This window comes from Amycolatopsis sp. NPDC003865 (assembly GCF_053605345.1).
Genome location: NZ_JBSGJA010000005.1, coordinates 112,060 through 166,587, shown reverse-complemented (window position 1 = coordinate 166,587; position 54,528 = coordinate 112,060). Strand labels below are relative to the sequence as shown.

58 protein-coding genes and 1 riboswitch (2 of these 59 cut by a window edge) are annotated in these 54,528 nt (G+C 72.1%); of the genes, 30 read left to right on the top strand and 28 right to left on the bottom strand.

Translation table 11 applies throughout. From position 1 onward, the window contains the following. Positions 1-221, top strand: the final stretch of a protein-coding gene (locus ACWEVP_RS14915; RefSeq protein ID WP_452063098.1) for an ABC transporter permease. The gene continues 610 nt to the left of window position 1, outside the view; the window shows 221 of its 831 coding nt (coding positions 611-831); its start codon lies beyond the left edge, outside the window; the stop codon is at positions 219-221. Between the two features lie 144 nt (positions 222-365). Here the strand turns inward: ACWEVP_RS14915 and ACWEVP_RS14910 are convergent, their stop codons facing one another. Next, entirely contained in the window at positions 366-1,781 is a 1,416-nt protein-coding gene (locus tag ACWEVP_RS14910; protein WP_452063097.1) for a S8 family peptidase, read from the bottom strand. A gap of 546 nt (positions 1,782-2,327) precedes the next feature. On the opposite strand from ACWEVP_RS14910, the gene ACWEVP_RS14905 reads away from it, so the two are divergent. The 5 genes from ACWEVP_RS14905 to proB all read left to right on the top strand — a co-directional run bounded on the left by ACWEVP_RS14905 (position 2,328) and on the right by proB (position 8,801). Then, on the top strand, positions 2,328-5,354 hold the full coding sequence (locus ACWEVP_RS14905) for a translation initiation factor IF-2 N-terminal domain-containing protein (protein WP_452063096.1): 3,027 nt from the start codon (positions 2,328-2,330) through the stop codon (positions 5,352-5,354). A 164-nt stretch (positions 5,355-5,518) separates the two neighbouring features. After that, positions 5,519-5,833: a 50S ribosomal protein L21 gene (gene rplU / locus ACWEVP_RS14900; RefSeq protein WP_086678418.1), complete on the top strand. Its 315-nt coding sequence runs from the start codon at positions 5,519-5,521 to the stop codon at positions 5,831-5,833. 42 nt (positions 5,834-5,875) lie between these two features. Next, the gene (gene rpmA, locus ACWEVP_RS14895; RefSeq protein ID WP_086846674.1) at positions 5,876-6,133 is read left to right on the top strand and encodes a 50S ribosomal protein L27; all 258 of its coding nucleotides are present in this window, start codon (positions 5,876-5,878) and stop codon (positions 6,131-6,133) included. Between the two features lie 107 nt (positions 6,134-6,240). Next, on the top strand, positions 6,241-7,695 hold the full coding sequence (gene obgE / locus ACWEVP_RS14890) for a GTPase ObgE (protein WP_452063095.1): 1,455 nt from the start codon (positions 6,241-6,243) through the stop codon (positions 7,693-7,695). Next, positions 7,692-8,801 carry a glutamate 5-kinase gene (gene proB / locus ACWEVP_RS14885; protein ID WP_452063094.1) on the top strand — a complete coding sequence of 370 codons (1,110 nt, stop codon included), beginning with the start codon at positions 7,692-7,694 and terminating at the stop codon, positions 8,799-8,801. The genes obgE and proB overlap by 4 nt, the downstream gene beginning before the upstream one ends. Positions 8,802-9,074: 273 nt before the next feature. On the opposite strand, the gene ACWEVP_RS14880 is transcribed toward proB, so the two are convergent. Then, positions 9,075-9,788: an SDR family oxidoreductase gene (locus ACWEVP_RS14880; RefSeq protein ID WP_452063093.1), complete on the bottom strand. Its 714-nt coding sequence runs from the start codon at positions 9,786-9,788 to the stop codon at positions 9,075-9,077. Between the two features lie 61 nt (positions 9,789-9,849). Here ACWEVP_RS14880 and ACWEVP_RS14875 point away from each other — a divergent pair, with 61 nt between their 5' ends. Beyond that, complete coding sequence (locus tag ACWEVP_RS14875) at positions 9,850-10,449, top strand: TetR/AcrR family transcriptional regulator (RefSeq protein ID WP_452063092.1); 600 nt, start codon at positions 9,850-9,852, stop codon at positions 10,447-10,449. Here the strand turns inward: ACWEVP_RS14875 and ACWEVP_RS14870 are convergent. From ACWEVP_RS14870 to ACWEVP_RS14850, 5 genes are all read right to left on the bottom strand, one after another. Further along, positions 10,419-10,703: a putative quinol monooxygenase gene (locus ACWEVP_RS14870; protein ID WP_452063091.1), complete on the bottom strand. Its 285-nt coding sequence runs from the start codon at positions 10,701-10,703 to the stop codon at positions 10,419-10,421. The two genes, ACWEVP_RS14875 and ACWEVP_RS14870, sit on opposite strands and share 31 nt — an antisense overlap. Next, a complete protein-coding gene (locus tag ACWEVP_RS14865) occupies positions 10,700-11,086 on the bottom strand; it encodes a PPOX class F420-dependent oxidoreductase (RefSeq protein WP_452063090.1) in 387 nt (128 codons plus the stop codon). The genes ACWEVP_RS14870 and ACWEVP_RS14865 overlap by 4 nt, the downstream gene beginning before the upstream one ends. 12 nt (positions 11,087-11,098) lie before the next feature. After that, positions 11,099-12,823 (bottom strand): arginine--tRNA ligase, encoded by a 1,725-nt coding sequence (argS, locus tag ACWEVP_RS14860; protein WP_452063089.1) that lies wholly within the window; start codon positions 12,821-12,823, stop codon positions 11,099-11,101. Between the two features lie 69 nt (positions 12,824-12,892). Then, on the bottom strand, positions 12,893-14,179 hold the full coding sequence (locus ACWEVP_RS14855) for an MFS transporter (RefSeq protein ID WP_452063088.1): 1,287 nt from the start codon (positions 14,177-14,179) through the stop codon (positions 12,893-12,895). An 85-nt stretch (positions 14,180-14,264) separates the two neighbouring features. Next, a complete protein-coding gene (locus tag ACWEVP_RS14850; RefSeq protein WP_452063087.1) occupies positions 14,265-16,376 on the bottom strand; it encodes a RecQ family ATP-dependent DNA helicase in 2,112 nt (703 codons plus the stop codon). Between the two features lie 197 nt (positions 16,377-16,573). Here ACWEVP_RS14850 and nadD point away from each other — a divergent pair, with 197 nt between their 5' ends. The 7 genes from nadD (at position 16,574) to ACWEVP_RS14815 (ending at position 23,036) form a co-directional block, all read left to right on the top strand. Beyond that, positions 16,574-17,143, top strand: coding sequence for a nicotinate-nucleotide adenylyltransferase (gene nadD, locus ACWEVP_RS14845; RefSeq protein ID WP_452063304.1), 570 nt, complete (start codon positions 16,574-16,576; stop codon positions 17,141-17,143). Positions 17,144-17,202: 59 nt separating this feature from the next. Further along, a complete protein-coding gene (gene rsfS / locus ACWEVP_RS14840; RefSeq protein WP_091316176.1) occupies positions 17,203-17,598 on the top strand; it encodes a ribosome silencing factor in 396 nt (131 codons plus the stop codon). Beyond that, positions 17,595-18,209, top strand: a complete 615-nt coding sequence (locus tag ACWEVP_RS14835) for a histidine phosphatase family protein (RefSeq protein ID WP_452063086.1) — start codon at positions 17,595-17,597, stop codon at positions 18,207-18,209. The genes rsfS and ACWEVP_RS14835 overlap by 4 nt, the downstream gene beginning before the upstream one ends. Positions 18,210-18,212: 3 nt before the next feature. Next, positions 18,213-18,941: a diglucosylglycerate octanoyltransferase gene (octT, locus tag ACWEVP_RS14830; protein ID WP_452063085.1), complete on the top strand. Its 729-nt coding sequence runs from the start codon at positions 18,213-18,215 to the stop codon at positions 18,939-18,941. A gap of 4 nt (positions 18,942-18,945) precedes the next feature. Then, positions 18,946-19,803, top strand: coding sequence for a DegV family protein (locus tag ACWEVP_RS14825; RefSeq protein WP_452063084.1), 858 nt, complete (start codon positions 18,946-18,948; stop codon positions 19,801-19,803). A 150-nt stretch (positions 19,804-19,953) separates the two neighbouring features. Beyond that, positions 19,954-20,673 carry a helix-hairpin-helix domain-containing protein gene (locus tag ACWEVP_RS14820; protein ID WP_452063083.1) on the top strand — a complete coding sequence of 240 codons (720 nt, stop codon included), beginning with the start codon at positions 19,954-19,956 and terminating at the stop codon, positions 20,671-20,673. Continuing rightward, positions 20,670-23,036: a ComEC/Rec2 family competence protein gene (locus ACWEVP_RS14815; RefSeq protein ID WP_452063082.1), complete on the top strand. Its 2,367-nt coding sequence runs from the start codon at positions 20,670-20,672 to the stop codon at positions 23,034-23,036. The genes ACWEVP_RS14820 and ACWEVP_RS14815 overlap by 4 nt, the downstream gene beginning before the upstream one ends. 4 nt (positions 23,037-23,040) lie before the next feature. On the opposite strand, the gene ACWEVP_RS14810 is transcribed toward ACWEVP_RS14815, so the two are convergent. Continuing rightward, positions 23,041-23,520, bottom strand: coding sequence for a DUF4231 domain-containing protein (locus ACWEVP_RS14810; RefSeq protein ID WP_452063081.1), 480 nt, complete (start codon positions 23,518-23,520; stop codon positions 23,041-23,043). A 115-nt stretch (positions 23,521-23,635) separates the two neighbouring features. Next, positions 23,636-24,901: a threonine synthase gene (thrC, locus tag ACWEVP_RS14805; protein ID WP_452063080.1), complete on the bottom strand. Its 1,266-nt coding sequence runs from the start codon at positions 24,899-24,901 to the stop codon at positions 23,636-23,638. 13 nt (positions 24,902-24,914) lie between these two features. After that, a riboswitch (SAM riboswitch) is annotated at positions 24,915-25,048 on the bottom strand. Between the two features lie 136 nt (positions 25,049-25,184). Between thrC and holA the strand changes: the two genes are divergently transcribed. Next, entirely contained in the window at positions 25,185-26,159 is a 975-nt protein-coding gene (holA, locus tag ACWEVP_RS14800; protein ID WP_452063079.1) for a DNA polymerase III subunit delta, read from the top strand. A 54-nt stretch (positions 26,160-26,213) separates the two neighbouring features. Here the strand turns inward: holA and rpsT are convergent, their stop codons facing one another. Beyond that, positions 26,214-26,474 carry a 30S ribosomal protein S20 gene (rpsT, locus tag ACWEVP_RS14795; RefSeq protein WP_013228460.1) on the bottom strand — a complete coding sequence of 87 codons (261 nt, stop codon included), beginning with the start codon at positions 26,472-26,474 and terminating at the stop codon, positions 26,214-26,216. A 324-nt stretch (positions 26,475-26,798) separates the two neighbouring features. On the opposite strand from rpsT, the gene ACWEVP_RS14790 reads away from it, so the two are divergent. Both ACWEVP_RS14790 and ACWEVP_RS14785 read left to right on the top strand, forming a co-directional pair. Next, positions 26,799-27,662 (top strand): DMT family transporter, encoded by an 864-nt coding sequence (locus ACWEVP_RS14790; protein ID WP_452063078.1) that lies wholly within the window; start codon positions 26,799-26,801, stop codon positions 27,660-27,662. Positions 27,663-27,685: 23 nt separating this feature from the next. Then, positions 27,686-28,060, top strand: a complete 375-nt coding sequence (locus ACWEVP_RS14785) for a VOC family protein (protein ID WP_452063077.1) — start codon at positions 27,686-27,688, stop codon at positions 28,058-28,060. Here ACWEVP_RS14785 and ACWEVP_RS14780 read toward each other — a convergent pair. Continuing rightward, positions 28,057-28,677 (bottom strand): class I SAM-dependent methyltransferase, encoded by a 621-nt coding sequence (locus tag ACWEVP_RS14780; RefSeq protein ID WP_452063076.1) that lies wholly within the window; start codon positions 28,675-28,677, stop codon positions 28,057-28,059. The two genes, ACWEVP_RS14785 and ACWEVP_RS14780, sit on opposite strands and share 4 nt — an antisense overlap. Before the next feature lie 115 nt (positions 28,678-28,792). Between ACWEVP_RS14780 and lepA the strand changes: the two genes are divergently transcribed. Continuing rightward, entirely contained in the window at positions 28,793-30,634 is a 1,842-nt protein-coding gene (lepA, locus tag ACWEVP_RS14775) for a translation elongation factor 4 (RefSeq protein WP_452063075.1), read from the top strand. Between the two features lie 132 nt (positions 30,635-30,766). Then, positions 30,767-31,336, top strand: a complete 570-nt coding sequence (locus ACWEVP_RS14770; RefSeq protein WP_452063074.1) for a Uma2 family endonuclease — start codon at positions 30,767-30,769, stop codon at positions 31,334-31,336. Positions 31,337-31,343: 7 nt separating this feature from the next. Here ACWEVP_RS14770 and ACWEVP_RS14765 read toward each other — a convergent pair whose 3' ends face one another. From ACWEVP_RS14765 to ACWEVP_RS14755, 3 genes are all read right to left on the bottom strand, one after another. Then, positions 31,344-31,919 (bottom strand): PH domain-containing protein, encoded by a 576-nt coding sequence (locus ACWEVP_RS14765; RefSeq protein WP_452063073.1) that lies wholly within the window; start codon positions 31,917-31,919, stop codon positions 31,344-31,346. Positions 31,920-31,945: 26 nt separating this feature from the next. After that, complete coding sequence (locus ACWEVP_RS14760) at positions 31,946-32,392, bottom strand: pyridoxamine 5'-phosphate oxidase (RefSeq protein WP_452063072.1); 447 nt, start codon at positions 32,390-32,392, stop codon at positions 31,946-31,948. Between the two features lie 182 nt (positions 32,393-32,574). Beyond that, positions 32,575-34,347, bottom strand: coding sequence for a family 20 glycosylhydrolase (locus ACWEVP_RS14755; protein ID WP_452063071.1), 1,773 nt, complete (start codon positions 34,345-34,347; stop codon positions 32,575-32,577). A gap of 107 nt (positions 34,348-34,454) precedes the next feature. Between ACWEVP_RS14755 and ACWEVP_RS14750 the strand changes: the two genes are divergently transcribed. The 3 genes from ACWEVP_RS14750 to ACWEVP_RS14740 are packed head-to-tail and all read left to right on the top strand — an operon-like array spanning position 34,455 to position 36,439. After that, positions 34,455-34,964, top strand: coding sequence for a MarR family winged helix-turn-helix transcriptional regulator (locus ACWEVP_RS14750; protein WP_452063070.1), 510 nt, complete (start codon positions 34,455-34,457; stop codon positions 34,962-34,964). Positions 34,965-35,015: 51 nt separating this feature from the next. After that, positions 35,016-35,372 carry a nuclear transport factor 2 family protein gene (locus ACWEVP_RS14745; protein ID WP_452063069.1) on the top strand — a complete coding sequence of 119 codons (357 nt, stop codon included), beginning with the start codon at positions 35,016-35,018 and terminating at the stop codon, positions 35,370-35,372. Between the two features lie 17 nt (positions 35,373-35,389). Further along, positions 35,390-36,439: a nitronate monooxygenase gene (locus tag ACWEVP_RS14740; RefSeq protein ID WP_452063068.1), complete on the top strand. Its 1,050-nt coding sequence runs from the start codon at positions 35,390-35,392 to the stop codon at positions 36,437-36,439. Here the strand turns inward: ACWEVP_RS14740 and ACWEVP_RS14735 are convergent. From ACWEVP_RS14735 to ACWEVP_RS14725, 3 genes are all read right to left on the bottom strand, one after another. After that, a complete protein-coding gene (locus ACWEVP_RS14735) occupies positions 36,436-37,869 on the bottom strand; it encodes an amino acid permease (RefSeq protein ID WP_452063067.1) in 1,434 nt (477 codons plus the stop codon). The two genes, ACWEVP_RS14740 and ACWEVP_RS14735, sit on opposite strands and share 4 nt — an antisense overlap. Positions 37,870-37,960: 91 nt before the next feature. Next, positions 37,961-38,998, bottom strand: coding sequence for an alpha/beta fold hydrolase (locus ACWEVP_RS14730; protein WP_452063066.1), 1,038 nt, complete (start codon positions 38,996-38,998; stop codon positions 37,961-37,963). A 137-nt stretch (positions 38,999-39,135) separates the two neighbouring features. Continuing rightward, a complete protein-coding gene (locus ACWEVP_RS14725; RefSeq protein WP_452063065.1) occupies positions 39,136-40,101 on the bottom strand; it encodes a quinone oxidoreductase family protein in 966 nt (321 codons plus the stop codon). 59 nt (positions 40,102-40,160) lie between these two features. Between ACWEVP_RS14725 and ACWEVP_RS14720 the strand changes: the two genes are divergently transcribed. From ACWEVP_RS14720 to ACWEVP_RS14710, 3 genes are read left to right on the top strand one after another with little or no spacing between them, the layout of a single operon-like run. Then, the gene (locus ACWEVP_RS14720; protein ID WP_086676857.1) at positions 40,161-40,364 is read left to right on the top strand and encodes a hypothetical protein; all 204 of its coding nucleotides are present in this window, start codon (positions 40,161-40,163) and stop codon (positions 40,362-40,364) included. Positions 40,365-40,375: 11 nt separating this feature from the next. Then, positions 40,376-40,840 (top strand): ribonuclease domain-containing protein, encoded by a 465-nt coding sequence (locus ACWEVP_RS14715; RefSeq protein WP_452063064.1) that lies wholly within the window; start codon positions 40,376-40,378, stop codon positions 40,838-40,840. After that, a complete protein-coding gene (locus ACWEVP_RS14710; RefSeq protein ID WP_452063063.1) occupies positions 40,837-41,205 on the top strand; it encodes a barstar family protein in 369 nt (122 codons plus the stop codon). The genes ACWEVP_RS14715 and ACWEVP_RS14710 overlap by 4 nt, the downstream gene beginning before the upstream one ends. On the opposite strand, the gene ACWEVP_RS14705 is transcribed toward ACWEVP_RS14710, so the two are convergent. Further along, entirely contained in the window at positions 41,180-42,145 is a 966-nt protein-coding gene (locus ACWEVP_RS14705) for an Lrp/AsnC family transcriptional regulator (RefSeq protein WP_452063062.1), read from the bottom strand. The two genes, ACWEVP_RS14710 and ACWEVP_RS14705, sit on opposite strands and share 26 nt — an antisense overlap. 102 nt (positions 42,146-42,247) lie before the next feature. Between ACWEVP_RS14705 and ACWEVP_RS14700 the strand changes: the two genes are divergently transcribed. Beyond that, positions 42,248-43,519: an MFS transporter gene (locus tag ACWEVP_RS14700; protein ID WP_452063061.1), complete on the top strand. Its 1,272-nt coding sequence runs from the start codon at positions 42,248-42,250 to the stop codon at positions 43,517-43,519. Here ACWEVP_RS14700 and ACWEVP_RS14695 read toward each other — a convergent pair. The 9 genes from ACWEVP_RS14695 to ACWEVP_RS14655 all read right to left on the bottom strand — a co-directional run bounded on the left by ACWEVP_RS14695 (position 43,516) and on the right by ACWEVP_RS14655 (position 50,880). Beyond that, positions 43,516-44,283: an enoyl-CoA hydratase family protein gene (locus ACWEVP_RS14695; protein WP_452063060.1), complete on the bottom strand. Its 768-nt coding sequence runs from the start codon at positions 44,281-44,283 to the stop codon at positions 43,516-43,518. The genes ACWEVP_RS14700 and ACWEVP_RS14695 overlap by 4 nt on opposite strands. An 85-nt stretch (positions 44,284-44,368) precedes the next feature. Then, a complete protein-coding gene (locus tag ACWEVP_RS14690) occupies positions 44,369-44,998 on the bottom strand; it encodes a cyclase (protein ID WP_452063059.1) in 630 nt (209 codons plus the stop codon). Between the two features lie 163 nt (positions 44,999-45,161). After that, positions 45,162-45,899: a sirohydrochlorin chelatase gene (locus tag ACWEVP_RS14685; protein WP_452063058.1), complete on the bottom strand. Its 738-nt coding sequence runs from the start codon at positions 45,897-45,899 to the stop codon at positions 45,162-45,164. Continuing rightward, entirely contained in the window at positions 45,896-47,158 is a 1,263-nt protein-coding gene (locus ACWEVP_RS14680; protein ID WP_452063057.1) for a sulfate adenylyltransferase subunit 1, read from the bottom strand. The genes ACWEVP_RS14685 and ACWEVP_RS14680 overlap by 4 nt, the downstream gene beginning before the upstream one ends. Then, positions 47,158-48,078 carry a sulfate adenylyltransferase subunit CysD gene (gene cysD, locus ACWEVP_RS14675; protein ID WP_436387146.1) on the bottom strand — a complete coding sequence of 307 codons (921 nt, stop codon included), beginning with the start codon at positions 48,076-48,078 and terminating at the stop codon, positions 47,158-47,160. The genes ACWEVP_RS14680 and cysD overlap by 1 nt, the downstream gene beginning before the upstream one ends. A gap of 20 nt (positions 48,079-48,098) precedes the next feature. Next, entirely contained in the window at positions 48,099-48,794 is a 696-nt protein-coding gene (locus ACWEVP_RS14670) for a phosphoadenylyl-sulfate reductase (protein ID WP_452063056.1), read from the bottom strand. Next, complete coding sequence (locus tag ACWEVP_RS14665) at positions 48,791-48,946, bottom strand: eL43 family ribosomal protein (RefSeq protein WP_400904551.1); 156 nt, start codon at positions 48,944-48,946, stop codon at positions 48,791-48,793. The genes ACWEVP_RS14670 and ACWEVP_RS14665 overlap by 4 nt, the downstream gene beginning before the upstream one ends. Beyond that, positions 48,943-50,637, bottom strand: coding sequence for a nitrite/sulfite reductase (locus ACWEVP_RS14660; protein ID WP_452063055.1), 1,695 nt, complete (start codon positions 50,635-50,637; stop codon positions 48,943-48,945). The genes ACWEVP_RS14665 and ACWEVP_RS14660 overlap by 4 nt, the downstream gene beginning before the upstream one ends. A gap of 108 nt (positions 50,638-50,745) precedes the next feature. After that, positions 50,746-50,880 (bottom strand): putative leader peptide, encoded by a 135-nt coding sequence (locus ACWEVP_RS14655; RefSeq protein WP_361103927.1) that lies wholly within the window; start codon positions 50,878-50,880, stop codon positions 50,746-50,748. Positions 50,881-51,075: 195 nt separating this feature from the next. On the opposite strand from ACWEVP_RS14655, the gene ACWEVP_RS14650 reads away from it, so the two are divergent. The 3 genes from ACWEVP_RS14650 to ACWEVP_RS14640 all read left to right on the top strand — a co-directional run bounded on the left by ACWEVP_RS14650 (position 51,076) and on the right by ACWEVP_RS14640 (position 53,689). Next, a complete protein-coding gene (locus ACWEVP_RS14650; RefSeq protein ID WP_452063054.1) occupies positions 51,076-51,492 on the top strand; it encodes a VOC family protein in 417 nt (138 codons plus the stop codon). Positions 51,493-51,506: 14 nt separating this feature from the next. Next, positions 51,507-52,706 (top strand): radical SAM family heme chaperone HemW, encoded by a 1,200-nt coding sequence (hemW, locus tag ACWEVP_RS14645; RefSeq protein WP_452063053.1) that lies wholly within the window; start codon positions 51,507-51,509, stop codon positions 52,704-52,706. Between the two features lie 62 nt (positions 52,707-52,768). Beyond that, positions 52,769-53,689, top strand: a complete 921-nt coding sequence (locus ACWEVP_RS14640; RefSeq protein WP_452063052.1) for an NADP-dependent oxidoreductase — start codon at positions 52,769-52,771, stop codon at positions 53,687-53,689. On the opposite strand, the gene ACWEVP_RS14635 is transcribed toward ACWEVP_RS14640, so the two are convergent. After that, positions 53,686-54,300 (bottom strand): TetR/AcrR family transcriptional regulator, encoded by a 615-nt coding sequence (locus tag ACWEVP_RS14635; protein WP_452063303.1) that lies wholly within the window; start codon positions 54,298-54,300, stop codon positions 53,686-53,688. The genes ACWEVP_RS14640 and ACWEVP_RS14635 overlap by 4 nt on opposite strands. A 171-nt stretch (positions 54,301-54,471) precedes the next feature. Here ACWEVP_RS14635 and ACWEVP_RS14630 point away from each other — a divergent pair, with 171 nt between their 5' ends. Continuing rightward, on the top strand, positions 54,472-54,528 hold the 5' end (the start) of the coding sequence (locus tag ACWEVP_RS14630; protein ID WP_452063051.1) for an SgcJ/EcaC family oxidoreductase. 354 nt of this gene lie beyond the right edge of the window; only the first 57 of its 411 coding nucleotides appear in the window; its start codon is at positions 54,472-54,474; its stop codon lies beyond the right edge, outside the window.

The window sequence follows — 54,528 nt, the reverse complement described above, 5'->3', positions numbered from 1 at the left end:
TCCTGTTCGCGACGACGTTCTTCCCGCTGTCGGTGTACCCGGAGCCGCTGCAGTGGCTGGTCCGCTGCCTCCCGCTGTACCACGCGATCGAGCTGATGCGCGGCCTGGCGACGGGCATCCTGTCGGGCGGCATGCTCGTCAACCTGGCCTACTTGTCGGTCCTGGGCGCGGTGGGCCTGTGGGCGTCGACGAGGAGGATCGCCAAGCTCCTGCTGACGTGATCGAGCCGGCCGCCCCCGCCGAGGCCGGGTGCTGGTGTGGCAGCCGGCGCCGCTCCCGGTCGGCCCGCCGTGGCCCCGGTGGCCGGTCGCGGTGGCGCCCTCGCGGCAACCGAGCACCCCGGAATCGCAGCAGCGCCGTCCGGCTCAGCGGGCCGGGTCGGGCTTGCCCCGCGGCACGGCGGCGGCCCGCGCGTCCACCATCCCGTGGCCGTAGAAGCCGTTGAACCCCTCGTACCCCGCGCAGTACGCGTCCTGGGTGCCGTCGCCGGTGAGGTCGTAGTCGGCCGGGCAGGGCATCGGCATCGCCTGGGCGTCCAGCGTGCGCCGCAGCTGCCGCGGCCCGGCGTTCGGCAAGGCCGACGCGAGCAGCGCCAGCACCCCGGTGACGTGCGGCGCCGCCATCGACGTCCCGCACAGCGGCGCGTACCCCCCGGGCACCGTCGAGAGCACGCACTCGCCGGTTTCCCCGCCGGGGGCCGTGACGTCGATCACGCCCAGCCCGTACGAGCTGTAGCCCGCCTTCACCCGGTCAGAGCCGACGGCGGACACCGCGACGACGTCCCGCAGCCCGGCCGGCAGCGCTTCGCACCCGGACCCGGCCCCGGCGGAGCCGGAGCGCGCCGAGGGCGTCAGGTCGATGGCCTCGTTCGTCGCCGCCGCGACGTTCAGCGTCCCCGCCGACGTGCTGTACTCCACCGCCCGCGCGAGGACCTCGTGCACCACCCCGCGGTCGTCGCCCCGGATGCACGACAGTGTCCACGGGTTCACGAAGAAGCTGCTGTTCGTCAGCCGCAGGTGCCGCGAGGCCGCCCACATCAGGCCGCACACCGCGGCCTCCGGGTCGGCGTAGCCGCGGTCGTCGATCACCTTCACCGACGCCACCCGGACCCCGGGCGCCACCCCCGTCACCCCGCGCCCGTCGTCGGCCGCCGCGATGATCCCCGCCACGTGCGTGCCGTGCACCGACGTCGTCGGCGCCCAGGCCGACGGCGACCGGTCGGGCGCACCGGTCAGGCAGCCCGCGGAGTCGTCGCGGTCGAGGGCGCCGGTCAGGTCCGGGTGGTCCGGGTCGATGCCCGAGTCGAGGACGCCGACGACGACGTCACGGCTGCCGCTCGCCGCCCGGCCCGCGTTGATCATCCGCATGTCCCACTGCCGCCCGCTCAGGTCCGCGGTGGGCACGCGGGCCGGGTCGGTGACGGGCAGCGTGGCCCGCGCGGGCTGCGGCCTGACCTCGGTGGCGCGCTGCGCGGCCAGCCGCTCGGCCTGGGCGCTGAACGCCCGGTCGAGCCCGATCCGGGCGCCGAACTCCGGGTCGCCCGAGGTGGCGACCGCCACGGCGATCTGCGGGTAGTAGACGGTGGTGGCGCCGCACGCGGCCGTGACCTGCGCGCGGGCGGCTGATTCGGCCGTGCCGCGGTCGAAGGCGACGACGTAGCGCAGGGCCCGGCCGTGGCCGCAGGCGGGCGCGTCGGCCGCCGCCGGACCGGCGGTGACGCATCCCGAAAGCACCAGTACGGTGCACACGGCCGCTCGCAGCGGCCGCGCCAGCAGGGACACCGGACCTCCCACCGGATGCAGGAACCGCGGGTGCCGGCGCGCGAGATCCCGGTCACCCCGAGCCGCACGGTAGCCACCCGGTGCCCGGCGGACAAGCGCTACGGCCAAGTTCCCCCGGCCGGGGCGGGTGGGAGGACGGCCCGGCGCGCCCGGCGGCGTGGGCGGAGGCACCGAGTACACCGGAGCAGTCACCCGGTGTGGGATACTCGGGGTGGCCGCTGGGCCGCGGGGCGCATGTGAGAGGTGCTGCCTGCGGCGTTGTGGCCCGGTGATGTGCACGAATCAGCACGACGCGCGTCGCCGCCCGGGAGCCGGGCGGCTGGACGACGTGGCGGGCGGCCCGGGGGCCGCGAGTGCCGCGCACAGCGCCGAGCAGACCTTTGACCGGGTTGCGCGTCACCGGATGCGGTGGTGCGGCGCCCGGTCGTCGGGCAAGGATTCCCGTCGCTGGTGACCACCACGGCGGAACGAACAGAAAGGGGCCCCTGCGCGGCCGCGTCCCTGCCGGTGCGAACCGGCAGACGCGCCCGGGGGCGGAGGAGACACATGTCGAACGCGGAAACACCCGCCGAGCACACCGGCGGGAATCCCGCCACACCCACGAGCGGCCCGCTGGCCGACCTGCCCGCCCGGATCCGGGTGCACGCGCTGGCGAAGCTGCTGGAGAAGCACAGCCGGGACGTTCTCGCCCAGCTCGCCGAGCTGGGGGAAAGCGTGCGCAGCGCGCAGTCGAGCGTGACCAGGGACGTGGCGCTCAAGGTGGCCGAGGCCTTCGCCCCCGCCGAAGGTGAGCAGCCGGTCGAGGCCGGCCAGGACGAGCCCAACAGCGACCAGCCGGCCGGCCAGGACGGCGCGGGCGACGACGAGGGCGCCGCGCAGCGCCGGCCCGCCGGCCGGGGCAGTGCCGGGCAGCCGTTCGCGCAGCCCGCCGCCGGTGCCCCCGACCAGGGGCAGACCGGCCGCGCCCCGCAGCCGGCCGCCGAGGCCGAGAAGCCGCGCCCGCGGCAGAAGACCCGCGCGCACCTGCCGGTGTTCGCCGCGCCGTCGCCGGTCTTCCTGCCGCCGGAGCCCGCCGAGCCCGCGGCCAAGCCGGCCCGCAAGCCCGCCGACCCGTTCGCGGAGCCGGAGCCCCGCCCGGAGTCGCGGACCCGGCCCGAGCCCGACGCCGCCGAGGAAGAGGCCGAAGAGACCACCGCGGCCACCGAGACCGACGAAGACGAGGACGGCGGCAGCCGCCGCCGTCGTCGCCGGGGCCGTCGCGGCCGCGGCCGCGGCAAGGGTGCCGACGGCGGCGACGAGACCGCCGAGAACGACGACCAGGCCGAGGAGCGGCAGAAGTCCCGCAACGGGGACGAAAAGCCCGAAGCGGACGCCGAAGAGGCCGAGGAAGCCGCCGACGCCGAAAGCGACGGCGACGAGGGCGAGGGCGGCAGCAAGCGCCGTCGCCGCCGCCGTCGCCGCAAGGGCTCGGACGGTGACGACGCCGAGACCACCGACGACCCGCCCAACACCGTCACGCACGTCCGTCAGGCGAAGGCCGAGCAGCCCGAGCGCCCGGCGCGCGACGAGGTGCGCAGCGTCCGCGGGTCGACCCGCCTGGAGGCCAAGCGCCAGCGCCGCCGCGACGGCCGCGAGGCGGGCCGCCGCCGCGCCCCGATCCTGTCCGAGGCCGAGTTCCTCGCCCGCCGCGAGTCGGTCGACCGCGCGATGGTCGTCCTCGAAAAGGGCGATTCGACCCAGATCGCCGTGCTCGAAGACGGCGTGCTGGTCGAGCACTTCGTGACGCAGTCGGGCTCCGGCTCGATCGTCGGCAACGTCTACCTCGGCCGCGTCCAGAACGTGCTGCCGAGCATGGAAGCCGCGTTCATCGACATCGGCCGCGGCCGCAACGCCGTGCTGTACGCCGGTGAGGTCGACTGGGACGCCGCCGGCCTGGAGGGCAAGGCCCGCAAGATCGAGCAGGCGCTGTCCACCGGCGACTCCGTGCTGGTCCAGGTCACCAAGGACCCGGTCGGGCACAAGGGCGCCCGGCTGACGACGCAGATCTCGCTGCCCGGCCGCTTCCTGGTGTACGTCCCCGCGGGCGGCGCCACCGGCATCTCCCGCAAGCTGCCGGAGAACGAGCGCCGCCGGCTCAAGGACATCCTCAAGCGGATCGTCCCGGAGGACGCGGGCGTCATCATCCGCACCGCCTCCGAGGGCATCGGCGAGGAGGAGCTGGGCCGCGACGTCGACCGCCTGAAGGCGCAGTGGGACGTCATCAAGGAGAAGGCCGCCGCCGGTTCCGGCAAGAAGGGCGGCGCGCCGACGATGCTCTACGAAGAGCCCGACCTGCTGGTCAAGGTCGTGCGCGACCTCTTCACCGAGGACTTCACCAAGCTGGAGATCCAGGGCAACCGCTCCTGGGAGACCATCAACGGCTACGTCAGCCACGTCGCGCCGGAGCTCGCCGACCGGGTCAAGCGCTACACCGGCACCGGCGACGCGTTCGCCGACCACCGGATCGACGAGCAGATCACCAAGGCGCTCGACCGCAAGGTCTGGCTGCCGAGCGGCGGTTACCTGGTCATCGACCGCACCGAGGCGATGACGGTCATCGACGTCAACACCGGCAAGTTCACCGGATCGGGTGGCAACCTCGAGGAGACGGTGACCCGCAACAACCTGGAGTCGGCGGAGGAGATCGTCCGCCAGCTCCGGCTGCGGGACATCGGCGGCATCATCGTCATCGACTTCATCGACATGGTGCTCGAGTCGAACCGCGAACTGGTGCTGCGCCGCCTCACCGAGTGCCTCGGCCGCGACCGCACGCGCCACCAGGTCGCCGAGGTCACCTCGCTCGGCCTGGTGCAGATGACCCGCAAGAAGATCGGCACCGGCCTGCTGGAGGCGTTCTCGACGCCGTGCGAGCACTGCAAGGGCCGGGGCGTGCTCGTCTCGACCGAGGTGCAGCGCACCGGCGGCGGCTCGCACTCCCACGGCGGGAACGGCAACGGCGGTAACGGCAACGGCGGCGGCGGGGAGAAGAGCTCCCGCCGGTCGCGGGGCCGCGGCAAGGGCGAGGAGGCCGCCAAGGAGCAGGCCGAAGCCGCCAAGGCCGAGGTGCACGCGGTTCCGCCGCCGGAGCGGCGCGAGTCGATCGCGTCCGCGGTGGCGGCGGTGGCCAACGCCGCCAAGGCCGCCAAGGACCACGACCAGGGCGCCCTGAACGGCACCGGGCCGGCCAGGGAACTGGCGGACGTCCCGGCGACCACGGAGGCCGACGAGACGCCGGTGGCGGCCGAGCCGCCCGCCGAGCCCGCCCAGGAGGTCGCCGGCACCCCGGTGACCACCGAGGCGGACGAGGCCCCGGTGCCGCCGGAGGAGGAGCCCGAGGTCGAGCGGACCCCGGCGCCGGAACCGGCGGAAGAGCCGGTCGCGGCGTCTCCCGAGGCCGTGGCGTCTTCGGAGCCGGTCGCCGAGCCGGAGGTCAGCGTGCCGGAACCGGCCGCGCGCTCCACCCGGCGCCGTCCGCGCCGGGCCGCGTCGCGCCCGGCGGGTCCGCCGGTGCACGCCTCCGACCAGAGCAAGTGAACGACTAGGGGGACCCCGGTGGTAACGCACCGGGGCACCCCACGTAACCTGTAGTACGGCCTGCCACCAGAGCAGGTCGCTGCGCGAGTCCAGGACCGCCGTCTCCACCAGGTGGGCCGGTCGCGCGGGCCCCCACCCATTGTCGAGTAATGCAGGAGACTTCCGTGTCGGCGTACGCGATCGTCAAGACCGGCGGCAAGCAGTACAAGGTGGCCGTCGGCGACGTCGTCGAGGTCGAGAAGCTCGAGGGCGAGCCGGGCACCGAGCACATCCTCCCCGCCGTTTTGTACGTCGACGGTGGCGAGGTCACCACGGACGCCGACGCGCTGGCGAAGGTCTCGGTCACCGGCAAGGTCGTCGAGCAGACCAAGGGTCCGAAGATCCGGATCCACAAGTTCAAGAACAAGACGGGCTACCACAAGCGCCAGGGTCACCGGCAGAAGCTGACCCGCGTCGAGGTCACCGCCATCTCCCTGTAAGGGTTTCTCCGGATCTTCGTAAGACTGAAAGAGGACTGAGCTATGGCTCACAAGAAGGGTGCGTCCAGCTCCCGCAACGGTCGTGACTCGAACGCGCAGCGCCTCGGCGTCAAGCGCTTCGGCGGCCAGGAAGTCAACGCCGGCGAGATCCTGATCCGCCAGCGCGGCACCAAGTTCCACCCCGGCGTGAACGTCGGCCGTGGCGGCGACGACACGCTGTTCGCCCTGGCCGCCGGCGCGGTCCAGTTCGGCGAGAAGCGTGGCCGCAAGACGGTCAACATCGTGCCGTCGGAAGCCTGATTCGGCTTCTGTCTAGACCTCTGACGAGGGGTGGGGCCGGAATATCCGGTGCCACCCCTCGTTTGTTTTGTGCATACCCTTTTCGGCTAGTGAAGTGAGGCAGAGTCATGGCGTCCCGGTTCGTGGACCGCGCGGTCATCCACCTGACCGCCGGTGACGGGGGCAACGGCTGTGCCTCGGTGCACCGCGAGAAGTTCAAGCCCCTCGGCGGCCCCGACGGCGGCAACGGCGGCAACGGCGGCGACGTCCTGCTGGTCGTCGACCCGAACGTGCACACCCTGCTGGACTTCCACTTCCGCCCGCACGCCAAGGCGGGCAGCGGCAAGATGGGCCAGGGCGGCAACCGCGCCGGCGCGGCGGGGGAGACGCTGGTCATGAAGGTGCCGTCGGGCACCGTGGTCTTCACCGAGGACGGCGAGATGGTCGCCGACCTCATCGGCCCCGGCACCACGTTCGTCGCGGCGCAGGGCGGCCGCGGCGGCCTCGGGAACGCCGCGCTCGCGTCGAAGGCCCGCAAGGCCCCCGGGTTCGCGCTGCTGGGCGAGCCGGGCGAGGCCCGGAGCCTGACGCTGGAGCTGCGCTCGGTCGCCGACGTCGGCCTGCTCGGCTTCCCGTCCGCCGGCAAGTCGTCGCTGATCTCGGTGCTCTCCGCGGCCAAGCCGAAGATCGCCGACTACCCGTTCACCACGCTGGTGCCGAACCTCGGCGTCATCACCGGCGGCGACACGGTGTTCACGATGGCCGACGTGCCCGGCCTGATCCCCGGCGCGTCCGAGGGCAAGGGCCTGGGCCTCGACTTCCTCCGCCACATCGAGCGCTGCGCGGTGCTGGTGCACGTCGTCGACTGCGCGACGCTGGAGCCGGGCCGCGACCCGGTGTCCGATGTGGACGCGCTCGAAGAGGAGCTGGCCAAGTACACCCCCGGGCTCGGCGGCAAGCTCGAGGAACGTCCCCGTGTGGTCGTGCTCAACAAGATCGACATCCCGGAGGCCGCCGAGCTCGCCGAGTTCGTCCGGCCGGAGTTCGAGGCCCGCGGCCTTCAGGTGTTCGAGGTCTCGACCGCTTCCCGCAAGGGCCTGCGCGAGCTGACGTTCGCGCTGGCCGCCGTCGTCGAGGAATACCGCGAGGCGCAGCCGGTGCTGGAGCCGGAGAAGATCGTCCTGCGGCCGCTCGCCGTCGACGACTCCGGGTTCACCGTCGAGGTCGACCCCGAGGAGGAGGGCGCGTTCATCGTGCGCGGCTCCCGCCCGGAGCGGTGGATCCGCCAGACGAACTTCGGCAACGACGAGGCCGTCGGCTACCTGGCCGACCGGCTCAACCGTCTCGGCGTCGAGGACGAGCTGGCGAAGCTCGGCGCGAAGCCGGGCAGCCCGGTCACGATCGGCGACGTCCAGTTCGAGTGGGAGCCGTCGACGCCGTCGGTGGCGGTCCACCTGTCCGGGCGCGGCACCGACGTCCGGCTGGAGCGCACCGACCGCGTCGGCGCGGCCGAGCGCAAGGAGGCCCGCCGGATCCGCCGCGACGGCACGGGCGAGGACGACGACCTGGACCTCGACGCGTGAGCGGCACGCGCGAAGCGATCGCCTCGGCCCGGCGCCTGGTCGTCAAGGTCGGTTCGTCGGCCCTGACGACGGCGGGCAGCGGCCTCGACGTGGCCCGCCTGGACGCGCTGGTCGACGCGATCGCCGAGCGCGTGTCCCGCGACGCCCAGATCGTGCTGGTGTCCTCGGGCGCGATCGGCGCCGGCCTCGCCCCGCTTTCGCTGGGCAAGCGCCCGCGTGACCTGGCGACGCAGCAGGCGGCGGCGAGCGTCGGGCAGCTGCAGCTTGCCCACGCGTACGCGGAGTCGTTCGGCCGGTATTCGCTGACGGTCGGCCAGGTCCTGCTGACGTCGGACGACGTCGTCCGCCGGTCGCACTACCGCAACGCGCAGCGCACGTTCTCGCGGTTGCTGGCGCTGGGCGCGGTCCCGGTGGTCAACGAGAACGACACCGTGGCGACGGAGGAAATCCGCTTCGGCGACAACGACCGCCTAGCTGCGTTGGTCGCGCACCTGATCGGCGCGGACGCGCTGGTCCTGCTGTCCGATGTGGACGGTCTGTACGACGGCGACCCCCGCGACGGCGCGACCCGCAAGCTGACCGAGGTCCTCTCGGAGTCCGATGTGGACGGAATCTCGGTCGGCATGTCCAGCTCCGGCCTGGGAACGGGCGGGATGGTCTCGAAGCTCGCGGCCGCCCGGACGGCGGCCGGAGCGGGCATCCCGGTCCTGTTGGCGGCGGCTTCGGAAGCGTCGGCGGCGTTGACGTCGGCTTCCCCGGGAACGGCGTTCGCCCCGGCGGACACGCGCTTGTCGGCCCGCAGGTTCTGGCTGGGCTACGCGGCGGACACGACGGGAAAGCTCCGCTTGGACGACGGCGCGGTGACGGCGGTGGTCCGCCGCCGCCGATCGCTGCTGGCGGCGGGGATCACGGGCGTGGAGGGCGAGTTCCAGGCGGGCGACGTGGTCGACCTGGTGGACGCGAAGGACCGCCCGGTGGCCCGCGGAGTGGTGGCCTTCGACGCGACGGAGCTGCCGGAGCTGATCGGCCGGTCATCGCACGAGCTGCCGGAGGAGCAGCGGCGAGAGGTCGTCCACGCTGACGACCTGGTCCCGCTACGCCGCTAGAAGCCGCTGCCGACGCAACTCCGCCCCGCTGCCCCTCGCTCGGCTGATGCCGCGCCCGCCGGTGGACCCGCCGGCCCGCGGCTTCGGCGGCGGCCGTCGCGCGGCTGGCCGCGCTCCGCTCGGATCCCTCGCGTGGCCGACTCCGCGCCGAAGCCTCGCGCAAAGCCGAATCCCTGCCGCCAATGGCCCGGCACGCCATCTGCTCCGTGCTCGCCGGCAGGCCCGCGCCCCGCCGCCCTACGCGGCACTTTCATGTGAAAGCGCCGCCCGGCCTCATCCCAGCGACACCAGGCGGGCACCGCCGTCGGCTTCCAGCACCGTCCCAGTCACGTTGCGGTTGGTCGCCGCCAGCGTCACCACCTCCGCGACATCGTCCGCCGTCGCCACGCGCCGCGCCGGGATCGAAGCCGCCGTTTGCGCGAAGAACCCGTCCCGCACCTCCGCCGGGAAGCCGTTCCACCACGCCGTGTTCACCACCCCCGGCGAAACCGCGTTCACCCGCCGCGGCGCCAGCTCCACCGCCAGCGGCTTGACCAGTGCTTCGATCGCCGCGTTCACGGCGCCGATCCCCGCCGTGCCCGCCATCGCCGCCCGGGCCGTGATCGCGCTCAGCAGCGTGATCGACCCCTCCGCGGCCAGGTACGGCAGCACCGCCTGGATCGTGGTCAAGTGCGCCCAGAACTTCGCGTCGAAAGCCCGCCGCAGCATCGCGAGGTCCAGCGAATCGATCGGCCCCATGCCCTCCGCGCCGGACAGGCTCACGACCAGCACGTCGATCGTCCCCAACGAGGAGGCCAGCGCGCCCATCGCCGTTGCGTCGCCGCCGTCGGCCTGGTGCCCGGTCAGCGACGGGTCGCTCGCGGCCACGTCGTCCAAGCGCTCCTTGCCGCGTCCGGTGACGTGGACGGTGTAACCCCGCTCGTGCAGCCGCCGCGCGGTCGCCAGGCCGATGCCCGAGGTGCCGCCGGCGACGAGTGCGATGCTCATGCTTGTTCCCCATTTCGAACCGGTACGTCTCGTTTCGAAATCGACGCTACCATCGGATCCCATGACCGACCAGTCCCGCCCCGGCCGCAAGCGCAGTGAGCAGAGCCGCCTGGCGATCCTCGCCGCGACGCTCGACCTGGTCGCGGAGGCGGGGTACGGCACGCTGACCGTCGAAGGCATCGCCGCGCGCTCCGGCGTCGGCAAGCAGACGATCTACCGCTGGTGGCCGTCGAAGGCCGACGTCCTCCTCGACGCGCTCGCGACGAAAGCCGACCTGCAGATCCCGATCCCCGACGTGGGGTCGTTCCGCGCCGACCTCGGGCAGTTCCTGGACAGCACGTTCGAACTGGGGGAGAAGAACCAGGTCGCGGACACCCTGCGGGCGCTGATGGCGCAGGCGCAGATCGACCCGGAGTTCGGCAAGCGGTTCCGGGAGGACTTCCTGCACCGCCGCCGCGAAGCGCTGGGGACGATCGTCGACCGCGCCCGCGAGCGCGGCGAACTGCCCGCGGGTGTCGCGCCCGGCACGGTCGTCGACGTCGTGTTCGGCACGCTCTGGTACCGGCTCCTCGCGACGCGGGAGCCGATCGGCCGCGGCCTGGCCGGCGAACTGGTGACGCTGCTAGCGGATCACGGCGCCTCGACCGCCGAAATCCGGTAGCGCGCCACGGACGCGTCGAGGATCTGCGCGGACTGCTCGTCCGACGGCCCGGACCCGCGGAAGCGCTCGAGGTCCTCATCGGACTCCCAGCGTTCGTACACGGTGATCCGGCCGGAGTCGAGCAGGTCGGCGCCTAATGCGTACTCCAGGCAGCCGGGCGCTTCGCGCGCGAGCCGGACGGCTTTGGCGCACCCTGCGAGGTAGGCGTCACGCTCTTCGGGAGCGACGGCCAGCCAGCCGGCGACGATGATCACGACGCGATCCGATCCGCTTTGATCGTCAGCAGCAGCCGCGTCTGGTCGCGCCCGCCCCACCACGGGTACGGGCCGCCGAGGTAGCGCTGCGACAGCGTTTCGATGTGCTCGACGGCGCCGTCCTCGGTCATGTCGAGGACGCGCCCGCGGATCGCGTAGTACCGCGACGGCCGGTCGCGGTCGGCGACGTTGAGCGCCACCCGCGGGTCACGCGCGATGTTGCGCTGCTTCTGGTGCCCCAGCACGGTGTTGACGAGGATGTGCGTGCCGTCGGTGTCCACCCAGGTCTGGGTGAGCTGCGGCGAGCCGTCCGGCATCAGCGTCGACAGGAAGCAGAGGCTGGGCTCGCGCAGCAGTGCGAGCAGGTCGCCGGGCAGTTCCACAGTGGTCTCCCGCTAGAGCTGGTCGGGCGCTTCGATGCCGAGCAGGGAAAGCCCGAGCGCGAGCGTGTGCGACGTCAGCGTAGTCAACCTCAGCCGCGACGCGCGCAGCGACGGCGAAGACGCTTTCAGGACCGGACATTCCTCGAAGAACCGGGAAAACGCGACTGCCGTCTCGTACAGGTACGTGCAGAGCTTGTGCGGTGCGTACGCGGTCGTAGCGGCCCTCAGCGCTTCGCCGAACCTGAGCAGCTTCACCGCCAACGCTCGTTCCGCCGGTGCTTCCAGCAGGATTTCCGCGCCGTCGGGACCTCCGCCCGCCTTGCGGAGGATCGACTGCGTCCGCGCGTGCGCGTACTGCAGGTACACCGAGGTGTTGCCCTCCTTGGCGAGCATCCGGTCCCACGCGAAGACGTAGTCGCGCTCGCGGTCACCGGACAGGTCGGCGTACTTGACCGCGCCGATGCCGACCGCCCGCGCGACTTCGGCCTGCCCGGCCGCGTCGAGTTCACTGCGTTCGGCGACGACCGCGGCGGCCTGCGAGACGGCTTCGGTGAGCAGGTCGGCCAGCTTGACCGTGTCGCCGGACCGGGTCCGCATGGTCTTGCCGTCGGCGCCCAGCACCGTGCCGAAACCGATGTGCTCGGCGTGCCCGGTCAGCCAGCCGGCGGCGCGGCAGACGGCGAACACCATCGCGAAGTGCTGCGCCTGCGGAGCACCGACGACGTAGAGCAGGTCGGTCGCGCCGCGTTCGGCCGTCCAGTAGCGGGCCGTGGCCAGGTCGGTCGCCGCGTACCCGTAGCCGCCGTCGCGTTTGCGGACGATCAGCGGCAGCCGGTCGCCCTCGCGGTTGCGGAACCCCTCGGGGAACACGCAGACCGCGCCGTCGCTGATCTCGGTCAGCCCGGCCTTTTCGAGGTCGTCGACCACGCCGGCGAGGTACGGGTTGTAGAAGCTCTCGCCGTAGATGTCCTCGTCCGTCAGCGAAATCCCGAGCAGCGCGTAGACCTCGTCGAAGTGCCGCGTCGACTCGGCGATCAGTTCCCGCCAGACGCCGAGCGTCTCTTCGTCGCCGCTCTGCAGCAGCACCACTCGTTCACGCGCGCGGGTCGCGAACGCCTCGTCGGTGTCGAACTTCCGCCGCGCTTCGCGGTAGAAGGCGTCGAGGTCGGCGATGGCGCGCTGCCCGGCCGGGACGTCGAGCAGGTGCTCGATCAGCATCCCGAACGGCGTGCCCCAGTCGCCGAGGTGGTTGTGCGGCAGCACTTCGTGCCCGGCGAACCGCAGCAGCCGGCCGAGCGCGTCGCCGATGACCGACGTCCGCAGGTGCCCGACGTGCATCTCCTTGGCGACGTTCGGGCTGCTGTAGTCCAGCGCGATCCGCCGCGGCGCCGGGATTTCCGGCACGCCGAGGCGCGGGTCGCCGAGCAGCGCGGCGGTCCGGTGCTCGAGCCATTCCTTGCGCAGCAGGAAGTTGAGGAACCCGGGCCCGGCGATCTCGGGTGGCTCGGCGATGCCGTCGAGGTCCAGCGCGCCGGCGATCAGCCCGGCGACCTCGCGCGGCGGACGGCCGAGCCGTTTGCCCAGGCTCATCGCGAGGTTGGCCTGGTAGTCGACGCCCTCGCGCGGCGACGCCTGGACCAGCGCCTGCTCCGGTGTCAGCGCGACGTCCAGCGCCTCGCCGGCGGCGGCCACCACGCGGCGGGCCAGCTCCTCGGTGACGTCGGCGGTCTGCTGCACGGTGTCCCTCCTTCGGCTCGGTCACGGGATCCGCAGCGTAGCGAGCGTGACCGGCCGGTGACGAAGGGTTTACCGCAGCTCGCTGCCCTTCGTTTCGGGCAGCGTGAGGATGACGGCGAACGCGATCGCCGCGCCCACGGCGACGTACCAGAAGTAGAGCGTCTGCGAGACCGTGCCGAAGAGCGTGATGAGCAGCGGCGCGGTGCCGCCGAAGATCGCGACGGTCAGGTTGTACCAGGCGCCGATCCCCAGCCCGCGCAGTTCGGTGGGGAACAGCTCGCTCATGATGGCCGGCGCGATCGACGTCATCGCCGTGTACAGCCCGAGCCCGACGCAGAACACCACGAGCAGCCCGCCGACGTTCGGGCCGATCAAAGTGGACAGCGGCACGACGACCACCGCGGTCACCCCGGACCACACCAGCAGCTGCGGCTTCCGCCCGACCCGGTCCGCGAGCGCCCCCATCGGGTACTGCAGCGCGATGAACAACGCCGTGCCGACCGACAGCGCGAGGAAGACCGCGTCGGCGTCCGCGTGCCGGTTCTTCACCGCGAACGAGGTCAACGCGCTGAAGAACGTGTAGTAGCAGAGCGTCGAGAGCATCGTGAAGCCGACGAGCCTGCCGACGGCCTTGGGGTGGTGCGTCAACGTCGTCAGCAGCGGCCGCTCGAGCTTGCGCGCCTTGGTCTTCGTCTGCTCGAACAGCTCGGTCTCGGCGAGGCTCCGGCGCAGCCACAGCCCGACCAGGCCGAAGACACCGCCCAGCAGGAACGGCAGCCGCCAGCCCCAGGACGCGAGCTGTGCCTTGTCCAGCGCCCGGGCCAGGACGAACCCGAGCACGGTCGCGACCAGCACGGCCGACCCGGTCGAGATGTAGAAGAACGCCGAGTACCGGCCGCGACGCTCCCGCGGCGCGATCTCACCCAGGTAGGCCGACGCGTTCGACACCTCACCGCCGAGCGACAGCCCCTGCGCGACGCGGGCGAGCAGCAACAGGATCGGCGCGAGCCAGCCGACCTGCGCGAACGTCGGCAGCAGCCCGATCGCCACCGACCCGCCCGCCATGAGCAGGATGGTGAGGATCATGGCCGGCTTCCGGCCGCGCGTGTCCGCGAAGCGCCCGAGCAGGACCCCGCCCAGCGGGCGGAAGAAGAACGCGAGCGCGTAGGTGGCGAACGTGTTGATCAGGGCCAGGGTGTCGTTGCCCGGCGGGAAGAACGCACTGGCGAAGTAGATGCTGAACGTCGCGTAGATCGTCCAGTCGAACCACTCCAGCGCGTTGCCCGCGCTCGCCGCGAACAGCTTGCGCACCGGCAACCGGTGCCGCTGGGTTGCCTGAACGGTGGACTCGGTCATGGCGGCCTCCACGTCACCCGAAGGTGGAACGGGACTTTGCCACATTCGTTCGCAGTGCGAAAGGTTCTTACCGTCCTCCCTTCTCCTAAGCCGTGCTGGCCAGCGCGAACGGCAGGACCGCGGGCGCCCCGGCCCGCCGCAGCAGGCGGGCGGCCAGCGTCATCGTCCAGCCCGTGTCGATGACGTCGTCCACCAGCAGCACCGGTCCGGCGGGCAGGATCCCCGCGAGGTCGGCCGGCATGCTCAGCCGCCGCCACAGATCCGCCAGCCGTTGTGCGCTGTTCGCCTGCCGCGGTGGCGGGCCGTCCGCGTCGAGCGCGCCGAGGAAGTCGAGCCTGCCGATCTCGGCCAGCCGTGTCGCCAGGCTGTAGACCAGCTGCGGCCGCGTCGACGACGGCACGGCCACCACCGCCACCGGCCGCTGCGCCCACTGCCACCCGGCGAGCACCTGCACGCACGCCTTGAACACCGAGTCCGGCACCTCGGCGTCCTTCGCCTGGGGACCGACCAGTTCCCGCAGCCGGTTGCCCCAGCCGACGTCGGTGAGCCGCCCGAGCACCTGGCCCGGTTCGGCCTGGTCGTCGGCTCCGATCCGGCCGGAGACCGGAACGTCCAAAGAGGACATCCCGGTGGGCCACTGCTTCCGCGGCGCGACCTCGACACCCGGCCGCTGCAGCCGTTCGCGGGTCGCCTCGGCGACGTCTTCGGACACCGTCGTGTCCCAGTGCTGCCCGGTGCAGTTGTCGCACCGCCCGCACGGCGCCGCCTCGGGGTCGTCGAGCTGGCGCCGCAGGTATTCCATCCGGCAGCCCTCGGTCGCCAGGTAGCCGAGCATCGCCTCCTGCTCGCGGTCACGGGCCTCCGCGACCCGCCGGTACCGCCCGCGGTCGTACTCCCACTCCTCGCCCGTGCTCGTCCAGCCGCCCTTGACGCGCCGCACCGCGCCGTCGACGTCCAGCACCTTCAGCACCATTTCCAGCCGGGACCGCGAAAGCTCGACCGACGGCTCGAGCGCCGCGGTCGACAGTGGACGGTCGGCGTAGGACAGCGTGTTCAGCACCTGCGTCACCCGCAGCTCGTCCGGGAAGGCGAGCGACCCGAAGTACGCCCAGATCGCCCGGTCCTCCTCGCCGGGCAGCAGCACGACCTCGGCGCGTTCCACGCCACGCCCGGCGCGGCCGACCTGCTGGTAGTACGCGATCGGCGACGACGGCGCCCCGAGGTGCACGACGAACCCGAGGTCCGGCTTGTCGAACCCCATGCCGAGCGCCGACGTCGCGACCAGCGCCTTGACGCGGTTGCCGAGCAGGTCGTCCTCGGCCGCCTGCCGGTCGGCCGGGTCGGTCTTGCCGGTGTAGGCCGCCACCGGGTAACCGCGGTCCTTCAGCAGCGACGCGACGTCGTGCGCCGCCGCCACGGTCAGGCAGTAGATGATCCCCGAGCCCGGCAGCTCGGCCAGGTGGTCGGCGAGCCACGCCAGCCGCGCCTGCGACGTCGGCAGCCGGCACACCGACAACCGCAGGCTCTCCCGGTCGAGGGTGCCGCGCAGCACCAGCGTGTCCCCGCCGGTGCCGAGGCCCAGCTGCTCGGCGACGTCGGTGACGACGCGGTCGTTGGCCGTCGCCGTGGTCGCCAGCACCGGCACGCCGTCGGGGAGGTCTCCGAGCAACGTCCGCAGGCGCCGGTAGTCCGGCCGGAAGTCGTGCCCCCAGTCGGAGATGCAGTGCGCCTCGTCGACCACCAGCAGGCCGGTGCTCGCGGTCAGCTTCGGCAGCACGTTGTCGCGGAAGTCCGGGTTGTTCAGCCGTTCGGGGCTGACCAGCAGCACGTCCACCTCGCCGGCCGCGACCGCCGCCTGGACCTGGTCCCACTCCTGCGGGTTCGCGGAGTTCATCGTCGCCGCGTGGATCCCGGCGCGCGCCGCCGCCGAGATCTGGTTGCGCATCAGGGCGAGCAGGGGCGAGACGATGACCGTCGGCCCGCTGCCCTGTTCGCGCAGCAACGCCGTGGCCAGGAAGTACACCGCCGACTTGCCCCAGCCGGTGCGCTGCACGACCAGCGCGCGGCGCCGCTGCGCTACGAGGGCCTCGATGGCCGTCCACTGGTCTTCGCGCAGCTTCGCCGAGTCGCCGGCCAGCGCCCGGAGGAGGGTCTCGGCGCGGTCGCGGAGGGCTGAGGTGGTGCTGGTCGTGTCCACGTCCCCACGTCTACCCCATGGCACCGACGAATCGGGAATCGGCGGCGTCGCGAACGGACCGTTCGCGACGAATACGGGCCGTTATGTGACCTGAATCACAACTGCTGCCCGGTCGGGCGAGGTGTCCCACAGCACCCGGCCCCCGGGCCCCCGGCTGTATAGGCTCTCCGGTCATGTCACCACGGCGGATCGGGGTCATGGGCGGCACGTTCGACCCCGTGCACCACGGCCACCTCGTCGCGGCCAGCGAGGTCCAGTCCCGGTTCGGGCTCGACGAGGTGATCTTCGTCCCCACCGGGCAGCCGTGGCAGAAGACCGGCCGCCAGGTGACCAAGGCCGAGGACCGCTACCTCATGACGGTCATCGCGACCGCGTCCAACCCGGTGTTCTCGGTCAGCCGCGTCGACATCGACCGCGGCGGCCAGACCTACACCGTCGACACGCTGCGCGACCTGCACGCCGAGTACCCCGAGGACCAGCTCTTCTTCATCACCGGCGCCGACGCGCTCGAGCAGATCCTGACCTGGCACAAGGCCGACGAGCTGTTCGACTTCGCGCACTTCATCGGCGTCACGCGGCCCGGTTACCGGCTCAATTCGCACCACCTGCCCAGCGGCAAGGTCAGCCTCGTCGAGGTCACCGCGATGGCGATCTCCTCGACCGGCTGCCGCGAGCGCGTCGAACGCGGGGAGCCGGTCTGGTACCTCGTGCCCGACGGCGTCGTCCGCTACATCGCGAAGAAGGATCTCTACCGGAAGAGCGACTGAAGGGCCCCTGGTCCCGGCGGGTACTCTTCTCGGGCGAACCCGATCTGTGAAGGAGCACTGTGGCAGCCACGTCCGAGGCACGAGAGCTGGCCGTAGCGGCCGCACACGCGGCGGCGGACAAGAAGGCCAGCGACGTCGTCGTGCTGGACGTGTCCGAGCAGCTCGTCATCACCGACGCCTTCGTCATCGCCTCCGCGTCCAACGAGCGCCTGGTCGGCGCCATCGTCGACAACGTCGAGGAGAAGCTGCGGGAGAGCGGCCACAAGCCGGTCCGCCGCGAAGGCGCCCGCGAGGGCCGCTGGGTCCTGCTCGACTACGTCGACGTCGTGGTGCACGTCCAGCACGTGGAGGAGCGCTCGTTCTACGGCCTCGAGCGGCTGTGGAAGGACTGCCCGCGCATCGAGGTGGCCGGACTCGAGGAGCCACCCGCCGACGAGGACCCGGACGTCCCGTGAGCCCGCGGCGGCTCGTGCTCTGGCGCCACGGCGAGACGGACTACAACGCCGCCGGGCGGATGCAGGGTCACCTGGACTCGGCGCTGACCCCGCGCGGCTGGAACCAGGCCCGGTTCGCGGTTCCCGCGCTGGCCCGGTTCTCCCCGGACCTCGTCATCGCGTCCGACCTGCGCCGCGCCACCGACACGGCCACCGTGCTCACCGACGCGATCGGCGTCCCGCTGCGGATCGACAAGCGGCTGCGCGAGACGCACCTCGGCGAATGGCAGGGCATGACCGGCGCCGAGGTCGACGAGGCCTACCCGGGCGAACGCGCCCGCTGGCGCCGGGACGCCACCTGGGCACCGCCGGGCGGTGAGAACCGCCTCGACGTCGCCGAGCGCGCGGGCGAAGTCGTCACCGACCTGCAGCAGGCCAACTCCGGAGCGGGCGAGACCGTGCTGCTGGCCGCGCACGGCGGGCTGATCACGGCGCTCACCGCACACCTGCTGAACCTGCCGGTGGAGACCTGGCCGTCGCTGGGCGGGATCTCGAACTGCCACTGGGTCGAGCTGGGAGCACGCGACGGGAAGTGGCGGCTGCAGGCCTACAACGCGGGGATGCACGGCTAGCCGATGGGGCCGCGCCTGCTGGTGTTCGGCGATTCGCTGAGCTTTCACGGTCCCGAAGGACCTTGCGCCGCGGACGAACCGCGGCTGTGGCCCAACGTCGCGGCCGCCGCGCTGGGTGGTACCGCCGACCTGGTCGCCGGCATCGGCTGGACCGCGCGTGACGCCTGGTGGTCGCTGACCGGCGACCCGCGGGTGTGGGCCGATCTGCACCGCGTCGACGCGGTCGTCCTGGCGGTCGGCAGCATGGACACGCTGCCTTCGCCGTTGCCGACCTACCTGCGCACCGGGTTGAAGTACCTGCGGCCCGACCCGGTGCGACGCGTGGTGCGCAAGGCCTACCTCGCCGCACAGCCGCGGCTTTCGGTCGCCTTCCGCGGCCGTCCCGCGGTGCTGCCGGCCAAGCTCACCGTGCAGTACCTCGACACGGCCGTGGGCGCGCTGCGCGTCCTGCGGCCCGAGCTGCCGATCTTCGGGTGGCTGCCGTCGGTCCACCGCGCCGCGGCCTACGGCGGCGTGCACACCGCGCGGCCGGCCGCGGCGGCCGCGATGGCGGCGTGGGGCGCGCGGGCGCGAGTGCCGTTGCTGGACCTCGAAGCCGTCGTCGGCGAGCACGTCCTGAGCGGCGAGGGCAACGCCGACGGCATGCACTGGGGCTGGAAGGGGCACGCGGCGGTGGGGGACGCGATGTCCGTGTTGATGGCGCCGGTGCTGGCACCCGGCCACGTAGGCTGACGGCGTGTCGGTCGCCGTAGTCACGGATTCCACCGCCCACCTGCCGGAGGGCTTCGCCGAACGGCACGCGGTCCGGGTGGTGCCGCTGCACGTCCTGGTCGACGGCGTGGTCTCCCTCGACGGCGTCGAGACCGGTCCGGCGGCGGTCGCCGAAGCGATGAGCCAGCGCAAGATCGTGACGACGTCACGCCCGACTCCGACCGAGTTCGTGAAGGAGTTCCGCGCGGCGCTGGCCGAAGGCGCCGACGCGATCGTTTCCGTGCACCTTTCGCGCGAGCTGTCGGGCACCTGGGAAGCGGCGGTCCTGGCGGCGCAGGAAGTCGGGCCGGACCGGGTCCGCGTCGTCGACTCGCGCACCACCGCGATGGGCCTGGGGTTCGCCGCGCTGCACGCCGCCTCGGCGGCCTCCGCCGGGGCCGACGCGGCCGAGGTCGAGGCCGCGGCGGTGACCGCCGCCGGGTGCTCGTCGACGCTGTTCGTCGTGGAAACCCTCGACCACCTGCGCCGCGGCGGCCGGATCGGCCCGGCGGCGGCGCTGCTCGGCACGGCGCTGGCGGTGAAGCCGGTGCTGCACATGTCGGAGGGCCGGATCCTGCCGCTGGAGAAGGTCCGCACCATGAACCGGGCGCTCGCGCGGCTGGTCGAGCTGGCCGCCAAGGCCGCCGAAGGCGACGACGTCGAGCTGGCCGTCCACCACCTCGCGTCGCCGGAGCGGGCGGTCGAGCTGGCGAACCGGCTGGAAGAGGCGGTGCCGCGCTCGGCGGGCTGCGTGGTCTCCGAGCTGGGCGCGGTGATCGGGGCGCACACCGGGCCCGGTGTGCTCGGGGTGGTCGTCCAGCGGACGGTCCCGCCCCGGCGCTAGCCGCCGAACCCTCCAAGGTGCCACCCGGGTACGACGGAAACGGCCGTTCCCGGGCCGGGCCGGCGGGATCCGTCCACATCACCCCGGTTGTCCACAGGACGCGGCGGCACCCCTGTCGGACGCCTTCCCGCGGGCCCTAACGTCGATCGTGTGTTCGAGCAGCCTGCCCGGGATCCGGGCCCTCCCGTCAACGACCGGCTCGCCTGGCTGGCCGACCAGCTCTCGCCCGACGCGAGCACGGTCGGGCCCGGCGGCCGGCTGGTCCGGCGCTGGCTACCGGGCGGCGCGGCCGGTGCCGGCCGCCGCCGGTGGGCGCTCGCCGGCGTCCTCGCGGCGGTCGTGGTGATCGTCCTCGGCTCGGTCGCGCTCCTGGGCGGTCGTCCGGCGCCCGAGTCACCACCCGCGCTGCCGAGCGCGAAACCGGCGAGCGAGGCATCGGCCCGGGCCGCACCCCAGGCCGGCCTCGTCGTCAGCGTGATCGGCCGGGTCCGGTCGCCCGGCCTCGTCACCGTGGTCCAGGGCGCCCGGGTCGCGGACGTGCTGCGCGCCGCGGGCGGTGCCGAACCCGGCGCCGACCTCAGCTCGCTGAACCTCGCCCGCCGCGTGACCGACGGGGAGCAGCTCGCGGTCGGCGTCCCGGCCCCCGCCGCGGCGTCGGCCGGAGCCCCGGCGGGCACCAAGGTCGATCTCAACGCGGCGAGCACGGACCAGCTGGACACGTTGCCCGGCATCGGTGCGGTGACGGCCCAGCGGATCGTCCAGTGGCGCACCGAGCACGGCGGTTTCACGAAGGTGGAGCAGCTGCGCGATGTGCCGGGCATCGGCGAAAGCAAGTTCGAACGGTTGCGGGAGCAGGTGATGGTCGGATGAGCACGCTTCCCACGACCGACACCCGGCAGGACATGCGGCTGGTGCCGGCGGCGCTGGCGTGCTGGCTCGCCGCGCTCGGTGGCCTGCTGCTGGGCTGGTGGACGGCCGTCGCCGTCGGCCTCGCTTCGGCGGTGGTCGCCGGGCTGGTGCTCTGGCGGGCCCGCGGCCGTCCCCGGGCTCTCGCCGCGGCCTTGCTGGTGTTGGGACTCGTCGCCGCGGGGCCGGTCGCCTGGCGGATCCGGGAGGCGCAGCGGGACGACCTCCGCGCCGCCTCGGCCGATGGTCTGCCGGCGGCGTTGCGGGTCGTCGTCGCCGAACGCCCGAAGCCCGTGCGCAGCGCGGGGTACGCCGACCAGCAAGCCGGCGCCCGGTCCGTGGTGCTCACGGCCGACGTCCGGTCGGCGTCGGTCGACGGCCGGCCGGTCACGTCGTCCGGGCACGTCCTGCTGCTGGCGCCGGTCGCGCAGTGGTCGGCGCTGCTGCCGGGTCAGGACGTGACGGCGACGGGCCTGCTGATGCCGCCGCGCGGTTCCGACCTGACCGTCGCGGTGCTGTCCGTGCGCGGCCCGCCGGGCGAACCCGGCCAGGCGCCGTGGTGGCAGCGGACCGCGGCCGGGCTGCGCGCCGGGCTCCACGACCTGTGCCAGGTCCTGCCGGCCGAACCCGCCGGTCTCCTGCCCGGCCTGGTCCTGGGCGACACGAGCGGGCTGTCGCCGCGGGTCGAGCAGGAGTTCGTCACCGCCGGCCTGGCGCACCTGACGGCGGTCAGCGGCGGCAACCTCGCCGTGGCGTGCGGTGCGGTCCTGCTTCTGCTGCGGCTGCTCCGGTTCGGGCCGCGGACCTCGGCGGTGGCCGCCGGCGGGTGCCTGGCCGGGTTCCTCGTCCTGGTCGGTCCGGAGCCGAGCGTGCTGCGGGCGGGCGTGATGGCGGCGGTCGCGTTGCTGGCGTTGGCGCTGGGCCGGCGTGGCTCGGCATTGCCGGCGCTGGCGTTCGCGGTGTGCGTGCTGGTGGTGACGGATCCGGCGATGGCCACCGATTTCGGGTTCGCGCTGTCGGTGTTCGCCACCGCGGGGCTGGTCCTGATCGCGCCCCGCTGGGCGGCCGCGCTGGTGCGCCGCGGTGTCCCGCCGGGGTTCGCCGAGGGGTTGGCGATCCCGTTGGCGGCCTTCCTCGTGACGGCGCCGGTCCTCGCGGGCATGGCGGGCACGGTGAGCCTGGTTTCGGTGCTCACCAACGTCCTCGCCGCGCCCGTGGTGGCCCCGGCGACGGTGCTCGGCGTGCTGGCGACGGTGGCCGGGCCCTGGTGGCCGGGCGCCGGGAAGGTCCTGGTGCACCTAGCCGACCCGGAAGCCCGCTGGCTGATCACGGTGGCGCGGCACGGCGCGCGGGCACCCGGCGCGGTCGTCGCCTGGCCCGGCGGCTGGGCAGGCGGGCTGCTGGCCGCCGCGGTGCTCGTGGTGCTGGTGCTGGCCGCCCGGCACCGGCGGCTCCGGCTGGCCATGGCGGTGCTGGTCGTCGGCGCGCTGCTGGTGTCCGTGCCGGTCCGGGTGCTCGCACCGGCGTGGCCACCGCGTGACTGGGCGATGGTCGAGTGCGACGTCGGCCAGGGCGACGCGGTGGTGCTGGCGACGGCTGAGCCCGGCCGGGCCGTCGTCGTGGATACCGGCCCCGAGCCGGGACCGGTGGACGAGTGCCTGCACCGGCTGTCGGTGGAGCGGATCCCGTTGCTGGTGCTGAGCCACCTGCACGCGGACCACATCGGCGGGCTCTCGTCGGTCTTCGACGGCCGGTCGGTCGGCGCGGTCGCCGTCGGCGCGGGGCGGGCGCCGGAGTGGGCGTGGCGTCAGGTCGCGGCGGAGGCGAGGAAACAGGAGGTGCCGTTGGTCGAGCTGAGCCCGGGGGAGCGGATGGCCTGGCCCGGCCTGACGCTCGACGTGCTCGGCCCGCGGTACGTGCCGGCCCGCGCGGCGGACACGCAAGACGGCACGACGATCAACAACAGCTCGGTGGTCCTCCGAGCGCGAACCCCGGCCGGCCGGGTGCTCCTGACCGGCGATGTCGAGCTGGCGGCCCAATCGGACCTGCTGGCCGACGTCGATGACTTGAAAGCGGAGGTGTTGAAGGTGCCCCACCACGGTTCGCGCTACTCGCTGCCGGCGTTCCTCGCGGCGGTCGCGCCCAGGGTGGCGTTGGTCAGCGTGGGCGCGGGCAACACGTACGGCCACCCCAGCAAGTCCACAATGGACGGCCTGAAAGCCTTGGGCGCGTTGGTGACCCGCACCGACGTGGACGGCGACACGGCGGTGGTCACCGGAACGGCGATCGTCCGCCGGGGCGAGCCGCGTGGTCCGCCCCGCCGGTAGCGGGTCACCCGGCGCGGGCGCTCTCGTCGGCCTGGCGGTCGCGTTCGAAGGTGATCCTGCGGCGAGCCCACTGCTGCCCGCCCTCTTCGGCCAGGGTCTCCACGCGCGCGACCAGCACCCGGACCGCGTCCTTGCCTTGGTACGGCGGTGCGGAATGGAGGTACAACGCCGCTTCACGCTCGATCGCGTAGCCGATCTGGCTGTGCTCCACCCAGTTCTGGTGCATGCCGAACGTCGTCCGGATGCCGGTGGCGACCAGCACGACGGCGCCGAGCGCAGCGATGACGACCGAGTCGAGGTGGGCGGTCGCGGCCACCGGGATCGCGGCCGAGCCGGTGAGGGCGATGACCTCCACCACGCCGTACCGCAGGCGGTCTCGCCGGGCGCCCTTCTTGTACCAGCGCCACTTCGCGACGACCGTCATCGGCAAGGCCTGGCCGTCGCGTTCGGCGGTGACCATCCAGTGCTTGCCGAGATTCCGCATTCCGAACCCTCCCGGACCGAGCCGACACCTGGCGGGTGCCGACCTTATCGGTCCGGGGAAACGCGAAAGGAGGTACTCGCCGGGGCGAGCCGCGTGGCCCGCCCCGGCGGGGACGTCAGTAGCCGAGCGCCTCGTTCACCGCGGCGGCCGACGGCGGCACGGTCGCCTTCGGGCCGATGTGGTTCTCGACCGCGTCGAGGGTCTTGAGGCCGTCGCCGGTGATCAGGAGGACCGTCTCGGCGTCCGGGTCGAGCTTGCCCGTCTCCACCAGCTTCTTCGCCGTCGCCACGGTGACCCCGCCGGCGGTCTCGGTGAAGATGCCCTCGGTGCGGGCCAGCAGCCGGATGCCCTCGACGACCTCCTCGTCGGTGACGTCCTCGATCGCGCCGCCGGTGCGGTTGACGATGTCGAGGACGTACGGGCCGTCGGCCGGGTTGCCGATCGCCAGCGAGCGGGCGATCGTGTCCGGCCTCACCGGCTGGACCACGTCCTGGCCGGCGCGGAACGCGGCCGACACCGGCGAGCAGCCGGTCGCCTGTGCGCCGAACACCTTGTACGGGCTGGCGTCCACGAGACCGAGCTGGCCCAGCTCGCGGAAACCCTTGTCCACCTTCGTCAGCTGCGAACCGGAAGCGATCGGCACGACGATCTGCGGCGGGATGCGCCAGCCGAGCTGCTCGGCGACCTCGAAGGCGAGCGTCTTCGAGCCCTCCGAGTAGTACGGCCGGACGTTCACGTTCACGAACGCCCACTTCGGGTGCTCACCGGCCAGCTCGGTGGCGAGGCGGTTGACGTCGTCGTAGTTGCCGTCGACGGCGATCAGGTCGCCGTCGTACACCGCGGTGGTGAGGATCTTGGCGCGCTCGAGGGTCTTGGGGATCAGCACGACCGACCGCCAGCCGGCGCGGGCCGCGGCGGCGGCCGTCGCGTTGGCCAGGTTGCCGGTCGAGGGACACGCCAGCACCTCGAAGCCGAACTCGCGGGCCGCGGCCAGCGCGACGGCGACGACGCGGTCCTTGAACGAGTGCGTCGGGTTGCCGGTGTCGTCCTTGACCCACACGCGCTTGAGGCCGAGTTCCTTGGCGAGGCGGTCGGCGCGGACCAGCCGGGTCGCGCCGGGCTCGGTGTTCGGGATCTCTTCGACGTTGGACGGAACCGGGAGGAGCTTCTTGTAGCGCCAGATGTTCTTGGGGCCGGCCTCGATGTCCTCGCGGCGGACGCGGCCGAAGTCGTAAGCGACCTCGAGCGGCGAGAAGTCCTCGGCGGAGACGAATTCCGGGGCGAGCGGCTGCCGGTGACCCTCTTCCTTCGACACCAGTTCGACGGCGGGACCGAGATCCGGGGTCTTCGTGGTGGAGGTCGTGCCGAGGGTTGCGGTCATCGCGAGGTTCCTTTCCTCATCTGCCCCGCCGAAGCGGGCCGGAATTGGCACCGTGGTCGTCAGCTACCCCGCGATCGCGGGATGACAGGCTGTACGCCGGTTGCCGGGGCTTCGTCGGGCCGTTCCCTCTGCCCCTCTGGATGAGCGGTATTCGGTTGTCGGTGCGCGCCGATCGGCGCGCCGCCTCGTGGACACCGTACGACATCGCGCTCACGCCGTGCCACGCCGGTTGCCGCACATCACCGGAGCGGGCGCACAACACCGCAAGTGAGAGGATCCTCGGGTGACCGCGCAAGCCACCGCCCCCGCCCCGCTGCACCTGGTGCTCGGCGAGGAAGAACTGCTGATCGAACGGGCCGTCCGCGAGACGCTCGCCGCGGCCAGGGCGATCGACGCCACGGCCGAGCTGACGCGGGTCCGGGTGTCGGATCTCACAGCACCTGAGCTGGCCGAACTCGTCAGCCCGTCGCTGTTCAGCGAAGGCCGGGTGATCGTCCTCGAGTCGGCGCAGGACATCTCGCAGGAGCTGGCCGACGCCGTGGCTTCCTACCTGAAGGACCCGGCGGACGGTGTCGTGCTGGTCGTCGTGCACACCGGCGGCGGCCGCAGCAAGGCGGGCAAGTCGCTCCCCGCGGCGCTGAAGAAGGCCGGCGCCGAGGTCACGGAGTGCCCGAAGCTGACCAAGCCGGCCGAGCGCGAGCAGTTCGTGCGGCACGAGGTGCGCCGCGCGGGCGGCAAGATCGACCCGGCGGGGGTGGCTGCGCTGATCGACGCGGTGGGCTCCGACCTGCGCGAACTCTCCTCGGCGGCCAGTCAGCTGGTCGCCGACACGGGCGGGACGGTCGACGCCGACGCCGTCCGCCGGTACCACCGCGGCCGCGCCGACGTGACGGGCTTCGCGGTCGCGGAGAAGGCGGTCAGCGGCGACCGGTCGGCGGCGCTGGAGTCGCTGCGCTGGGCGATGCAGCTGGGCGTCCCGCACGTCCTGGTGGCGGACGCGCTGGCCGACGCCGTCCGCACGATCGCCCGGGTGTCGGGCGCGGGCCGCGGCAACCCGAACCAGATGGCCGGCGAGCTGGGCATGCCGCCGTGGAAGATCCGCAAGGCCCAGGGGCAGTCGCGGGGCTGGAACCAGGACGGCCTGGCCACGGCGATGCGCGTGGTCGCGCGCCTGAACGCCGAGGTCAAGGGCGTGGCGGCCGACCCGGGCTACGCGCTCGAGCGCGCCGTCCTCGAAGTGGCGGCCGCCAAGGGCTGACCCCGGGCATGAAGAAAGCCCCGGCCGGAGCCGGGGCTTTCCCAGAAATCAGCTTCAGAGCGCGTTGACGCGCTTCGCCAGCGCCGACTTCTTGTTGGCGGCCTGGTTGGCGTGGATGACGCCCTTCGAGACGGCCTTGTCCAGCTTCTGGGCGGCGTCGCGCTGCAGCTCGACGGCCTTGGCCTTGTCGCCGGCCTCGGCGGCTTCGCGGACCTTGCGGATCGCGGTCTTCACCGAGGACCGGATCGCCTGGTTGCGCTGACGCGCCTTCTCGTTCGTCGTGATGCGCTTGATCTGCGACTTGATGTTGGCCATAGGGCAACTCCTGTTTCACTCGGTGAGATCGCCGCCGCGCTGAAGTGGCCCCGCGGAAAGCGGGTTTCCTCCATGACGGAATGCCGCACGGGCAGCGAGCGACCACTTTAACAGCCGGGCCGCGGGCGTCCGGCACCGGGAGTACGGTGGGTGACGGCAGTGCCTAGGGTTCCGTCGCCGGCCCGCGCAGCCGACACACAACCAGGGCCGGCGGGCCTGGTCCGAGCGGCACCATCGGCGGGCCCGGACGGCCGGTCGTTCATCTGACGGGGCAAAAGCCTGGAGGACCCGGTTTTCGCGCGCGCGAAAACCCGAAGGGGTCCCGTGAACGCCACCGCTCTGTCCCTCGTCCTCGTCGCCGCCGTCGTGCACGCCGCGTGGAACCTCGCCGCCAAGCGGATCTCCTCCGGCGGTACCCAGTTCGTCTGGCTCTACTACACGGTTTCCGCCGTCTTCCTGCTGCCGGTGACCGTCGTGCTGCTGGTCGTCGAGCCCGCACGTCCACAGTGGAGCTGGCTGCTCGCCGCCGTGGTGACGTCGGTGCTGCACGTCGCCTACGGCGTCGTCCTGCAACGCGGGTACCGGGTCGGGGACCTCTCCGTCGTCTATCCCGTCGCGCGGGGCACCGGGCCGCTGCTGTCGGTGCTGGCCGCCGTCCTCGTGCTCGGCGAACGGCCCGGCGTCCTCGGCCTGGTCGGCGCGTTCCTGGTCATCGCCGGCGTGCTGGTGATCAGCACCGGCCGCCAGGCGGACGACGCACGGGCGGTCAAGGCGGGGATCCGCTACGGCCTGCTGACCGGCGCCACCATCGCCGGCTACACGCTCTGGGACGCGCACTCCGTGACCGGCCTCGGTGTGCCGCCGGTCGTCTACTTCGGCCTCGGCTCGATCCTGCAGAGCGCGATGCTCGTGCCCGGCGCGCTGGCCGGCCGCGCCGAAGTCCGCCGCGTCTGGCGCGAGCAGCGCCGGGAGGTGCTGGTGGTCGCCGTGCTGTCGCCGGTCGCCTACATCCTCGTGCTGTTCGCCCTCACGATGGCGCCGGTCAGCCTGGTCGCGCCGGCGCGCGAGCTGAGCATCGTGCTCGGCGGTGTCGCCGCGTGGCTGGTGCTGGGCGAGCGCAATGCCGTCCGGCGGCTCGCCGGGTCGGTGATCGTGCTGTCCGGCATCGCCGCGATTGCGGCCGCCTGAGCGCGTCCGGTAGGGATGGTCGGATGGAAGTCCTGAAGAGCAGGCTGATCGTCCGTGCGCGCGACGCCGCCGCGGCGACGGCGTTCTACCGCGACACGCTCGGCCTGGCCGTGGAGCGCGAGTTCCCCGGCGGCACGGTGTTCTTCCTCGGCCACGGCTCGCTGGAGGTTTCCGGCCGGGGCGAAACCGGCTCGTCACCCGATCTGGTGCTCTGGCTGCAGGTCCGGGACCTCGCCGGGACGCTGGCCGGCCTGAAGGAGCGGGGCCTGGAGCCGGTGCGGGACGCCCAGCGCGAGCCCTGGGGCCTCGACGAGGCCTGGATCGCCGACCCGGACGGCACGCGCATCGTGCTGGTCGAGGTGCCCGAGGGCCACCCGATCCGCACGGACACCCGCTAGGCGGGCTTGACGGCGCGCAGCTGCGCGGCCAGCGCGGCGAAGCCGGGCGGGTCCCAGGTCCAGGTCTGCAGGTCGGCGAAGCCCGCTTCGGCGGCTTCGTCGGCCAGGACGTGCCTGCTCACGGGCAGCCACTTCTCGTGCGCGGACAGCAGCAGCCGCCCGCCGGGGCGCAGCACCCGGAACAGCTCGGCGAAACCGGCCGCGCGGTCGTCCCAGAGCATCACGTTGTTCACGGTCAGCACGACGTCGACGGAGCCGTCGGGCTCGCCGGTGCGCGCGGCCGAGCCCTCGCGCAGCTCGACGCGGTCGGCGCAGCGCTCCTGGCAGAGCGCCAGCATCTCGGGGGAGGGGTCGACGCCGATGGCGCGCCCGGCCAGCCGCGCGGCGGCCTCCAGGCCGACGCCGGGACCGGGCCCGACGACCAGGACGGTGTCGTCCGGTTCGAGCCGGGCCAGGTCGACGACGCGGTGTTCGGTGGCGGCATTGCCTCGCGCCATCACCCAGCCGCCGAGGCGGCCGAGCGGGCCCGAGGGGTGACCGAACGCACGGTCGAGAACGCGGGCGAAGCCGCTGGTCTCCGGCTGGGGAGGGGGTGCCGGCTGGTGCGAAGTGCTCATACTTCGAGGGCACCACGGATCGCGAAAGCCCGCATCGGGGATGACCCCCACCCGCACCCGGAGGGTCATGGGAACATAGAGGTGGCCATCCCCGACTTTCCGAGGACTCATTCGAGTGACGACGTTCGCCGACACCACCTTCACGCCTCCGGAGCTGATCCGGAACTTCTGCATCATCGCGCACATCGACCACGGCAAGTCCACCCTGGCCGACCGCATGCTGCAGCTCACCGGCGTCGTCGAAGAGCGGGCCATGCGCGCTCAGTACCTCGACCGGATGGACATCGAGCGCGAGCGCGGCATCACGATCAAGGCGCAGAACGTCCGGCTGCCCTGGAAGGTCGACGGCCAGGACCACGTCCTGCACATGATCGACACGCCCGGCCACGTCGACTTCACCTACGAGGTCTCCCGCGCGCTGGAGGCGTGCGAAGGCGCGATCCTGCTGGTCGACGCCGCGCAGGGGATCGAGGCCCAGACGCTGGCCAACCTCTACCTGGCGCTGGAGAACAACCTCCAGATCATCCCGGTGCTCAACAAGATCGACCTGCCGTCGGCCGACCCCGACAAGTACGCGGGTGAGCTGGCCCACATCATCGGCTGCGAGCCGGAAGACGTCCTGCGGGTTTCGGCCAAGACCGGCATGGGCGTCGGCGAGCTGCTGGACGAGGTCGTCAAGCAGGTCCCGGCGCCGCAGGGCGACGCCGACGCGCCGGCCCGCGCGATGATCTTCGACTCGGTCTACGACACCTACCGCGGCGTCGTCACCTACATCCGGGTCGTCGACGGCAAGATCACGCCGCGCGAGAAGATCAAGATGATGTCGACCGGCGCGACGCACGAGCTGCTCGAGGTCGGCATCATCTCGCCGGAACCCAAGCCCAGCAAGGGGCTCGGCGTCGGCGAGGTCGGCTACCTGATCACCGGCGTGAAGGACGTCCGGCAGTCGAAGGTCGGCGACACCGTGACGTCCGAGCGCCACGGCGCGAAGGAAGCGCTGGCGGGCTACCGCGAGCCGAAGCCGATGGTCTACTCCGGGCTGTACCCGGTGGACGGGTCGGACTACCCCGAGCTGCGCGAGGCGCTGGACAAGCTCCAGCTCAACGACGCCGCGCTCGACTACGAGCCGGAGACGTCGGTGGCGCTCGGGTTCGGCTTCCGCTGCGGTTTCCTCGGCCTGCTGCACCTGGAGATCACGCGCGACCGGCTCGAGCGCGAATTCGGCCTCGACCTGATCTCGACGGCGCCGAACGTCATCTACCGCGTGGTGCTCGAAGACCGCAGTGAGGTCGTCGTGACCAACCCGTCGGACTGGCCGACCGGGCTGAAGATCGCCGAGGTGCACGAGCCGGTGTCGAAGGTGAGCATCCTCGCGCCGTCGGAGTTCGTCGGCACGATCATGGAGCTGTGCCAGACGAAGCGCGGCACCCTGCTCGGGATGGACTACCTGTCCGAGGACCGCGTCGAGCTGCGCTACAACATCCCGCTGGCGGAAATCATCTTCGATTTCTTCGACACGCTGAAGTCGCGTACGCGCGGTTACGCGTCCCTCGACTACGAAGAGGCCGGCGAGCAGATCGCGGATCTGGTCAAGGTGGACATCCTGCTGCAGGGCGAAACGGTGGACGCGTTTTCGGCGATCGTCCACAAGGACGCGGCGTACGGCTACGGCAACCGGATGGCGACCCGGCTGCGCGAGCTGATCCCGCGCCAGCAGTTCGAGGTCCCGATCCAGGCGGCGGTCGGGTCGCGGATCATCGCCCGCGAAACGATCCGCGCGATCCGCAAGGACGTGCTGGCGAAGTGCTACGGCGGTGACATCTCGCGGAAGCGGAAGCTGCTGGAGAAGCAGAAGGAAGGCAAGAAGCGGATGAAGACCGTCGGCCGGGTCGAGGTTCCGCAGGAAGCTTTCGTCGCCGCTCTGTCCACTGAGGACTCCGGAAAGAACAAGAAGTAACTGTTCCATTGATGTGACAGCGGCGCCCATATTCACGCCTCCGCGTGAATATGGGCGCCGAACCGGTGTTCGATGCGGTTTCTGTCGGTGGTGCCTGCTTTGCTCTGGTGCGAAGAGTGAAAGGAGAGCACCATGACGGTCATGGCAGACATCGAGCATCCCGCCGGTTCGGGCCCCCTGACGGTGCAGGACCTCGAGGGGATGCCGGACGATGGCCGACGCCGTGAACTCATCGACGGGGTGCTCATCGTGAGCCCCGCGCCGGGACTCAGACACCAGAAGATCGCTTACCGGCTCTACGGCGTACTGGAAGCTGCATGCCCGCCTGACTTCGAGGTCGTCGGCGCGCCGTTCGCGGTGCACTCCGGCGACGACACGGAGCTGCAGCCCGACGTCCTGGTCGGCCGGGCCGAAGACTTCACGGAAAAGGATCTCCCGGCGCCGCCGGTGCTGGCCGTCGAGGTGCTGTCGCGTAGCACCGCGATCTACGACCTGAACCTCAAGAAGGCGGTCTATGAGCGGCTCGGGACGGGGAGCTACTGGGTGATCGATCCGGAGGAGCCCGCGCTCACGGTGTTCGAGCTGGACGAAGACGGTTGCTACCAGCAGGTGGCCAAGGCGGCTGGTGACGAGGTCTGCGAGGTCGAGCGGCCGTTCCCGGTGCGGATCGTGCCGAGGGAGCTGCTGGGCCGGCTCGGCTGAACCTCCGTCAGCGGATGCGGGGCGTGCCGCGCAGCTGGGCGTGCAGCTGCCGGTTGCGCAGCTCCTTCCGGAGCCGGTCGACCACCGCGTCGAACAGGGCCGGGTCGAGGATGGCCGTCTGCTCGAACTGCCGCCGCTGGGGTGGAGCGGGTGCCAGCTTGCTGCGGGGTGCGTAGCGCTGCACGGAACTCTCGAGGCCGCCACCGGTGACCAGGTCGAGCCAGAGGGCGTCCCGCAGGTATCCGTCGCCGAATCGTGCCGACCGGCGGACGCTGATGTCGGCGATGTGCGACCACGGCACCACCCGCGTGCTGAGCGTGCCCGCGGGCACGCGGAGACCCTCGTCGCCGACGGTGAGGTCACGCAGGCTCTCGAAGCCGCGCTTCAGCTCGCGCGCCCGGGACACGCGGAACGCCGCGATCGCGATCAGCACGGACGCCGCGTACGCGCCACCGATCAGCCACGGCGACAGCCCGCGCAGCAGGCCGAGGGCGAGGGCCGCCCCGAAACCGGCGTCGGCGACGACGAGCAGGCCGAGCAGGATCTTGACCGGCGTGCTCACGCGGCGTGGTGACTCGGGCAACGGGTCGACTCCTCGGGCCGTGCTGGTCAGGGGTTGCCGATTATCCGGTCCGCGGTCACGAAGACCGCGACCCGCCGCTCTTCGGCCATCACGCGGTCGTACTCGTCCCAGTCGTCGTGCGTGCCGGTCGCGGCGATGAAGACGTCGCGCAGGAGCTTCGGCAGGCCCGCGGGGTCGAAGGCGGGGTCGGGGTCGTCGGGCCCGATGAGGTGGGTGGCACCGGTGACGGAGACCCAGTTCCAGCCGCGCCGGAAGGTGACGGTGGCGTGCCCGGCCCGCCGCAGCAGCGCGAGCTTGTGCGCCCGCCCGACAGCGACGTAGGCGACACCGGGAGCACCGGTCACCGGGTCGTCGAGCACACCGGCGTTGACGACGGAGGAGTGCACGGTGCCATCACCCCGCGTCGTGGCCACGGTGGCCAGCCCGTTCTCCCGCAGCGACAGCGCGCGCACCTGCTCCAGATCAACGCTCATGCCGCAATCTAACCCGCCGGACCGATCGCGTGTTCCGGTTTCCCCATCCGCCACCCGGCGACCACCGTCCGCGGGAGCGCCGATGGGCCAGGTGGTGGTCGGGTCCCCATCGCGCCGGCATCGCCAGGTCGCCGGTGACGGCGGAGGGGCCGGAGCCGCAAATGCGGCCCCGGCCCGTCACCTCAACAAGCGCCGTTGTCGGTCCAGACTCCCCACTGGCCCGTCGTTCCCGGCTCCTCGCCCTGGGTCCACCACTTCGCCGTCCACTTGTGGCCGTTGTGGGACACCACGTTCCCGCCCGTGTACACCTGCGAAGCACTCCACGCCGGATCCGCGCACGTGCCCGGGTTGGAAGTGCCGCCCGTGTCCCACGCCACCTGCGAAGAGCGGTAGAAGTTGATCCCCTGGGCCACCCACCGCGGGGCCTGCGCGCCCAGGCGGGTGCGGAACGCCGTCCAGTCGTGCGTCGACCACGGGGACCAGCCCAGTTCCGCGTGCGCCGCCAAGCGGGGGAACGCCAGGTACTCGATGTCCGCCTGGGTGACCACCGTTTCCGTCCACAGCGGCGATTCCACCCCGCGGACCGCCGACTCGCCGACGCCCGACAAATACGCTCCCGGGTTCCAGCCGTACGCGTCCTGGACCTCGATGTAGCCCGCCCACGACAGGCCGATCGGCGTCGAGCTGTTGTACTTCTGGTCCACGTAGGCCTTGTTCGCCGGGGACATGATCACCTTGCTGCCGCGGGAAACCGCCGCCGACACCCCGGAGTCCGAGGTCGTGGTTCCCCAGAACTGCGGGGTCGCCGAAGCCGGCAACGTCGCCTTCGCGATGTCGTGCCAGCCGATCACCGACTTGCCGGTCGCCGCCACCAGGGGCAGCACCTTGTTCACGAACGTCAGGTAGTCCGCCGCCGACGTCGAAGAGGCTTCGTCACCGCCGATGTGCAGGTACGGGCCCGGCGTCAGCGCCGCCAGCTCGCGCAGCACGTCCGCGATGAACGTGTACGTGATGTCCTTCGAGATGCACAGCGAGCTGTAGCCGACCGCCGTGTCCGTGCGCAGGGCCGGGGCCACCCCGGTGCAGTTCAGCTCCGCGTACGACGCCAGCGCCGCGTTCACGTGACCCGGCATGTCGATCTCCGGGATCACCGTGATGTGCCGCGAAGCCGCGTAGTTCACGATGTCCGTGTACTGCGCCTTCGTGTAGTAGCCACCCGCGCCGCCGCCGACCTGGGTGCTGCCGCCGTAGGTCGTCAGGCGGGGCCAGCTGTCGATCTGGAGGCGCCAGCCCTGGTCGTCGGCCAGGTGCAGGTGCAGGTTGTTGATCTTGTACTGGGCGAGCTCGTCGATGTACCGCTTGACCGTCGACACCGGGTGGAAGTGCCGCGCGACGTCGAGCATCGCGCCCCGGTAGCCGAACCGCGGGTAGTCCACGACCGTCGCGCCCGGGACGCTCCACGGTCCTGGCTGGGCGGACGCGCTCTCGATGCTGCCCGGCAGCATCTGCCGCAGCGTCTGGACACCGGCGAACAGCCCGTCGGCCGTCGTCGCCCGCACCGTCACCGAAGACGCCGTCGACACCAGCTGGTAGCCCTGCGCGCCGACCGAGGCGGGTGCGCCGCTGAGCAGCAGGGCGATGCTGTCGGACGGCACGGACGCCGGGGCGTCGGACACCGGCAGCGCGAAACCCGTCGAGGGGCGCAGCACCCCGGCGAGGTAGTCGCCGACCTGTCGCGCCGGGGCCGAGCCGGCTTCGGTGACGATCTTCGTCGTCGAGACCAGCGGGAACGCGACCCCGGCCGCCGGCGTCACCGAGACCGGCACCGGGACGATCGACTGCAGCGCCGGGGTGGCCGCCGCGGCCGGGGTGAGCTGGGCGGCCGTCGTACTGGCGCCGATCAGGGCCAGCACGGCGAGCGCGCGGCCGAGCCGCCGCGCGAGGGGAGTCTTCACCGGGGACCTCCTGGCGGGAAGGGCGCGACCTCGCCGTCGCACCTGCCCGGATCGTCGCATTTCCGCCGACGATGGTCTAGACCAAACCGGGTGGTTAAGCTCGCCCGATGCCGCAGGAGTTCGCACCGGGCTCGCCGTTCGCCCTGCTTTCGCCCGCCGAAACGGCCGTCTGGTACGCGTACATGAAGGTGCACCTGCGGCTGGAGTACGAGCTGAACCGGCAGCTGCGCGCCGACAGCGGCCTTTCGCTCGCCGACTACCACGTGCTGGTCGCGCTGACCAGCGCGGCCGACGGCCGGATGCGGGTCACCGACCTCGCCGTCCGCATCGGCTGGGAGCGCAGCCGGCTGTCGCACCACCTCAAGCGGATGCGCGAACGCGGCCTGGTCACGACCGGGGTCGGCCTCGACGACCGGCGGGTCACCGACGTGACGCTGTCCGGCGACGGCTGGGAGGCGCTGCGCCGGGCGGCGCCAGATCACGTCGAGTTCGTGCGCAAGGCCTTCTTGGACGCTCTCGAGCCCGGCGAGCAGGCCCAGCTGACCACGTTGCTCGACCGGGTCTACGACACGCTGCTGGACCACGGCAGCCTGCCCCGGCCGGACGACCACCCCTGACAGTTGCGTGACATGTCACGTAATATGGCGCCGAACCTAGGAGGGCGCGACATGGCGACGGTGGCCGAACTGATGCGGGCGAACCTGCTCGGGGTCTTCAACGAGCGCGACGACGAGCGGCGCGCGAAGGCGATCGCGGCGACGTACGCCGCCGACGTCGAATTCGCCGACCCGGAAGGCGTGGCGACCGGGCACGACGAGCTGAACGCCAAGGCGAAGGGGCTCCTGGAGCAGTCCCCGGGGTTCGTGTTCGCGCCGGACGGCCCGGTGCTGGTCAACCACGACCTGGGGCACCTCGCCTGGGCGCTCGGCCCGGAGGGCGCGCCGCCGGTCGTCCGGGGGATCGACGTCGCGCTCGTCAAGGACGGCCTCATCACGAAGCTCTACACGATGCTGCTGCCCGCCTGAGTACTACGCTCGGTGGCATGTTCGACGAGCTGACGTTCCCGGTCATCGCCGCTCCGATGGCGGGCGGGCCGACCACGCCCGAGCTGGTCGCCGCGGTCTCCGAGGCCGGTGGCTTCGGCTTCCTCAGCGCCGGGATGCTCACTCCGGCGGCGCTCGCCGCGCAGATCGACCGCGTCCGGGAGCTGACCGGCCGGGAGTTCGGCGTCAACCTCTTCGTCCCGCAGCCGGACACCGGCGCCGACGTCTCCGCGCACCGCGAACGGCTCGAGGTCTTCGCCCGCGAGTACGACGTCGAACTCGGCGAACCGAAGTGGGACGACGACAGCTACCCCGCGAAGCTGGACGTCGTGCTCGAGCGGCGGGTTCCCGTGGTGTCGTTCACCTTCGGCCCGCCGTCGCCGTCGGAGGTCGTGCGCCTCAAGGAAGCCGGCATCGCCGTCGTCGTCACCGTCACCACGCCGGAGACCGCCCAGCGGGCCGCGGACCTCGGCGCCGACGCGCTCGTCCTGCAGGGCTTCGAAGCGGGCGGCCACCGCAGCCTGTTCACCGACGACGCCTCCCTGCCCGGCGGCGGCGCCGAGTACGGCGTCCTCGCGCTGCTGCGGCTCGTCGCCGCCCGCGTCGACCTCCCGCTGATCGCTGCCGGCGGCCTGGTGCACGGCGCGGACGTGGCCGCCGTGCTCGCCGCGGGCGCCGTCGCCGCCCAGCTGGGCACGGTCTTCCTGCGCGCCGACGAGGCCGGGACGTCCGAGGCGCACCGCAAGGCCCTGGCGCTCGCCGAGCGCGAGACGGCGTTCACCCGCGCCTTCAGCGGCCGCCCGGCGCGCGGGCTGGTCAACAAGTTCATGGACGCGTTGTCCGAAGGCGCGCCCGCGGCGTACCCGCAGCTCAACCACCTCGCGGGCCCGGTGCGCAAGGCATCGGCGAAAGCCGGTGACCCGGAGGCGATCTCGCTGTGGGCGGGCCAGACCTACCCGCTCGCCTACGACGCGTCAGCCGCCGTCATCCTCGAGCGGCTGAAGGTCGAGGCGCGCGACGCGGCCGCGCGCCTCGACCGGATCCGCTAGCGGTTCAGGAGCGAGTGCCGCCGGCTGTAGAGGAAGTAGATCGCCAGGCCGATGACGAACCAGACGGCGAACCGCAGCCAGGTCGCCGGCTGGAGGAACGTGATCAGCCAGATCGAGAACACGATGCCGATCGCGGGCACCACCGGCATGCCCGGCGTCTTGAACGTCCGCGGCAGGTCCGGCTGCTTGTAGCGCAGCACGATCACCGCGACGCAGACGACGACGAACGCCAGCAGGATGCCGATGTTCGTCAGCTCGGCCGCCTCGCCGATCGGCAGCACCCCGGCGATGACCGCGGACGCGCCGCCGAGGATCCACGTCATCCGGCTCGGCACCTGGCGCTTCTCGTTCGTCTTGCCGAACCACGCCGGGAGCAGGCCGTCGCGGCTCATCGAATAGCCGACGCGCGTGGCGCCCATCAGGAACGTGAACAGCACGGTGAGGATGCCGACGATGGCACCGATCGCGATCACCGTGGCCAGGCCGGACAGGCCGACCGACTCGAACGCCGTCGAGAAGCCGCTCTTCGGGTCGATCTCGGTGTACTTCTGCATGCCGGTCAGCACCAGGCAGGCCAGCACGTACAGCACCATCGAGATCGCCAGCGAGTAGAGGATCGCCTTCGGCATGTGCCGTTGCGCGTCCTTCGACTCCTCCGCCGCGGTGCTCATGGCGTCGTAACCGAAGACCGCGAAGAACACCGTCGCCGCGCCGGTCACCGCGCCGCCGAAGCCGGCCGGGGCGAACGGCGTGTAGTTGCCGGTCTTGACGTAGAAGAAGCCGACCAGGATGACCACCAGCACGATCAGGACCTTGATCCCGACCATCGCCGTCTCGAACCGGGCGGCGCTGCGGATGCCGCGGTTGAGCAGGTAGGCGATCAGCAGGCACAGCAGCGCGGCGAACAGGTCGACCTTGTGGCCCGGCCCGGTGCCGGGCGCGCCGAGCATCCACGCGGGCAGGTCGAGGCCGAGCTGGCCGAGCAGGAAGCTGAAGTAGCCGGAGATGCCGATCGCCACCACCGCCACGATCGCGGTGTACTCCAGCAGCAGGTCCCAGCCGATGAACCAGCCGACGACCTCGCCGAGCACCGCGTAGCCGTAGGTGTAGGCCGAACCGGCCTTCGGGATCAGGCCCGCGAACTCCGCGTAGGAGAACGCGGCCGCGGCGCTCGCGACGCCCGCGATGAGGAACGAGATCAGCACGGCCGGGCCGACGCCCGGGATGCCCGCGGAGTCGTCGCCGTGCGCGACGCTGCCCGCGAGGGCGAAGATGCCGGCGCCGATGATGCCGCCGATGCCGATGGCGGTCAGCTGCCACAGGCCCAGAGTGCGTTTCAGGCCACCGCTTTCGCCAGCGTCCTGGATCTGGTCGATCGGCTTGCGGCGGAAGATGCCTGAACTCGAGCCCAGGCTCCCTGGAGCGGACATCGTCGTCTCCCGAACGGTCGGTGGAGGGCCCGGATCACGGACCCAACGCCGGAACCTACCGCCAACTCCGCGCGCGTACAGCGCGAGCGGATCAGCCCGCCGCGGTGTCCTCGCTCACGGCCGCCGTCGCGGCGGCGCGCTTGGCCTGGGTCGTGCGGACCGCGCTCGCCGCGAAGTAGGTGAGCAGCTCGGCGATCTCCACCGGGTCGTCCAGCTGCGGGCAGTGTCCCCAGTCCTCGCGGACGAGCAGCCTGCTGTGCGGCACCAGCGTGTGCAGCTGCCGCCCGGACGCCGCGGTGACGAGCTTGTCCTTGCCGCACGCGACGACCAGCAGCGGCACCTTCACCGACTCGAGCCGGTAGGCGTCGGCGAGCTCCGCGACCAGCTGCCGGGCCTGCTCCAGGCGGCTCTTGGTCGAGCGGTAGTCGGGGAACAGCGCGGTGAAGCGTTGCACCTGCACGGCGTCGGCGACGCTCGAGTCGGCGTACAGCAGCCGCGGGACGACCTGCTCGGCGACCTTGCGCACCAGGAAACCCGGTACGGGGACCGGCAGTGCCGAATACAGCCGCAGCGGCAGCGGGTAGCGCGCGACCGTCCGGATCAGCCACGAGTCGACGAACCCCGGGGCGGCGATCGACACGACACCCGAGATCGGCAGCCGGCTGTTCTGCGCCGCGCGCAGGCTCATCGTGCCGCCCAGGGAATTCCCGGCCAGCACGACCGAGCCGAGCACGGCCTGCTCGCGCACGACGGCGGTGGTGAACGCGTCGAGCTGGGGCAGCATCGGGCCGGGCCGCAGCGGCTGCGCGTCGCCGAACCCGGGCAGATCGACCGCGACCGCCGGGATCCCGGCGGCCGCGAGCTGCTCCAGGGCGGGGCGCCACGTGTCGGCGCTGTCGCAGTAGCCGTGCAGCAGCACCAGCCTCGGTGCCGAGGGTTTGACGTGCGGCGTCGCGCCTCGGCGACGCAGGGAACGACGGGGGAGTTCCGGGTCCGGAGCGGCTTCGCCGACTTCCAGGACGCGGGTGCGGACGCCGGCGTAGCGCCGGAAGGAGACCCGGATCGGATCCGGGTCGCTGCTGGACCGGCCGCCCGGTCCAGCCGAGGCGGGCCGCTTCGTTGCGGTCATGCCACAAGATTACCTTGCGACCATTGGGTTTTGGTCGAATTCAGGTGCTAACGACCAGATCTCGAACTGGGTACGTTAGCGATTCACCGGATGCCGAGCCGGGCGGAACAAGCCGATCCGCCCAGCTCAGCGGGGGTCTAGCGAGTGAAGACGATCTTGCCGGCGGTGTCGCCTTCGAGCATCGCCTGGAACCCCTTAGGGGCCTCGGCGAAGGGCAGCTCGGCGCCGATCTGCGGCCGCACCCCGGTCAGGTCGAGGTAGGCGAGCAGGTCCGCGAGCTCGTCGCGGGTGCCCATGGTCGAGCCGGCGACGCGCAGCTGGAGGAAGAAGACGCGCTGCAGCTCCGCGCCCGCGTCCGGGCCGCTGGTCGAGCCGGAGACCACGATGATCCCGCCCGGCTTGAGGGATTTGACCGAATGCGACCAGGTCGCCTTGCCGACGGTCTCGAACACGGCGTCGACGCGCTCGGGCAGCCGCGCGCCCGACTCGAACGTCTGGTGCGCGCCGAGGCTCGAAGCGAGCGCGCGCTTCTCCTCGGTCCGCCCGGTCACCCACACCCGGAACCCGGCCGCGCGGCCGAGCTGCACCAGCGCCGTCGAGACGCCGCCGGAGGCGCCCTGGACCAGCATCGTCTGGCCGGGGCGCAGCCCGGACTTCACGAAGAGCATCCGGTAGGCGGTCAGCCAGGCCGTGCCCATGGTGGCGGCCTCGGCGAAGGTGAGCCCGGCGGGCTTCGGGACGACGTTGCGCGCCGGGACGATCACCTGGTCGGCGAAGGTGCCCTGGTGCTTCTCGGTGAGCAGCGTCCGCTTCGGGTCGAGGGTGTCGTCACCCTGCCAGCCCGGCGCGTTGATCACGGAGTGGATGACGACCTCGGAGCCGTCGTCGAGGGTCCCCGCGCCGTCGCAGCCGAGGATCATCGGGAACTGGTCGGGCTTGATGCCGACCCCCCGCAGGGTCCAGAGGTCGTGCATGTTGAGGCTGGCCGCCTTGACGTGCACGCGGACCCAGCCGTCCGGCACGTCGGGTTCGGGTCGCTCGCCCACGACGAGCGAGTCCAGCGGGCTTTCGGCGTTGGGTTCCTGCGCGTACACGGCGAACATGCCTCGCAACGTACCGCCCCTGAAGCGCGGGGGCAGTAGAGCGCGCGTAGGCTCACACCGTGTTCAACGGGCTTGCCGACTGGTGGGACGGGGTCGAGCTGTGGCTCGCCCAGGCCTGGTTCCCGGTCCAGTTCGTGCTGGTCATGGTGGTCGTCGTGCCGCTGTGCCTGGCCGCCGCGTGGGTGCTCGACAAGCTGGTCGGGCTCTTCGCCCGCCGGCTCGCTCCCGGGCGTGACGACGACCGCTCCGACACCCCGTCCTAGGCTGGCGCACCATGTTCAACCGAAGGCGGATCACCGCCGCGCTGATCGGGCTCCTCGTGCTGGTGCTGGGGGGCTGGCTGGTCAAGGACGTCGTCAGCGACGGCGCCCCGGCCGCTCCGGGCACCTCGACCGGTCCGTCGGCGAGCGCGCCGGCCAAGGGCGGCGCGGCCGTACCCGGCGCCGACTCCGGGCTGCCGGTGAAGGCGCTTTCGACGCTGCCGCCGCAGGCTTCCGACACGTGGCGGCTGATCGAAAAGGGCGGGCCGTACCCGTACCCGCGCAATGACGACGTCGTGTTCGAAAACCGCGAGAAGCGGTTGCCCGGCAAGAAGTCCGGCTACTACCACGAGTACACCGTGAAGACCCCGGGCAGTCCCGACCGCGGCGCGCGGCGGCTGATCACGGGGCAGGCGCACGAGCTGTACTACACCGGCGACCACTACGCGTCGTTCGTCGTCGTGGACCCGGCCCGATGAGCGCCTCGGAGCAGGCGAAGGCCGCCGCGGAAGCAGCCTTCGCGAGGGGCGCGTACCCGCACCTGGTGAACTCGCAGCCGACCGTCGACAAGACGAGCACGCTGACCGCGTTCGCCGATGCACTGTCCTTTCCGGACTACTTCGGCCACAACCTCGACGCGCTGTACGACTGCCTGACCGACCTGTCCTGGCTGCCGCCGGGGGAGCACGTGCTGATCTGGCCGGGCTCGGAAGCGTTGCGCCGGGCCGAACCCAAGACGTACCTGGCGATCCGCAGCGTGCTTTCGGACGCGCAGCGTGCGCTCGGGCCGAGCGGCCGCAGCGCCGGTTCGTGGCGGCTCACGGTCGTGCTGCCGGACGCCTGAGGCGCTTGACGGTCCGGATCACGGGTGCGCTTTCGAGCGTCTGCACCCCGCGGATCCCGGCGACGCGGTCGGTGAGGTAGCGGTAGAAATCGCGAGCGTCGCGGCAGTTCACCATCGCCGTGAGGTTGGTGCTGCCGGTCGTCGCGACGGCGAACGACGTCTCCGGGTGACTCGCCAGCGCCGCGCCCGCCTCGGCCAGGTGCGCCGGTGACACCGTCAGCCACAGCCGCGTCTCGGAGCGGAAGCCGAGCCCGGCCGGTGAGAGGTCGAGGTGGTAGGTCAGCGTGCCGTGGCGACGCAGCACCTCCATCCGGCGCCGCACGGTGGAATCGGACCAGCCGGTCGCCTTCGCCAGCGCCGTGTAGCTCGCCCGGCCGTCGAGGGCCAGCGCGTCGAGGAGCGGCTGGTCGGCCGGTTCCGGTGGGAGGCCGGGGCCGTCGGGCTTCGGCGGCCGCAGCCGGTCGAGCTGTTCGGGCGATAGGCAATGCAGCCCGCTCCACCCGTCCGGGAGCGCGAACGTGTGCAGCAGTTCATGCGCCGAAACAGCGGTGACGCGGCTCGCGCGCGGCAGCTTGTGCAGCAGGAGGTCGTCCCGCCCGGCCGAGCCGGGTGCGTGCACGGTGCAGGAGATCTCGGTGCCGCCGGAGAGCAGGTGCACCCACGAGACGTCCGCGCGGTCGGCGAGTGCGTCCGCGACGGCGGCCCCGGCGTCCGGGGTCGTGCGCAGGCGCAGGGTCCAGCTCGTGTAGCCGGCTTCGCCGCCGTTGACCGCGCCCGTCACGCGCAGGACGCCGGCGGTCCGCAGCCGCTGGTAGCGCCGGGCGACGGTGTTCTCCGAGACGCCGAGCACCTGGCCGAGGGTGCGCATCGGCGCCCGGCCGTCGAGCTGCAGGGCGTGGACCAGGCCGCGGTCGACGTCGTCGAGCGTGACGGTTTCCATGCTTCGACGGTAGCTCAGGACGGTATCCGGCGGATTTGTCGACTTGTCTGGTGGCGATCGGCGGCGTGACCGCACCCTTCGGAGCACACGAAGGGAGTTTCGATGCGCAAGTGGTGGCCGTTGCTCGCGATCTGCGCGGGGTCGTTCCTGTTCCTGCTGGACACCACCGTCGTGACGGTGGCGCTGCCCCGGATCGGCACCGACCTGTCGGCGTCGGTCGGGCAGCTGCAGTGGGTGCCGGACGTCTACACGCTGGTGCTGGCGGTGCTGATGCTCGCGATGGGTGCGCTCGCGGACCGCTGGGGGCCGCGGCGGGTGTTCCTCGCCGGCCTGGCCGTGTTCGGCCTGGCGTCCCTGGCCTGCGGGCTGGCCGGGGACATCGGGACGCTGATCGCGGCGCGCGGGGTGCAGGCGGTCGGCGGCGCGGCGCTGGCGGTGACGGGGTTCGCGTTGCTGGCCGCGTGGTACGAAGGGCGGGCGCGGGGGACCGCGATCAGCGTCTTCTTCGCGGTGAACGGGCTCGGCGCGGCGGCGGGTCCGGTGGTGGGCGGGGTGCTGACCGAATACTTCGGCTGGGCGGCGATCTTCTTCGTCAACGTGCCGTCGGCTCTGCTCACCGGGGTGTTCGCCGCTTTCGCGATCGGGAGTGACGGTCCGGTTCGGCGTGGCCGGTTCGACGTCGCGGGCACGGTGTGGTTCGCGGTCTTCGCCGCGGCTCTGGTGCACGGGCTGACTTCGGAACCGGCCGCGCTGGTGGTTTCGGCGGTGGCCCTGGCCGGGTTCGTGGTGGTGGAGCGGCGCCGGGCGGAACCGCTGCTGGAATGGGGATTGTTCCGGGACGCCCGGTTCACGGCGCTGATCGCGTGCGCGGCGGCGTTGACCCTGACCTTCGCGGCGCTGGTGTACGTGTCGTTGTGGCTGGGTCTTTCGCTTTCACCGGTCGCGGCCGGGCTCGCGATGGCACCGCTGGCCGTCGCGTCGTTCCTGACTTCGACGTTCCTCGGGAAGGTGCTGCACCGGTTCCCGCCGCGGATCCTGCTGGGGACGGGCGTGGTGCTGGGGGCGGCCGGCTGCGTGGTGCTGCTGGTCGCCGGGATTCCGCTCGGCCTGGCGGTGACCGGGATCGGGGTGGGGATCGCGGGCCCGGCCACCGGCGCGGCGATCGCGGCCGCGGCGCCGCCGGGACGGGCCGGGATGGCCGCGGGCATCCTCACGACGACCCGCCAGTTCGGCCAGACCCTGGGCGTCGCGGTGCTCGGGATCGCTTACCAGGCCGGGGGTTTGACCCCGGTGTACGTGGTGGCGGCGGCGTGCGGCGGGGTGACCGGCCTGCTCGCGCTGGTTCCGCGCAAGCAGGCCGTCGCCACCGGTTAGTCCTGCGGGACCCAGTTCGGCTTGCGCTTCTGGGCGAAGGCCAGGATGCCCTCCTGGCCTTCCTCGCCGGCGAAGAACTTGGCCGACAGCCCCAGCATCTCCTCGAAGCCGTCCGACGGCGTGGCCGGGCGGGGGCGGCTCAGCAGCGCCTTCGTCTCGGCCAGCGCCTTCGGGCCGCCCGCAGCCAGCGCCTTCACGAACCGCGTGACTTCGGCGTCCAAGTCGGACGTCGCCGAGTTCAGCAGGCCGATCTCGACCGCGCGGCGCGCGTCGAAGGTTTCGCCGGTCAGGAACAGCTCGTGGGCCGCGCGCGGGTTCAGGCGCGGCAGGACCGTCAGGGAAATCACCGCCGGGACCACGCCGATGCGGACCTCCGAGAAGGCGAACGTCGCTTCCGGCACCGCCACCGCGATGTCGCACGCGGCCACCATGCCGATGCCGCCGGCGCGCGCGGGACCGGCCAGCCGCGCGACGACCGGCTTCGGGCTCGTCCACAGCTGTTCGAGGATCTTCGGGAACTCGTTCACGCCCTGGTCGCCCGCGCCGGCGCCGCGGGCCTCCTTGAGGTCCATCCCCGCGCAGAAGACCGGCCCGGTGTGGGTCAGCACGACCACGCGCACGGCGTCGTCGGAAGCGGCGTTGGCAAGCGCTTCCGAGAGCTCGCGGCGAAGCTGGGCCGAGAGCGCGTTGCGGTTGTGCGGGGAGTCCAGGGTGATCGTGGCGGTGCCGCCCACCACGTCGTAGTGCACCAGTTCGTCAGCCATGACCGACACCCTTGCACATCCGTGCCGCGCGGCCGGTGTTACGCAGGCCACCCCGCGGGATCCCACCCGCGGGGTGGCCCGCCGGTCAGCCGATGGTGGTCGTGGTGAAGACCGGGCTGGGGCTGGGGAAGCACGCCGTCGGCGCGGTCACGTCGCCGATGATGCTGCTCGCCACCGCCTTGAACGTCAGGCCCGGGTCGCTGTAGCTGGTGCCGGACAGCTTCGTTTCGATCGTGCCCGACTGGCCGGCGGTCAGGTGCGCCGTGATGGTGGGCAGCTCGAAGGTGGCGCCGCCGGCGATCGGGCCGGGGAAGCTCAGGGTCGCGACGCCGTTCGCGACGGCGATGGTGGGCGCCGTCGAGCCGAGCCCGGAGCCGCCGGCCAGGTCCGCGCCGACGTAGGTGGAGTTCGCCGGGATCGGGAACTTCAGCGCGAAGGTGTTGATGTTCTTGACCTTGTTGCCGCTCACGTCGCTCGGGACGGTGTTGGGCGCGGGGTCGATGACGACGTCGAACGCACCACCGGGCGCGACCGTCGCGGGCGCCGTGACGTCGGCGTCCTGGTTGAGCGACACCTTCTGCGGTCCGACGATCGGGGCATCGGCCTGGCAGTCGAAGGTGACGGTGGTGGCCGCCTGCGCCGGGGCGGCGAGGGCGAGGGGAAGGGCGACGGCCGCGGCCAGAGCGCCCAGCTCGGAAAAGTGAAGAGCTTTCATCTGTATCCACCTACCTGCGGTTTCAAGAGGGGAGTGAGAAAGCTGCGCAGCGTTTAGATAGTTACCGGCAAGTTAACTAGCACGTCAAGGATTTACCGTTCCCATGCGCGCAGGGTGACCGGAAATGTGAATAAGACTCGCCTTTTGGCGGTGTTGCCCGGAGTCAGGCGTACTGGCGGAGCAGTCCGCTCATCGCGGTGGCATACCGGCTGATCACGACGTCGGCGACGCGCGGGTCGTCGGCCAGCGGGGCGGCGATGAACGCGCGCGGGTCGGCCTCGAGCGCCAGCCGGGCGATCCGGTCCGGCAGCAGCCCCGGCGCCAGGAACCACGACGCCACGACCAGGTGCCGCGCCCCGCGTGAGCCCAACCGCGCGGCGGCCGCGGGGATGTCCGGCTGGGTGGCGGAAGCGAATGCCTCGCTCACCGGGACACCCAGCCGCTCTTCCCAGCGCGCCGCCAGCGAAGCGACCACCGCGTTCGCCGAGGCGTTGGACGACCCGACCGCGCTCAGCAGCACGCCCGTCCCGCGACGGCGCGGCGCGGCGGCCAGCCGGTCCAGGGCCACTTCCGCCAGCGCCGGGTCCGCGCCGAGGACGTCCGACACCTCCACGCGGAAGCCCGGGCACCCCGAAACGACCTCGTCGATCAACGCCGGCAGGTCGACCCGGGCGTGGAACGCGCTGCCCAGCAGCAACGGCACCACGACCGCGCTCCGGTGCCCGGAGGCGTACAGGTCCCGCAGCACGTCCGTGACGAGCGGCGCCGAAAGGTCCAGGAAGGACTCGTGCACCGGCAGCCCCGGCGCCCGGGCGCGCACGACGTCGACGAGCGCCCGCACGGTCTTCGCCGAGCGGGGATCGCGGCTGCCGTGCGCGACGGCGACCAGGGGCGGCGTCACGAGAAGCGCTCACCCACCAGGCCCGCGGCGAGGGTGTCGCCGTCCTTCGGGTCGATCACCAGGAACGCGCCGGTGCGCGGGCTGACCCCGTAGTCGTCCACGCCCAGCTCCTCGGCCAGCCGCAGCGAAACGCGGCCGATGTCGTTGAGCTCCAGCGAAGCGGGGGCGTCCACACTGGACAGTGTCTGCTCGTCGAAGCGCGCGTGCAACTCGGCGACCAGCGCCTGCACCGTGCGGGTGCCGTGCTTGACCAGCACGCGCGCGCCTTCCTTCAGCGGCTTCGACGACAGCCAGCACAGCGTGCCGGTGATCTCGTCGGTGACCCGCGGCGGCGCGTCCGCCGCGGCGATCAGGTCGCCGCGGGAGATGTCGATGTCGTCGGCCAGCAGCAGCGTCACCGACGTCCCGGCGCCGGCCTCGGCCAGGGGACCGTCGGCGGTGTCGATGCGCTCGACGCGGCTGCGGATGCCCTGCGGCAGCACGACGACCTCGTCGCCCGGCCGCACGGTCCCCGCGGCGATCTGGCCCGCGTAACCGCGGTAGTCGAGGTATTCCGGCGTGCGCGGGCGGATGACGTACTGCACGGGGAACCGCAGCGCCGAGTCGTGCGGGTCGGGCGCGACCGGCACGTCCTCCAGGTGCTCCAGCAGGCTCGGGCCGGTGTACCACGGCGTCCGCTCCGAGCGCGTCGCGACGTTGTCGCCCTCCAGCGCCGACACCGGGATCGCGAGCACCGAACCGCGCGCGTAGCCCAGGGAGAGAGCGTGCTCGGCGAACTCCTCGGCGATCACCGTGAACGTCGCCTCGTCGTAGCCGACCAGGTCGATCTTGTTCACCGCGAGCACCAGCTGCGGCACGCCCAGCAGCGCCAGCACGGCCGCGTGCCGCCGGGTCTGCTCGATGACGCCCTTGCGCGCATCGACCAGCAGCACCGCCAGCTGCGCGGTGGACGCGCCGGTCACCGTGTTGCGCGTGTACTGCACGTGCCCCGGGGTGTCGGCCAGCACGAACGACCGCTTCGGCGTGGCGAAGTACCGGTACGCGACGTCGATCGTGATGCCCTGCTCGCGCTCCGAGCGCAGGCCGTCCACGAGCAGCGACAGGTCCGGAGTGGACAGTCCCTTGTCGACGGACGCGCGGGTGACGGCGTCGAGCTGGTCGGCGAGCACCGACTTCGTGTCGTACAGCAGCCGCCCGACGAGGGTGGACTTGCCGTCGTCCACGCTGCCGGCCGTGGCCAGGCGAAGGAGCGAGCTCATCAGAAGTACCCCTCACGCTTGCGGTCTTCCATGGCCGCCTCGGACATCCGGTCGTCGGCGCGGGTCGCGCCGCGCTCGGTCAGCCGGGACGCCGACACCTCGGCGATCACGTCCTCGACGGTGGTGGCGGTGGATTCGATCGCGCCGGTGCACGAGCCGTCGCCGACGGTCCGGTAGCGGACGGTCAGCTCGCGGACCTCTTCGCCCGGCCGGGGGCCGCCCCACGGCCCTTCGGCGAGCAGCATCCCGTCGCGCAGGTAGACCTCGCGCCGGTGGGCGTAGTAGATCGACGGCAGCTCGACCTTCTCGCGGGCGATGTAGTTCCAGACGTCGGCCTCGGTCCAGTTGGACAGCGGGAAGACGCGGACCTGCTCGCCCGGGCGGTGCCGCCCGTTGTAGAGGTTCCACAGCTCGGGCCGCTGCCGGCGCGGCTCCCACTGGCCGAAGGCGTTGCGGAGGCTGAAGATCCGCTCCTTCGCCCGGGCCCGCTCCTCGTCGCGGCGGCCGCCGCCGAACACGGCGTCGAACTTGTTCTCCGCGATCGTGTCGAGCAACGGCGTGGTCTGCAGCGGGTTGCGCATCCCGTCGGCGCGTTCTTCCAGGCGCCCGTCGTCGATCCAGTCCTGGACCTTCGCGACGACCAAGCGCAGGCCGTGGCGCTCGACGACGCGGTCGCGGAACTCGATGACCTCGTCGAAGTTGTGCCCGGTGTCCACGTGCAGCAGGGGGAATGGCACCGGCGCCGGCCAGAACGCCTTGATCGCCAGGTGCAGCAGCAGCGTCGAGTCCTTGCCGCCGGAGAAGAGGATCACCGGCCGGTCGAACTCGCCCGCCACCTCGCGGAAGATGTGGATGGCTTCGGACTCCAAAGCCGCGAGGTTGTCCTGTGCCGCGTCGGTCGCGGGCTCCAAAGTCGTCATGCGTCCCTCGGTGTTCGACATCAGCCGTGCAGTCCGCACTCGGTCTTGCTCTGGCCCGCCCACCGGCCGCTGCGCGGGTCCTGGCCCGGCGCCACCTTGGCCGTGCAGGGCGCGCAGCCGATCGACAGGTAGCCGATCGACACGAGCGGGTTCTCGAGGATCCCGTGCTCGCGGATGTAGCCGTTGAACTCGTCGTCGGTCCACGCCGCGATCGGGTTGATCTTGACCAGGCCGTTGCGGTCGTCCCAGGTGACGATCGGGGTGTTCGCGCGGGTCGGCGCGTCGACGCGGCGGACGCCGGTGATCCACGCCGAGTAGTTCGCCAGGGTCTTGCGCAGCGGCACGACCTTGCGCAGGTTGCAGCACAGCGTGGCGTCACGGTCGTGCAGCTTCGCGCCGTACTCCGCGTCCTGTTCGGCGACGCTCTGCTCGGCCTGGGCGTTGACGATCTTCACGTCCGGGTAGACCGTCTGCACGGCGTCCCGCGTGCCGATGGTCTCCGGGAAGTGGTAGCCGGTCTCCAGGAAGAGAACGTCCACATCGGACTTCACCTTCGTGGCGAGGTCGATCAGGACGGCGTCCTGCATGTTGGACGCGACGATGAAGTCGTCGCCGAACGTCTCGACGGTCCAGCGGATCGCCTCCTCGGCGGTGGCTTCGGCGAGTTCTTTCGACGCTCGCTCGGCGAGGGTCTTGTAGTCGGCAGTGGCGGTCATCGGGACACCTCCGGAAGGGACAGTCCGAGGAACTTGACCGAGAAAACCCGGCGACAGGCGGAACACAGCCAGCCGCCGTTCTCTTCCGGCCGCAGATCCTCGTCGCCGCAATAAGGGCAGTAGTACGGCGCCGCTCGCTCCTCGGAAGTCACTGCAGCGCGCTTTCCTCGGCGCGGGCGGCCCACTGCGGGAACCGCTCACCGGGTTCGCGCCCGGCCACGTAGTTGCGGACGACGCGCTCGACGTACCCGGTCAGCTCACCCGAAGTCACCTTGTGCCCGCGCAGCTTGCGGCCGAACCCGGCGTCGAGGCCGAGCCCGCCGCCGAGGTGCACCTGGAAGCCCTCGACCTGGTTGCCGTCGGCGTCGGTGACGATCTGGCCCTTGAGGCCGATGTCGGCGGTCTGGATCCGCGCACAGGAGTTGGGGCAGCCGTTGAGGTGCACGGTGACCGGCGTGTCGAGGCCGTTCTGGAGGTCGGCGAGGGACTTCTCCAGGTCCGCCACGAGCTGGTGCGCGCGGGCCTTCGTCTCGACGATCGCGAGCTTGCAGAACTCCAGCCCGGTGCAGGCCATGACCCCGCGCCGCCACGGCGACGGCTTCGTCTCCAGCCCGATCTCGGCCAGCTCGGCCTCGAGCCCGGGAACCTGGGCCTCGGGCACGTCGAGCACGACGAGCTTCTGCTGCGGGGTGAGCCGCACCCGGCCGGAGCCCGCCCGCTCGGCGGCCTTGGCGACGGCGACGAGCGTGCCGCCGGACGAGCGGCCGGCGATCGGCGCGGCGCCGACGTAGAACTTGCCGTCGACCTGCGGGTGCACGCCGACGTGGTCGATCGGGACGGCCGGGTCGGCCGGCGGCGGGCCGTCGATCAGCTCGCGCTTGAGGTACTCGTCCTGCAGCACCTGGCGGAACTTCTCCGCGCCCCAGTCCTTGACCAGGAACTTGATCCGGGCCCGCGAGCGCAGCCGGCGGTAGCCGTAGTCGCGGAAAATCGAGATGACGCCTTCCCAGACGTCCGGCACCTCGTCCAGCGGCACCCAGGCACCCAGGCGCTGCCCGAGCATCGGGTTGGTGGACAGGCCGCCGCCGACCCAGACGTCGAAGCCGGGGCCGTGTTCCGGGTGGTTCACGCCGACGAAGGCGACGTCGTGGATCTCGTGCGCGACGTCGGGCTGGCCGGAGACGGCGGTCTTGAACTTGCGCGGCAGGTTCGCGAACTCCGGCTTGCCGATGTAGCGGCGCTTGATCTCGTCGATCGCCGGGGTGCCGTCGATGACCTCGTCGGCGGCGATGCCCGCGACCGGCGACCCGAGGATGACGCGCGGGCTGTCGCCGCACGCCTCCATCGTCGTCATCCCGGCGTTCTCGAGCTTCGCCCAGATCGTCGGCACGTCCTCGATCCGGATCCAGTGGTACTGGATGTTCTGCCGGTCGGTGATGTCGGCGGTGTCGCGCGCGTACTGCTGCGAGATCTCGCCGAGCACGGTGAGCTGGCCGGTGGTCAGCGCGCCGCCGTCGAGCCGGACCCGCAGCATGAAGTAGCGGTCGTCGAGCTCTTCGGGCTCGAGCGTCGCGGTGCGGCCGCCGTCGATGCCCGGCTTGCGCTGGGTGTAGAGACCGAACCAGCGGAACCGGCCACGCAGGTCGCCCGGGTCGATGGCGTCGAACCCGCGGTGGGCGTAGATGTTCTCGATCCGGGCCCGCACGTTGAGCGGGTGGTCGTCCTTCTTCGACCGCTCGTTCGGGTTCAGCGGCTCCCGGTAACCGAGCGCCCACTGCCCCTCACCGCGCTTCTGCTTGGCGCGCGCGGGGCGGGCGGGGGTCTGACGCGTGGGCGTGGCCATGACGGCGTCCTCCGAGAGGCTTTCGTGGCAGCGGAGGATCACCGGCTCGCGGGTGTGTCCTCCGGCGCCGGCTGTCCAGATTCGTGGCAGGTGGTGGCGATCGGGGAGTCAGCGAACGGGTACGCAGAGGGCGCTGGCGACCCGCAGGAGGTCGACGTGGCGGCGGGCCACGAGGAGAACACCGGCATGAGTCACGGCGTCAGCGTGCCACGCGTCCACAATGTGGTCCAGGGCTGCCCGCATGGTGGGAGAAGGGTCACTCGCCTGGGAGAATGCGGTCGGCCGGCACGCCCGCGACCTGCGTTTCCGGCCGTCCGGACCCGGTCCAGGCCGGTGTCAAGCGCTCGATGTCGTACCCCGCGAACACCCTCTTGCGACCACCGAACCACTACAGCTAGAGTACTACAAGCACAGTGGTTCGAGGGAGAGGAACTGGGGATGCAGGTCAAGGGTTTCGGGGCGGGGTACCTGGTCGACGACGTCGCCGCGACCACCCGCTTCTACGCCGACGTGATCGGCCTGGCGGTCACCGTCGAGCTGGACTGGTTCGCCAGCGTGAACGCCGGCGCGCCCGGCTACGAGATCAGCTTCGTCCAGCGCGGGCACGAGTCGGTGCCCGCCGGCCACCGGGCCGCGGAAACGGCCGGGCTGATGTTCGGGCTCGTCGTCGAGGACGCCGCGGCCGAGGCGAAGCGGCTGGAAGAAGCGGGTGTGGAACTGGTCACGCCGGTCGTCGACGAGGTCTACGGGCAGCGGCACTTCTACGTCGCCGATCCGAACGGCGTGCTGCTGGACGTCATCGAGATGATCGCGATCGACCCGGAGTGGGCGGCGGCGAACACCCCGGCTCCGTAGGGGACAATCGGGGCATGCCCGATTCCCCGACCGATCTCACGCTGCCCGAAAGCGCGCTCGAAGGCGTCGGCAGCCGGCCGTTCGGGGTCTACGTGCACGTCCCGTTCTGCGCGACGCGCTGCGGCTACTGCGACTTCAACACCTACACCGCGGGCGAGCTCGACTCCGGTTCGTCACCGCAGTCCTGGCTCGACGGGCTGCGGCGCGAGCTGGAGCTCGCCGCGCGCGTGCTGGTCGTGCCGCCCGCCGCCGACACCGTGTTCGTCGGCGGCGGCACGCCGTCGCTGCTGGGCGCCGACGGTCTCGCCTCGGTGCTCGACGCCGTCCGCGACGTCTTCGGGCTCGCCCCGGACGCCGAGGTCACGACGGAGTCCAACCCGGAGTCGACGTCGCCGGAGTTCTTCGCCGGCATCCGCGAAGCCGGTTACACGCGCGTCTCGCTCGGCATGCAGTCGGCCGCGCCGCACGTGCTGAAGATCCTCGACCGCGTGCACACCCCGGGCCGGCCGGGCCAGGCCGCCGCCGAGGCCCGCGCGGCCGGCTTCGAGCACGTGAACCTCGACGTGATCTACGGCACGCCGGGCGAGCGCCCCGACGACCTCCTGTCCACGCTCGACGCCGTGCTCGCGGCGGGCGTCGACCACGTATCGGCGTACGCGCTGATCGTCGAAGAGGGCACCGCGCTGGCCCGCCGCGTCCGCCGCGGCGAACTGCCGGCGCCGGACGACGACGTCCTGGCCGCGGACTACGAAATGATCGACGCGACACTCTCGGCGGCCGGGTTGCGCTGGTACGAGGTGTCGAACTGGGCGGCGGACGACGCCGCCCGCTGCCGCCACAACCTCGGCTACTGGCGCGGCGACGACTGGTGGGGCGCCGGCCCGGGCGCGCACAGCCACGTCGGCGGAGTGCGCTGGTGGAACGTCAAGCACCCGGCGCGCTACGCGGCGCTGCTCGCCGCCGGCGACTCGCCCGCGGGCGGGCTCGAAGTGCTCACCGACGACGACCAGCACCTCGAGCGGATCATGCTCGAACTGCGCGTCGCCGAAGGACTTCCGCTGGACGTGCTCGACGAACCCGGGCTCGCCGAAGCCCGGGCGGCCGCGGCCGAGGGCCTGCTCGATCCGTCCGCTTTGGACTCACGCGGCCGCGCGGTGCTCACCGACCGCGGCCGGCTGCTGGCCGACGGCGTCGTGCGGCGCCTGGCGGGCTGACGGGAATTAATACCGGCCGCCCGGTCGTTGCTTGTATCGAGCAACGACTTCAGGGAGGCCCCATGGCGCGCGCGATCAGGTTCGACGAGTACGGCGACGTGGAGGTTCTCCGGGTCGAGGACGTGCCGCGGCCGGCACCCGGACCGGGGCAGGTGCTCGTCGAAGTCCGGGCCGCCGGGATCAACCCGGGCGAGGCCTCGATCCGCCGCGGTCTCCTGCACGAGCGCTTCCCGGCGACGTTCCCGTCCGGCCAGGGCAGCGACTTCGCGGGCGTCGTCGCGGAACTCGGCGAGGGCGTCGAGGAGATCGCCGTCGGCGACGAGGTGATCGGCTTCGTGAACACGCGGTCGAGCCACGCGGACTACGTCGTGGCGGAGGCCTCGGACCTCACGCCGAAGCCGGACGACGTGCCGTGGGAGGTCGCGGGCGCGCTGTTCGTCGCCGGCACGACCGCCTACGCCGCGACGGCCGCGGTGTGCCCGCGAGAGGGCGACACGGTCGTCGTCTCGGGCGCGGCCGGCGGGGTCGGCTCGCTGGCCGTCCAGCTGGCGCTGCTCGCCGGCGCCCGGGTGATCGGCCTGGCGGGTCCGGCGAACCACGCGTGGCTGCACGAGCTGGGCGCGATCCCGGTGGCCTACGGCGACGGCGTGCTCGACCGGATCGAGGCGGCGGCCCCGGAAGGCGTGCACGCGTTCGTCGACACCTTCGGCTCCGGCTACGTCGAACTGGCGCTGCGCCTGGGGATCCACCCGGGCCGGATCGACACGATCATCGACCACGAGGCAGCCGCGAAGTACAACGTGAAGACCGACGGGAACACGGCGGGCGCGTCGGCCGAGGTGCTGCGCGAGCTGAGCCTGCTGGTGGCCAAGGGGTTGCTGGAGATCCCGATCGCGCGGGTCTACCCGCTGGACGAGGTGCGCGAGGCCTACCGCGAGCTGGAGCAGCGGCACACGCGCGGCAAGATCGTCCTGCGGCCCTAGTTCTTCGCCGCCAGGACCTTCAACCCGGCGAGGTAGGTGTCGAGCGCGAACTCCAGGCGTTCGGTGGCCGTCTCGGCGGTGAAGAACCCGCCGATCCGCAGCATGTTCGGGAACGCGTCGGCGGGCAGTGAGCGCATGTACGCGACCATCTGCTCGCCGCGCTTCGCGGTCTCGGCCTGGTCGATCTCGCCCCAGGTCCAGCCGCTCGCCTCGTAGGCGTACGCCTTGGCGTAGAGCGCCAGGGCGTCGCCCGCGAAGGTCGCCTGCTTGAGCGTCAGGCCGCCCGCGCGCAGCAGGGCCAGCATCGCCTCGCCCTGCCGCAGCGAACTGGGCGTGACCGGCACGGCGACGTCCCACGCCACCCGGGCGATCCCGGGGTGCGCGACCATCACCCGGATCTGGCCGCGGACCAGCTCCTTGACCTGCTCGTCCCAGCGCGCCGGGTCCGGGTCGGGGATCGGCGCCTCGGCGAGCACGGCGTCGAGCATCAGCTCCGCCAGCTCGTCCTTGCTGGCCACGTGCGCGTAGAGCGACGCCGGGCCCGTCTCGAGTTCCTGGGCGACCCGCCGCATGGTGACCGCGTCGAGGCCCTCCTTCGCCAGGACGTCCAGCGCCGTCTTCACGACGAGCTCCTGGGAGAGCGCGGGTTTCGCGGCGCGCCGGCGCGGAGTGCTGCGCCACGGAGGCGGAGGAGCGGTCACGCGAACACTGTACTTGACGCGAACAGCGTTCGTAAGTAGAACGGTGTTCGTAGAACGAACGACGTTCGTAAAGGGGATTCCATGACCACCGCCGAAACCGAAGTCCGGGCCGTGCTCGGACGCCTCACCGAAGCCTGG

Excerpts from the sequence above, each read along its gene's own strand:
- ACWEVP_RS14905 (WP_452063096.1), top strand. The coding sequence starts at position 2,328 with ATGTCGAACGCGGAAACACCCGCCGAGCACACCGGCGGGAATCCCGCC.
- rpmA (WP_086846674.1), top strand. The coding sequence starts at position 5,876 with ATGGCTCACAAGAAGGGTGCGTCCAGCTCCCGCAACGGTCGTGACTCG.
- obgE (WP_452063095.1), top strand. The coding sequence starts at position 6,241 with ATGGCGTCCCGGTTCGTGGACCGCGCGGTCATCCACCTGACCGCCGGT.
- ACWEVP_RS14880 (WP_452063093.1), bottom strand. The coding sequence starts at position 9,788 with ATGAGCATCGCACTCGTCGCCGGCGGCACCTCGGGCATCGGCCTGGCG.
- ACWEVP_RS14875 (WP_452063092.1), top strand. The coding sequence starts at position 9,850 with ATGACCGACCAGTCCCGCCCCGGCCGCAAGCGCAGTGAGCAGAGCCGC.
- ACWEVP_RS14855 (WP_452063088.1), bottom strand. The coding sequence starts at position 14,179 with ATGACCGAGTCCACCGTTCAGGCAACCCAGCGGCACCGGTTGCCGGTG.
- nadD (WP_452063304.1), top strand. The coding sequence starts at position 16,574 with ATGGGCGGCACGTTCGACCCCGTGCACCACGGCCACCTCGTCGCGGCC.
- octT (WP_452063085.1), top strand. The coding sequence starts at position 18,213 with ATGGGGCCGCGCCTGCTGGTGTTCGGCGATTCGCTGAGCTTTCACGGT.
- ACWEVP_RS14815 (WP_452063082.1), top strand. The coding sequence starts at position 20,670 with ATGAGCACGCTTCCCACGACCGACACCCGGCAGGACATGCGGCTGGTG.
- ACWEVP_RS14810 (WP_452063081.1), bottom strand. The coding sequence starts at position 23,520 with ATGCGGAATCTCGGCAAGCACTGGATGGTCACCGCCGAACGCGACGGC.
- thrC (WP_452063080.1), bottom strand. The coding sequence starts at position 24,901 with ATGACCGCAACCCTCGGCACGACCTCCACCACGAAGACCCCGGATCTC.
- rpsT (WP_013228460.1), bottom strand. The coding sequence starts at position 26,474 with ATGGCCAACATCAAGTCGCAGATCAAGCGCATCACGACGAACGAGAAG.
- ACWEVP_RS14785 (WP_452063077.1), top strand. The coding sequence starts at position 27,686 with ATGGAAGTCCTGAAGAGCAGGCTGATCGTCCGTGCGCGCGACGCCGCC.
- ACWEVP_RS14780 (WP_452063076.1), bottom strand. The coding sequence starts at position 28,677 with ATGAGCACTTCGCACCAGCCGGCACCCCCTCCCCAGCCGGAGACCAGC.
- ACWEVP_RS14770 (WP_452063074.1), top strand. The coding sequence starts at position 30,767 with ATGACGGTCATGGCAGACATCGAGCATCCCGCCGGTTCGGGCCCCCTG.
- ACWEVP_RS14760 (WP_452063072.1), bottom strand. The coding sequence starts at position 32,392 with ATGAGCGTTGATCTGGAGCAGGTGCGCGCGCTGTCGCTGCGGGAGAAC.
- ACWEVP_RS14750 (WP_452063070.1), top strand. The coding sequence starts at position 34,455 with ATGCCGCAGGAGTTCGCACCGGGCTCGCCGTTCGCCCTGCTTTCGCCC.
- ACWEVP_RS14745 (WP_452063069.1), top strand. The coding sequence starts at position 35,016 with ATGGCGACGGTGGCCGAACTGATGCGGGCGAACCTGCTCGGGGTCTTC.
- ACWEVP_RS14740 (WP_452063068.1), top strand. The coding sequence starts at position 35,390 with ATGTTCGACGAGCTGACGTTCCCGGTCATCGCCGCTCCGATGGCGGGC.
- ACWEVP_RS14735 (WP_452063067.1), bottom strand. The coding sequence starts at position 37,869 with ATGTCCGCTCCAGGGAGCCTGGGCTCGAGTTCAGGCATCTTCCGCCGC.
- ACWEVP_RS14730 (WP_452063066.1), bottom strand. The coding sequence starts at position 38,998 with ATGACCGCAACGAAGCGGCCCGCCTCGGCTGGACCGGGCGGCCGGTCC.
- ACWEVP_RS14725 (WP_452063065.1), bottom strand. The coding sequence starts at position 40,101 with ATGTTCGCCGTGTACGCGCAGGAACCCAACGCCGAAAGCCCGCTGGAC.
- ACWEVP_RS14715 (WP_452063064.1), top strand. The coding sequence starts at position 40,376 with ATGTTCAACCGAAGGCGGATCACCGCCGCGCTGATCGGGCTCCTCGTG.
- ACWEVP_RS14710 (WP_452063063.1), top strand. The coding sequence starts at position 40,837 with ATGAGCGCCTCGGAGCAGGCGAAGGCCGCCGCGGAAGCAGCCTTCGCG.
- ACWEVP_RS14705 (WP_452063062.1), bottom strand. The coding sequence starts at position 42,145 with ATGGAAACCGTCACGCTCGACGACGTCGACCGCGGCCTGGTCCACGCC.
- ACWEVP_RS14700 (WP_452063061.1), top strand. The coding sequence starts at position 42,248 with ATGCGCAAGTGGTGGCCGTTGCTCGCGATCTGCGCGGGGTCGTTCCTG.
- ACWEVP_RS14695 (WP_452063060.1), bottom strand. The coding sequence starts at position 44,283 with ATGGCTGACGAACTGGTGCACTACGACGTGGTGGGCGGCACCGCCACG.
- ACWEVP_RS14690 (WP_452063059.1), bottom strand. The coding sequence starts at position 44,998 with ATGAAAGCTCTTCACTTTTCCGAGCTGGGCGCTCTGGCCGCGGCCGTC.
- ACWEVP_RS14680 (WP_452063057.1), bottom strand. The coding sequence starts at position 47,158 with ATGAGCTCGCTCCTTCGCCTGGCCACGGCCGGCAGCGTGGACGACGGC.
- cysD (WP_436387146.1), bottom strand. The coding sequence starts at position 48,078 with ATGACGACTTTGGAGCCCGCGACCGACGCGGCACAGGACAACCTCGCG.
- ACWEVP_RS14670 (WP_452063056.1), bottom strand. The coding sequence starts at position 48,794 with ATGACCGCCACTGCCGACTACAAGACCCTCGCCGAGCGAGCGTCGAAA.
- ACWEVP_RS14660 (WP_452063055.1), bottom strand. The coding sequence starts at position 50,637 with ATGGCCACGCCCACGCGTCAGACCCCCGCCCGCCCCGCGCGCGCCAAG.
- ACWEVP_RS14655 (WP_361103927.1), bottom strand. The coding sequence starts at position 50,880 with ATGCGGGCAGCCCTGGACCACATTGTGGACGCGTGGCACGCTGACGCC.
- ACWEVP_RS14650 (WP_452063054.1), top strand. The coding sequence starts at position 51,076 with ATGCAGGTCAAGGGTTTCGGGGCGGGGTACCTGGTCGACGACGTCGCC.
- hemW (WP_452063053.1), top strand. The coding sequence starts at position 51,507 with ATGCCCGATTCCCCGACCGATCTCACGCTGCCCGAAAGCGCGCTCGAA.
- ACWEVP_RS14640 (WP_452063052.1), top strand. The coding sequence starts at position 52,769 with ATGGCGCGCGCGATCAGGTTCGACGAGTACGGCGACGTGGAGGTTCTC.